The organism is Gemmatimonadota bacterium (genome assembly GCA_039715185.1).
Lineage (GTDB): Bacteria > Gemmatimonadota > Gemmatimonadetes > Longimicrobiales > RSA9 > DATHRK01.
The window spans coordinates 1-43,515 of sequence record JBDLIA010000022.1 but is presented as its reverse complement, the minus strand read 5'-3'; the positions used below and the strand labels follow the sequence as shown (position 1 = coordinate 43,515).

Annotated in this window: 38 protein-coding genes; 30 read left to right on the top strand and 8 right to left on the bottom strand. The window is 68.0% G+C overall.

All coding sequences use genetic code 11. From position 1 onward, the window contains the following. From ABFS34_06175 to ABFS34_06145, 7 genes are all read left to right on the top strand, one after another. Positions 1 to 783, top strand: a 783-nt coding sequence (locus ABFS34_06175; GenBank protein MEN8375021.1) for a PKD domain-containing protein, incomplete at its 5' end; no start/stop codon positions are given. Positions 784 to 941: 158 nt separating this feature from the next. Next, complete coding sequence (locus tag ABFS34_06170) at positions 942 to 1,769, top strand: glycosyltransferase family 2 protein (protein MEN8375020.1); 828 nt, start codon at positions 942 to 944, stop codon at positions 1,767 to 1,769. Beyond that, a complete protein-coding gene (locus ABFS34_06165; GenBank protein ID MEN8375019.1) occupies positions 1,766 to 2,125 on the top strand; it encodes a DUF2304 domain-containing protein in 360 nt (119 codons plus the stop codon). Before ABFS34_06170 ends, ABFS34_06165 begins: the two co-directional genes overlap by 4 nt. Continuing rightward, positions 2,115 to 3,116, top strand: coding sequence for a glycosyltransferase (locus tag ABFS34_06160; protein MEN8375018.1), 1,002 nt, complete (start codon positions 2,115 to 2,117; stop codon positions 3,114 to 3,116). The genes ABFS34_06165 and ABFS34_06160 overlap by 11 nt, the downstream gene beginning before the upstream one ends. Further along, positions 3,116 to 4,378 (top strand): hypothetical protein, encoded by a 1,263-nt coding sequence (locus tag ABFS34_06155; protein ID MEN8375017.1) that lies wholly within the window; start codon positions 3,116 to 3,118, stop codon positions 4,376 to 4,378. The genes ABFS34_06160 and ABFS34_06155 overlap by 1 nt, the downstream gene beginning before the upstream one ends. Continuing rightward, positions 4,375 to 5,802, top strand: a complete 1,428-nt coding sequence (locus tag ABFS34_06150; GenBank protein MEN8375016.1) for a hypothetical protein — start codon at positions 4,375 to 4,377, stop codon at positions 5,800 to 5,802. The genes ABFS34_06155 and ABFS34_06150 overlap by 4 nt, the downstream gene beginning before the upstream one ends. Continuing rightward, the gene (locus tag ABFS34_06145) at positions 5,799 to 7,499 is read left to right on the top strand and encodes a hypothetical protein (GenBank protein MEN8375015.1); all 1,701 of its coding nucleotides are present in this window, start codon (positions 5,799 to 5,801) and stop codon (positions 7,497 to 7,499) included. Before ABFS34_06150 ends, ABFS34_06145 begins: the two co-directional genes overlap by 4 nt. 13 nt (positions 7,500 to 7,512) lie before the next feature. Here ABFS34_06145 and ABFS34_06140 read toward each other — a convergent pair whose 3' ends face one another. From ABFS34_06140 to ABFS34_06125, 4 genes are read right to left on the bottom strand one after another with little or no spacing between them, the layout of a single operon-like run. Then, positions 7,513 to 8,973, bottom strand: coding sequence for a hypothetical protein (locus tag ABFS34_06140; GenBank protein MEN8375014.1), 1,461 nt, complete (start codon positions 8,971 to 8,973; stop codon positions 7,513 to 7,515). Next, the gene (locus ABFS34_06135; GenBank protein MEN8375013.1) at positions 8,970 to 10,466 is read right to left on the bottom strand and encodes a hypothetical protein; all 1,497 of its coding nucleotides are present in this window, start codon (positions 10,464 to 10,466) and stop codon (positions 8,970 to 8,972) included. The genes ABFS34_06140 and ABFS34_06135 overlap by 4 nt, the downstream gene beginning before the upstream one ends. A gap of 14 nt (positions 10,467 to 10,480) precedes the next feature. Beyond that, positions 10,481 to 11,503, bottom strand: a complete 1,023-nt coding sequence (locus ABFS34_06130; GenBank protein ID MEN8375012.1) for a DUF362 domain-containing protein — start codon at positions 11,501 to 11,503, stop codon at positions 10,481 to 10,483. Beyond that, positions 11,500 to 12,408, bottom strand: a complete 909-nt coding sequence (locus ABFS34_06125) for a prenyltransferase/squalene oxidase repeat-containing protein (GenBank protein MEN8375011.1) — start codon at positions 12,406 to 12,408, stop codon at positions 11,500 to 11,502. The genes ABFS34_06130 and ABFS34_06125 overlap by 4 nt, the downstream gene beginning before the upstream one ends. A 163-nt stretch (positions 12,409 to 12,571) precedes the next feature. Here ABFS34_06125 and ABFS34_06120 point away from each other — a divergent pair, with 163 nt between their 5' ends. The 22 genes from ABFS34_06120 (at position 12,572) to ABFS34_06015 (ending at position 35,576) form a co-directional block, all read left to right on the top strand. Then, positions 12,572 to 14,074: a hypothetical protein gene (locus ABFS34_06120; protein MEN8375010.1), complete on the top strand. Its 1,503-nt coding sequence runs from the start codon at positions 12,572 to 12,574 to the stop codon at positions 14,072 to 14,074. 244 nt (positions 14,075 to 14,318) lie between these two features. After that, positions 14,319 to 15,308 (top strand): phosphatase PAP2 family protein, encoded by a 990-nt coding sequence (locus ABFS34_06115; GenBank protein ID MEN8375009.1) that lies wholly within the window; start codon positions 14,319 to 14,321, stop codon positions 15,306 to 15,308. A gap of 296 nt (positions 15,309 to 15,604) precedes the next feature. After that, complete coding sequence (locus tag ABFS34_06110) at positions 15,605 to 15,784, top strand: Flp family type IVb pilin (protein ID MEN8375008.1); 180 nt, start codon at positions 15,605 to 15,607, stop codon at positions 15,782 to 15,784. Positions 15,785 to 15,943: 159 nt separating this feature from the next. Next, positions 15,944 to 16,096, top strand: coding sequence for a hypothetical protein (locus ABFS34_06105; GenBank protein ID MEN8375007.1), 153 nt, complete (start codon positions 15,944 to 15,946; stop codon positions 16,094 to 16,096). A 32-nt stretch (positions 16,097 to 16,128) separates the two neighbouring features. Then, entirely contained in the window at positions 16,129 to 16,638 is a 510-nt protein-coding gene (locus ABFS34_06100) for a prepilin peptidase (protein ID MEN8375006.1), read from the top strand. Next, positions 16,635 to 17,114, top strand: a complete 480-nt coding sequence (locus tag ABFS34_06095; protein ID MEN8375005.1) for a TadE/TadG family type IV pilus assembly protein — start codon at positions 16,635 to 16,637, stop codon at positions 17,112 to 17,114. Before ABFS34_06100 ends, ABFS34_06095 begins: the two co-directional genes overlap by 4 nt. An 18-nt stretch (positions 17,115 to 17,132) precedes the next feature. Further along, on the top strand, positions 17,133 to 17,954 hold the full coding sequence (gene cpaB, locus ABFS34_06090) for a Flp pilus assembly protein CpaB (GenBank protein ID MEN8375004.1): 822 nt from the start codon (positions 17,133 to 17,135) through the stop codon (positions 17,952 to 17,954). 41 nt (positions 17,955 to 17,995) lie between these two features. Continuing rightward, a complete protein-coding gene (locus tag ABFS34_06085) occupies positions 17,996 to 19,291 on the top strand; it encodes a pilus assembly protein N-terminal domain-containing protein (protein MEN8375003.1) in 1,296 nt (431 codons plus the stop codon). Continuing rightward, positions 19,240 to 20,595 (top strand): pilus assembly protein TadG-related protein, encoded by a 1,356-nt coding sequence (locus ABFS34_06080; GenBank protein MEN8375002.1) that lies wholly within the window; start codon positions 19,240 to 19,242, stop codon positions 20,593 to 20,595. The genes ABFS34_06085 and ABFS34_06080 overlap by 52 nt, the downstream gene beginning before the upstream one ends. 77 nt (positions 20,596 to 20,672) lie before the next feature. Then, positions 20,673 to 21,911 carry an AAA family ATPase gene (locus ABFS34_06075; GenBank protein ID MEN8375001.1) on the top strand — a complete coding sequence of 413 codons (1,239 nt, stop codon included), beginning with the start codon at positions 20,673 to 20,675 and terminating at the stop codon, positions 21,909 to 21,911. A gap of 24 nt (positions 21,912 to 21,935) precedes the next feature. Then, positions 21,936 to 23,420, top strand: coding sequence for a CpaF family protein (locus tag ABFS34_06070; protein MEN8375000.1), 1,485 nt, complete (start codon positions 21,936 to 21,938; stop codon positions 23,418 to 23,420). Positions 23,421 to 23,423: 3 nt separating this feature from the next. After that, positions 23,424 to 24,398 (top strand): type II secretion system F family protein, encoded by a 975-nt coding sequence (locus tag ABFS34_06065; protein ID MEN8374999.1) that lies wholly within the window; start codon positions 23,424 to 23,426, stop codon positions 24,396 to 24,398. Positions 24,399 to 24,407: 9 nt separating this feature from the next. After that, positions 24,408 to 25,346: a type II secretion system F family protein gene (locus ABFS34_06060; protein MEN8374998.1), complete on the top strand. Its 939-nt coding sequence runs from the start codon at positions 24,408 to 24,410 to the stop codon at positions 25,344 to 25,346. A 5-nt stretch (positions 25,347 to 25,351) separates the two neighbouring features. After that, positions 25,352 to 25,798: a DUF192 domain-containing protein gene (locus ABFS34_06055; protein MEN8374997.1), complete on the top strand. Its 447-nt coding sequence runs from the start codon at positions 25,352 to 25,354 to the stop codon at positions 25,796 to 25,798. Between the two features lie 33 nt (positions 25,799 to 25,831). After that, entirely contained in the window at positions 25,832 to 27,211 is a 1,380-nt protein-coding gene (locus tag ABFS34_06050; GenBank protein ID MEN8374996.1) for an ATP-binding protein, read from the top strand. A 139-nt stretch (positions 27,212 to 27,350) separates the two neighbouring features. Beyond that, the gene (locus ABFS34_06045) at positions 27,351 to 28,058 is read left to right on the top strand and encodes a hypothetical protein (protein ID MEN8374995.1); all 708 of its coding nucleotides are present in this window, start codon (positions 27,351 to 27,353) and stop codon (positions 28,056 to 28,058) included. Positions 28,059 to 28,276: 218 nt separating this feature from the next. Then, positions 28,277 to 29,818: an ATPase domain-containing protein gene (locus tag ABFS34_06040; protein MEN8374994.1), complete on the top strand. Its 1,542-nt coding sequence runs from the start codon at positions 28,277 to 28,279 to the stop codon at positions 29,816 to 29,818. Positions 29,819 to 29,821: 3 nt separating this feature from the next. Then, entirely contained in the window at positions 29,822 to 31,999 is a 2,178-nt protein-coding gene (locus ABFS34_06035) for a tetratricopeptide repeat protein (protein MEN8374993.1), read from the top strand. After that, positions 31,996 to 33,333, top strand: coding sequence for a glycosyltransferase (locus tag ABFS34_06030; GenBank protein MEN8374992.1), 1,338 nt, complete (start codon positions 31,996 to 31,998; stop codon positions 33,331 to 33,333). Before ABFS34_06035 ends, ABFS34_06030 begins: the two co-directional genes overlap by 4 nt. Continuing rightward, positions 33,330 to 33,602 (top strand): hypothetical protein, encoded by a 273-nt coding sequence (locus tag ABFS34_06025; GenBank protein ID MEN8374991.1) that lies wholly within the window; start codon positions 33,330 to 33,332, stop codon positions 33,600 to 33,602. The genes ABFS34_06030 and ABFS34_06025 overlap by 4 nt, the downstream gene beginning before the upstream one ends. A 6-nt stretch (positions 33,603 to 33,608) precedes the next feature. After that, complete coding sequence (locus ABFS34_06020) at positions 33,609 to 35,384, top strand: hypothetical protein (GenBank protein MEN8374990.1); 1,776 nt, start codon at positions 33,609 to 33,611, stop codon at positions 35,382 to 35,384. 3 nt (positions 35,385 to 35,387) lie between these two features. Beyond that, entirely contained in the window at positions 35,388 to 35,576 is a 189-nt protein-coding gene (locus ABFS34_06015) for a hypothetical protein (protein ID MEN8374989.1), read from the top strand. Positions 35,577 to 35,618: 42 nt separating this feature from the next. On the opposite strand, the gene ABFS34_06010 is transcribed toward ABFS34_06015, so the two are convergent. The 4 genes from ABFS34_06010 to ABFS34_05995 all read right to left on the bottom strand — a co-directional run bounded on the left by ABFS34_06010 (position 35,619) and on the right by ABFS34_05995 (position 41,525). Continuing rightward, positions 35,619 to 38,222 carry an ATP-binding protein gene (locus tag ABFS34_06010; GenBank protein ID MEN8374988.1) on the bottom strand — a complete coding sequence of 868 codons (2,604 nt, stop codon included), beginning with the start codon at positions 38,220 to 38,222 and terminating at the stop codon, positions 35,619 to 35,621. 125 nt (positions 38,223 to 38,347) lie between these two features. Then, a complete protein-coding gene (locus ABFS34_06005) occupies positions 38,348 to 39,460 on the bottom strand; it encodes an HD domain-containing phosphohydrolase (GenBank protein MEN8374987.1) in 1,113 nt (370 codons plus the stop codon). 223 nt (positions 39,461 to 39,683) lie between these two features. Further along, entirely contained in the window at positions 39,684 to 40,286 is a 603-nt protein-coding gene (locus ABFS34_06000; GenBank protein ID MEN8374986.1) for an LON peptidase substrate-binding domain-containing protein, read from the bottom strand. Positions 40,287 to 40,349: 63 nt separating this feature from the next. After that, positions 40,350 to 41,525 carry a DUF4105 domain-containing protein gene (locus tag ABFS34_05995; protein ID MEN8374985.1) on the bottom strand — a complete coding sequence of 392 codons (1,176 nt, stop codon included), beginning with the start codon at positions 41,523 to 41,525 and terminating at the stop codon, positions 40,350 to 40,352. Positions 41,526 to 42,070: 545 nt separating this feature from the next. On the opposite strand from ABFS34_05995, the gene ABFS34_05990 reads away from it, so the two are divergent. Then, positions 42,071 to 43,515 (top strand): tetratricopeptide repeat protein (locus tag ABFS34_05990; protein ID MEN8374984.1); only part of this gene is annotated, 1,445 nt, incomplete at its 3' end.

Genomic DNA, 43,515 nt, shown 5'->3' with positions numbered 1-43,515 from the left:
GCGCCGGAGACGGGCGAAGTGGTGAGCTTCGACGGGAGCGGCTCGAGCGACAGCGACGGCGCAGTGGTCGGCTGGAGCTGGGACTGGGGCGACGCGACGACGGCGGGCAGCGGCGCTACGCCGACGCACAGCTACGGCGCGGCGGGAAGCTATACGGTCACGCTGACGGTGACCGACGACGACGGCGGCACGGACCAGACATCGCAGCTGGTAACCGTGACCGACCCGCCGAACATCGACCCGACGGCGGCCTTCGGCTACCTGCCGGTTGCGCCGGAGACGGGCGAGCTAGTGAGCTTCGACGGGAGCGGCTCGAGCGACTCGGACGGCAGCGTGGTGGGCTGGAGCTGGGACTGGGGCGACGCGACGACGGCGGGCAGCGGCTCGACGCCTACGCACGCCTACGCGACGGCGGGAAGCTATACGGTCACGCTGACGGTGACCGACGACCAAGGCGGCACGGACCAGACGAGCCAGCTGGTGACCGTGACGGATCCGCCGAACGTGGCGCCTACCGCCGACTTCAGCGTCTCCTGCGTGGAGAACAACTGCTTGTTTATCGACCTGAGCACCGACTCTGACGGCACGGTCGTGGACTGGAGCTGGGACTTGGGTGTGCGGAAGGGTACGAGCACGGAGCAGTCGCCCAGCTTCACCTACAAGAACGCTGGCACTTACACGGTGCTGCTGGCCATTCTGGATAATGACGGTGCCGGCGCGTCGACGAGCCAGGAGTTGACGATAGTCTGCACGACCGGGCGCAGGGGGACGCGTTGTAGGTAGCCACCAATCTTGGCCTGGCTCCCGGGCACCTCGCGGCAAAAAGCCGTTGACGGTGCCCGCGAGCGAGGCTAACTAGGGTAGACTCCCCATCAACAGAACGTGGAGGCGCGTGTCAGCATGCGTGCGCCTCCACGATGTCCGGCGATCAAGTGGACTCAATGAACCCGCCAAGCAGACCGCTCGACGGCTGCCTCGTCGTCGTGCCAGCGTTCAACGAAGCCGAATCGCTGCCCGCGGTTCTGGAGGATCTTCTGCGCGAACTCCCCGGCGCCGAGATCCTGGTCGTTGACGACGGCTCGACGGACGGCACCGCGCGGGCAGTGCCGGACGCGGTGCGGGTGCTCCGCCTGCCCTTCAATCTAGGTATCGGCGGCGCGATGCAAGCGGGGTATCGCTACGCGCTCTGGACTGGTGCTCGAGTCGTTGTCCAGGTCGACGGCGACGGCCAGCACCGGGGCGACCAAGTTCGGAAGCTTCTCGGCCCCATTTCGTCTGGAGTGGCCGACCTGGTCGTCGGCTCCAGATTCCTCGAGGCTGGCGAGTACGAGCAGACCGCGACCCGCGGGATCGGTGCCGCGGCTCTCCACGGTCTCATTCGCATTCTCGCGGGCCAATGGGTGACCGACTGCACAAGCGGGTTCAGGGCCGCCAATCGATCCGTCGTCAAAACGTTTGCGGAATGGTATCCGGACGACTATCCGGAGCCCGAAGTGTTGGCGATGGCCCTTCGCAGCCGATTCCGCGTGCGCGAGGTACCGGTCCGAATGAACCCCAGATTGGCGGGTAAGAGCAGCATCTCTCCGCTGGATGCGATCGTATACATGGTCAAGGTCAGCACGGCGATGCTGCTGGACATGCTACGCGATCCTTGGGCGGGCGCCCAGGCCGGGGATTCGGCTCCAGGTCTCGGACGGCCGCCGCTCCCGCGTCAGCGGCGTGCCAGGGCGGGGCATGAGGTCGCCAGCCGTGCTGAGGTGGGGTCGTGATTCGGACGATATTCCTGCTCGTTTACGGCCTGCTGCTTGTCGGGCTCGCCCTGCGACGGCTCCGCCAGCGGCGCCTCAAGGAGCGCTACTTCCTGTTGTTCGTGGCCGTGGGCTTGCCCTTCCTCCTCCTCGCGATCTGGCCGGATCGAGTAGTCTACTTCTCCAACTTGCTGGAGATTGAGAAGCCGACCCTCCTCGTGCTTACGCTGGCGGCTTTCGTGATCCTCATGCTGTTCGAGTTGCTCACCATCGTGAGCGTTCAGGATCGAAAGCTCACCACGCTGGCGCAGGAGGTGGCCATGCTGTCCGAGCGACTCCGCCAGGCCGAGGACGAAGCGGGAGTCGATGACGAGTAGTAGCATCACACTGGTCATCCCGGGCCGGAACACCGCGCTCACGCTGCACGCGTGCCTGAAGGCCGTCGTTCCGTATCTGGGGTCGGGCCTCCTTCGCGAGATCATGTACGTGGACGACGGCTCCACCGACCAATCGTCTGCGATCGCCGCGGCATACCCCGCGCGAGTGCTGGACGCAGGTGGCTTGGGCCCCGGAGGTGCCAGAAACGTGGGCTGGAAAGCCGCGTCTACGGACCTGGTGTGGTTCATCGACGCCGACTGCGTCGCCCGGCCCGGCGCGCTCGAGGCCCTTCAGGCTCACCTGCGGGCTCCCGCCGTGGGTGGCGCCGGCGGCTCTTACGCGAACGAGGTCCCCGGGTCACTCCTAGGAACTCTCATCCACGCGGAGATCGTGGCGCGACATCGCCGGATGCCGACCCATGTCGGTTACCTCGCCACGTACAACGTGCTCTATCGGCGGTCAGTGCTCGAATCGCTCGGGGGCTTTGACGAGGTCAGCTTCAATGCGGCAGGCAAGCCGGGGGCAGAGGACATTGATCTTGCGTACCGGGCCTCCGCGGCCGGCTGGATCCTCCACTTCGAACCGCGCTCGCTCGTCGGCCATTACCACCCTACTAAGTTGTTGCCGTACCTCAAGACCCAACGGCGGCACGGTTTCTGGCGCGTGGCCCTACACCTGAAGCACCGTAAGCAAGGCGGAGGCGACGACTACAGCGGACCGGTGGATCACGCGCAGCCGTTCGTAGGCATAGCCGCGGTGCTGGCTACACCGTTGGCGATCGGGGAGCGTTTCCGGCCACTGATGATCGGCCTCTGGGCCGTATTGCTAGCGCTGCAACTGCCGATGATGCTGCGCCTGCTCTCGATCGAGCGCGGGCCCCGCGCCTTGGTGTACGCTCCGCTCGGAGCCATACGCGCTGTTTGGCGCGGGTTCGGGATGTGCGCGGGCGTAGTCGCAAGGATGCTGCGCCTCGCCGGCTCAGTTCGCTGATGAAGCGAGTCCAGACGTTGTCGGATCGGAAGCTGGTGCTTTCGGCGGGCGCCAACACGGCTTTGCACGGGCTTACGGTGCTGAGCAAGGCGGCGCTGATCGTCTTCCTTGCCGCGACGCTCGTTCCCGAAGATGTCGGGAGGTTCGGGCTACTGACGGCCTCCCTCAGCCTCGGGATGTTTTTGTTGGGGTTCGACTTCTACGCCTACGCGACGCGAGAGCTGGTCGGGGCGCAGGAGTCCGCCATTCCGGGTATGCTACGCGATCAGGTGATCTTCCACGCGCTCGCTTATCTGCTGATCCTTCCGGTTGGGCTCTTGCTGTTCATCGGCGACGTGATTCCGTGGCGCCTCGCCGGCTTCTTCTATCTGCTCCTTTTGGCCGAGCACGCGGCTCAAGAACTTCAACGAGTGCTGATCGCGCTTGGTCGGTCCACCGCGGCCGCCGTCGTGCTTCTGCTCAGGGGTGGGGTGTGGGTCTGGGTGCTCGTGGCGGTCGCTATCGGTCGAGTGGGGGCACGAACGCTGCCAACGGTGTTGACTCTGTGGATCCTTGGGTCATTGGCCGCAGTTGTTTACGGCGCAGCCAAACTCAGGCACTTGCAGTGGAGGGCCGCGACGCGACGGCCAGTTGACTGGTCTTGGATCCGGGCCGGGGTCAAAACTGCTGCGCCTTTCCTGCTGAGCACTCTCGCGATACGTGGGATCCTGGCCGCAGACAGGTACGCGCTGGCCGTCGTTGCGGGTCCGGCCCTTGTAGGCGTGTATAGCCTATACTTCGGGGCTTACTCAGCGATCCACGGCTTGGTGGAGGCTGCCGTACACCATGTCCTTCGTCCCAGGATTGTCGGAGCATATCAGAGATCAGCGCGAAGGGAGTATCGATTCCTACTGCGACGTTATGCGGTGTGGTCCATGGTCGGAGCGATCGCGCTAGGGGGGGCCGCGGTCTTGCTGGCTCCGATCATCTTTGGACTGTTGCCCGAGAGTATCTATCAGCAGCACCTACCGGCGTTTCAGATACTCGTGGTCGCGTCTTGGATCCATGTAGCTGGAGCGATTCCGGATGTCGTGCTCTACTGCCGACGTGCCGACCGTGCCATAGCGGGCTCCGCCGTTCTTGGCCTTGTCACTGCGATCGGCCTCAACATCGCGCTCGTCCCGACACTCGGTATACGCGGAGCCGCGTTGGCCACGGCGGGCGGCTTCAGCGTCCTGGCGGCTAGCAAGACCGTACTTGCGGCAAGAGCTGTATATCAATGAACGTGGCGTTCCTACCCTCGGCTTACCGGACGATCTTCTTTGGAGGCGTGGCAGAGCGTCTCGAGGTGAGCGGCCACAAGGTCTTCTGGATTAGCCCCAACCTTCGCTGGGCGCGCTGGTTGCGCCAATCAGGCGTCCAGCCCGACCGGATCCTGGATCTGGCGCACTATGGCCCCGAGTGGAGCCGGCAATCGGACTCGGTAGATGCAGAAGTTATTCTGGCCGGCCTTGAACGGGATGGTCGCCTGACGGCGAACGACATCCTGCTCATGGACAAGTTTCTCCACGGGCGAAGAGATCGTTCCTATGCGCTTCGGTATCTCGCCGTCTGCGCTGAGCGGATAAGGCACTTCGTGACCGCGCACGGTGTGGGGGCTGTCTTCGGGGAACAGACGTGGGCGTTCGAGTTGGTTTCCGGACAGGTTTGCCGAGGTCTCGGCATCCCGGTTCTGAACCCGATGACGGTTCGGATTCCGTTCGACCGGTTTGCCTTCTTTCGCGGACACCAGGTCGACCAGATGCTGCGGTTGGGCACGTCGACCGCTGCGGACGAGCACGCTGCTGCTGAGTTGGTCAGTCAATACAGAGAGCGGCGGCCGCAGCCTTCCGGGCTCTTCGGAAACCGAGAGGTCTTGGAGTTCAACGCAGGACGGCTTTCGCTACTTGCGCGCCACGTGTGGAGTCTCCGAGGAGATCGGCACGATGAAACCAGCAGGCGCCCCATGGGACTCATCTCGGACCACGCAGGTCGATGGTGGCGACGCCGCAGGAACCGCCTTATGCGCACGGCCATATTTGAATTTCCCGACCCCAACGGAGTGCGGCCGTTCGTCCTCTTTCTCTTGCACGTGCAGCCGGAGGCGACCATCGACGTCATGGCAGCGCGCACCGCAAATCAGGTGGAGATCATCAGGGGCCTCTCGCGGACGCTGCCGGTGGGATACGACCTCTACGTAAAAGAACACGAGCCGGCCCTGATTTGGCGTACCATGCGATTCTACCGCGAGATCAAGTCGATACCAGCGGTGCGCCTGATCGACTACCGTGTCAGCTCACTCGACCTCATCGACCGAGCGGAACTAACTATCACGATTACCGGCACCGGGGCGTATGAAGCCGCTGTTCTGGGAAAGAGAGCTGCTACTATCGGCCCGGTCTTCTTCGAGCGCATAGCGGCCTTGAAGCGCTTCGACGAGAGGCGGATGTCGGTGGGAGAGGCGCTCAATCAGTCCGCGCCTCAATCGGACTCGGTCGTTACCGACTTCTTGGCGGGCGTCCTTGCCAATAGCTGGAGCGGGATCGTGGGTGATGCCCTCTGGTCGCCAGCGAGCATGGATGCAGGCAACCTCGATTCTGTGGCGGAGGGCTTCGGTGCCGCAATTGGGGCGCTGGCGGCTCCTGCGGGCGAGGGCATTTGGGTGTGACGACGACGGCGGGCCGGGTGGAGTCCAACATATCCGCCTGGGGCTTCACCGCGGGCCTGGCGGTCATTCTTGCGGTTTACCTCGGCGTTCAGCTCGCTTACGCGAAGTGGATCCCCCTCAATGTCGATGAGTTCCACGGTACGAAGGAAGTCCTCCGGCTCCTGGATGAGGTACCGTATCGTGACTACCGCCCCTACAAGACTGTGCTGGGCTACTACCTGCAGCTACCTCCGTTGCTGCTCGGATTCACGGGCTGGCAAGGCCTGGTGGCCGTCAAGTTATATCTGGCCCTGATGAACGTCGGTTTGCTCGGTGTCCTTGCTTGGCGTCTGGCAAGGCTGTTTCGGCGTGAGGCTGTCCTGCTTTCCGTGGGGCTCATGACCGTGACGACGACTTTCCTCGAGCGGTCAGCAGAGATACGCGTGGACATGATGACATCATGGATTGGGCTCGGCGTTCTCCTGGCGCTGATGGGTGGCAGTGTAGGCGTGGCGGGATTCTTGGCCGGGGTGGGGTTCCTGGTGTCGCAAAAAGCTGCCTTCTTCCTGTCATCCGGGGGCTTGGCCTTGGTGGTCGTCGGGTGGAGAAACGGGGGGATGGGGCACGCCGGTCGGAGCTTGATGCGTTTCGTAGCGTGGGCCGCCCTGCCCATAGCAGCGTACCTGGCCATGTGGGGCGCCATCGGAGGAGTAGAGGCCGTCCTCGAGCCCACCTTCGGCGGCGCGGCAGGAGTCGCGTTGAGGGACGTATACGATGGCCTTAGGATCAGCTGGGTAATCAGCGGACTTCGCAACCCTCTGTTTTGGGGACTTGCGATTGCGGGGCTCTACACGGCTGGACGGTCGGCGTTGATCACGAGGCAGACGGCGAGTCGGCGGAAAGCAGCCGCCGATCCGCGAGCCTCGCTGGCAGTATTCGCGCTTGCACTTGGACTACAGGCCGGCCTATATAGCGAGCCGTGGCCGTATTTCATCCTGATCGTGGTTCCCACGGCCGGTGTCCTGGTAGCGTCACTGTTGGACGACATTCTGCTGTCGGGGACACACCGGCTCGGCCTTTCTCGCGGTTGGGGTGTGACGTTCGCGTTGCTCGGTGTGCTCTATCCAGGCCTCGCGTTCACGGAGCACAGCGTGCGGAGCAATGACTATCAGCGGGAAAACTTCGTGATGGCGCGAGCGCTGCTCGGCCCTGGCGATAGCTATTGGGCAGGGGCCAACGCGCTGTACGACCGAGACCAGATCGGCGAACTCGGCTGGCTCGACCAATACAACAGGGTGGCACTGCGCCAGCGAAGCGTTGCGGAGCACCGGCGAATCGTTCAGCGCATGGCCGCGGCCCCGCCCCGCGTTCTGCTTCACAATTATCGGTTGAGTGACCTACCCGAAGCCTTTGGTGAATTCATCAGCCGGAACTACGAGCCGCTCTGGGGATCGGTGTGGATATACTCCCCGAGCCGAGATGCTGAGTCGGACTCAGTGTCTGTGGGGCTTGACGGCACTTACGAGCTGGTGGGGCCGGATAGCCAACTGGAAGTCGGGGGAGAGAGATACGGGGAGGGCGCCGCAATCCAGTTGTCTGCGGGCAAGTACGGACTGGACGGACCCGCCTTCGCTCGTTTGCGGTGGCGCGCCGCAGAGGATGCCCGCGTGGTCCTTCGCACTCCAGTTGAGGCCCGGGAATTCTTCCAAGTACGGTGACGTAGGTATTCGCTTATGGCGCTGCCTGTAGCAGGACAGTTACCGAGTTCTGGGCCAAGGGCTGCCAGGTGCCGTCTGAGAGGGCCGCAGTGGCGAGCGGAGCCTTCGGTGACAGGATCAGGACGGTGATCCCGCGGTTGGCCAAGGTCTCCTCCCACCCTTCCTCCGCACCCACGATCGCCGCATACTCCTCCATCAGTTCGCTCCCGAACAGATTGGCCATCCCGTCGATGTAGATCTGCTGTCCGGGCCACTGGTGCAGGATGTAACCGCCCCAGGTGTAGTCGTGGAACACGCGGCTGCCCGTAAGGCCGGCTTCCCTGGCGTATTCCACGGCCTCAACCGGGAAGACATCGGCGGAGAATTCGTTGGGCAGAAGGCGAGCCGGCCCGCCCGGGCGTGACACCGCGGCGGCGATGGCCAGGAGCACGGTGGCGGCCCCCACCCACACCGTCGTGACGGCCGTGGCGTCGTCCGCCCGCAGCCGCTCGCGCAGCCCGGAGATGAGTCGCAGCCGCGCCGAGGCGTGAGGAAGCAGGTCTGCCAGCGCCAGCGGCAGGGCATAGAGGGCGAACAGCGCGATGTTTCGCTGAGCGGCCAGGGAAACGGCCACGGCGAGCAGCAGGGGAAGCAGCACGCGCAGGTCCGGTCGGCGGCGCGTCGTAATGACGAGCGCCACCAGCAGCGCGATGGCTGTGAAGAACGAGAGCCCGTAGACGCTGTCCAGCCCGGGCGCCGCGAATTCGTCCACCAGGTCGAACGCGGCCCGATCGGACAGGTGGTGGAGCACGTTGGCGTGCAGGCCCCAGCCGAGCGGGTTGAGCAGGGTCGCCGCGCCGGCCGCCATGGCCGAGAGCGCGTTCGTGCGTACCGCCTCGGCGCTCCTCCGGTCGAGCGCGTGTCCGGCCAGGTAGGCCACGTACATCGCCAGGCCGTACAGGAAACCCGGGTGCAGGTTGGCCCAGAACGCGAACAAGAGCCCCAGCCACAAGAGACGGAGGCGGCCGCGCGAGGCGCCCACGTGCAGCAGGATGGCGAGCCCGGCGAACGTGAAGAGGTGCGGACGCGCGCTCCAGTGGGCCGACGTCAGGACCGCCACGCCGAACATCGCCGGCAGCGCGAAGAACGGCTCCACTCGAGGACGCAGATAAGCCCCGGCTAGGGCCACGCTCCCTACGATGAGCAGCGTGGCCAGGGCCACGACGCCGGCGAGTCCGGCCGCCCATTCGACCCCGACGAGCGCCACCTCGCTCAGCCACTCGTAGGCGACGAACGTCGCGTCCGGCGTGGTGAACGCCCAGTCGACCGGAATCCTGATCCCGTGTTCGAGCACCCTGCGGCCGATGAAGAGATGGCTGGCCAGGTCGCCGTCGGTGTTGAGCAGGCGATCGGCGAAGAACACCGGGATCGCCACGATCCACGCGAGGAAAACCAGCGCGACGCTGTTGGGAGGGCCAAAGGCGCGGGGTCTCATTGGGGATCGGCCGAGCGGGTAGCGCCCGCGGCGCGCTCCAGAACCAGGAACTCGCCCACCCTCGTCAGCTCGCGGTAGCCTTCCAGGCTCGCGGCGACCTCAGGGTCGGAGCGCATGAACGCCAGGAAGTCGAAGTCGGTGAGGTTGTTGTAGCGCGGCTCGATGTCCACCAGGAGGAGGCCCGGGGCCCGTTCGCGCAGATCCTTCGCGATCACATCCAGGACCAGGCTCCTGACCTCGGCCATATCCTCGCCCCGCTTCTCTCGCTGGTGCATCGACGGAAGCAGCCAGTGCGAGCTGAAGCTCGACCCCCAGGAGGCGTCCGTGTAGGTGACCAGCGGGAACCCGGGGGCGACCCAGAAGCTGAACACGGATTCGCCCGCGGGCCGGGACTGGACGAGGCGCGAGAAGTCCGTGAGGTAGTAGGGGTAGCGATCCAGACGGTCCCACGCGCGCTCCGCGCCCGCGAAGCCGCTCCAGCCCACGGCGATCAGGAGAGCGGTCAGCACCGCCGCCGGCACGGCGCGCGGCAGCGACGGCGCCTCGGCGAGGACCGATGCGGCGGCCAGAGCGAGCAGCACCACGGCCGCCAAGTACGTGGGCACCCAGTGATAGGGGAAGCCCTTTCCCTGCAGGATGACGGCCATCACCAGGCCGAGCGATGCTGCCAGCAGCACGCCCGCCAGCGGCCGCGCGGGCCGCGCCGACCAGGCGAGGACGAACGCCCACGCGGAAACAAGGACGATGACGACGCCCAGCGCCGCCAGGTCCACGCGGGCTATGGGGGCGAAGAATCCGTAGTGCTCGGACGCCAGGCGCGCGACGCGCAGGTAGTCGCGCGCGAAGGCCGCGATCCACGTCGCGTACGCCAGGAGAAAGCAGGCCGCGGCCAGCGTCTCGGGTCGGCGCCACGGCGCTCGGCCTCGCCCCAGGACCACGGCCACCTCGACCAGCACCAGCAGAGGCACGAAGAACGGCTTGAGCGCCACCCCCACGCCGGCCGCGATACCCACGGCTATGGCCCACGACCGCGACACCGGGACCGCGGCGATGCGCGCGCCCGCGGTCACCAGGTAGGGGAACAGCAGAGCGAACATGACCCCGTCGCGCTGACCGAATTCGCCCGGCTCGACCACCAGCGCGGAGGCCGCGAAAGCGACGCACAGGAACGCGGCGACCGCCGGCGCGAGGTACCGGCGCCCGCTCCGCCAGCCGCCTACCGCTGAGACGGCGACGAGCGCCACTAGCATGAGCCGCAGGAGCACCACGGGACTCGCTCCGGTCAGCCTGGCCAGGCCGACGGGAACCGCCATCAGGTAGACGACGAGCGGAGGGTTCGGCTCGAGCGCTTCCCGGTACAGGGTTTCGCCGTCCATCACCCGCTCGGAGAGGTCCAGCAGAAAGCCGATGTCCACGTGCAGCGGATAGCGAAACACGTGGACGACGCCGGCGAGCGCCGCGGCCACCAGTCCCAGCGTCAGGGTTCGGAGCACCCCGTCAGGCCTAGTCAGCCGGCACCCGCGAGGCCTGCCTTGAGGGATTCGAACGCCTCCACCACGTCGTAGCTCTGACGAAGCGCCCCCGGCGATTCCCCGCGCTGCTCGATCCGCTCCAGCGCCGCGTTGCCGAAGAACTCACCCGCCTCCGCCAGGTAGTTCACGCGCGTCGGCTCGAGCCCCATGACGCTCGCCGCGGTCGTGTCCACGGCGACCGGGTCCGCGCCAAACACGAGCACCCCCGTGGGCTTGGCGGTGCCCTGGATCGGACCGTTGCCCTCCATGCCCACGATTCCATCGACGATGTTGAAACGCGGCACCGTCAGCGCCGCGTTGATGTCGAGGATGCTGTTGTCGATGCCCTGCCAGTGGAGGACGTTCTTGGGCCACCCGTAGACCGCGCTGGGCACGATCCCGAACAGGTTCTTCATCGACAAGGTGACCCCCGCCCAGTGGTGGGTCTTCATCTTGGGCATCGAGATGAAGAGCTCGGCGTCCAGGACCGTCGCGGGCAGGTAGAGTCGGTCCAGGGCGGTGTAGTGACTGCGCAGCCTTACCGGCCGCACCGCGTCCACGTTCAGGTCCACGTAACGCGCGCCCGTGTCCCGGAGGACATCCGCCAGCCCCGACGCCGACAGGAGGTATTCGTTGTCGCGCCGGTGGCCGGGCCCCTCGGCCACGATGACTTCCTTCGCCTCCAGCTCCCGGAGCGCCTCGATGGTCGCCGCGATCAGCACGGGGTGCGTGTTGATGACGCCGCCGGGGTCGAACTCGACCAGGTTGGGCTTGAGCACCACGCGGCGGCCACGCACGGGGACCGAGAACAGCTCGAGGCCGCGCCGCACGACGTCCGTCAGCCGGCCGTCGTAGGCGTCGGCGGCCAGCACCGCCACGCTCGAGCGGTCCGGGCGGACCTCAGCCTCCGGGAGCCAACGCGGGCCCTGGGGCTCTTCCGGGGGTTCGGCGCAGCGGACGAGCGCAGGGGCCGCGGCGGCGGCGCCGATCGACTTCACGAACGCGCGCCGGCCGATCATCGGACGTTCACCAGCAGGAAGGGGTTTGCGGCGTCCGCGAGGGCCAGAACGGCCAGCGCGATGCCGCGGGTCCCGCCGAAGCCGTCCGGGGCCGTAGACCACGCGTCGAGGCGTTCGCGAACCCCGGCGTCCGCGACCGACCACGCCCGCTGCGCCAGGCGCGCCAGGGCTAGCGTCCCGCCCGACGCGTGCGCGTCCAGAAGGCGGGGGAGCACCGTGAGACCCTCCTCCACCTCGGGCATCCGTCCCGCTCCCTGCAGCGCGAGAAGGGCTATCGCCGTGGTGTCCGGATAGGCGTGGATATCCTCGCCCAGGACCCTGTAGTTCCCGTGGTTCCAGCCGCCGCCCGCACAGGTACGGTCCAGGATCATGCGCTCGCCCTCGTCCAGCCGTCCCCTCGCTCGCCGACCCGCGAGGCCGCCGTGCCGCTTGAGCGCGATCACGGCGTACGCCGTCGGCTCCACCCAACTGAAGGCGCCTTCCGCCCACGGCCACCCGTTGAGGGAAGGGTTCAATTCCACGGACATCCTCTCGCGAGCGAACCAGTACAACAGGTTCGTGAGCCAGGGGAGCTTGCGCGCTTCCTGGTCGACGATGTGTCGCACGGCCGCCCGCACCGCGTCGCGGTGCTCCGCGTGCGAACCGAGCGCCAGCGCGGCGAGGCTCGTGGGCCACTTGCCGAGCGGAACGTCCGGCTGGAAGGACCAACTGCCGTCGCTCGCCTGGTGGCGCAACAGCCAGGCGGTCGCCGCGGCCACTTCGGCCTCACCCTCTGGCCCCACCGCGGCGAACGCCATGCGCGCCAGCGCGGTGCTCTCCGCGTTGCTGGGCAGGCCCGCTCGGGCGGGCCACCCGCCGTCGGCGTTTCGGCGATCGCGCAATTCCGCGAGCAGCGCTTCGGTCATGCGGGCATCTTACGGCGCGCGCCGCGTGAACAACACCGCCGTCTCGGCCGCGTGCGCCGCGCGGGATGACTTGACCGCGCCTCGGCCAGGTACGTTGTTGAGGCCCGGCGGAGCGTAGGCAAACGGATGGGGGAAGGGGCCCGTGGAGGAGTCGGAGTCGCACGTGCGAACGGGGCTTCCCGGGGCTCCGCTGATCGCTCCTCGCGAGTGGCGCTGGATCCTCGCCGCCGCGGGCGCGGTAACGGCCTTCTCGGCGATCCCGTATCTCGTCGCGTGGACCCTCACGCCGCCCGGTCACGTGTGGATGGGCACCACCCACAACGGGGTGGACACCGCGGTCCACTGGTCCTGGATCGTACAGGCTCGGGACGGGTCCTTCTTCCTGTCCAACCTGTTCGCCGCGGAGCCGGATTCGGGACGCTTCGTCCATCTGTGGGCGTGGGGGATCGGTACGGTGGCAGCCGCCGCGCGGACGCCCTACGCGGTGGTCTACCACCTTGCCCGCCTCCTCTTCACCTTCACCAGCGTTGTCCTCGTGTACCGCCTGGCGGCCTACGTCGTCCCGCAAACGGAGCCCCGCCGGTGGGCCACGGCGGTCGTCGCCGCCGGGGCAGGGTTGGGGTGGCTGGTGGGTCTGTCCGGGGCCCCCTTCGGATCGGCGGACCTCGTCCAGCCTGAGGTGGTCACGTTCCTGGCGCTCTATTCCAGCGGCCTGTTCGCGTTCTCCATCACCCTGTTCCTGCTGGCGCTCACCTCTCTGCTCGAGGCCGAAAGAACGGGGCGCACGCGAGACGCGATCGTGGCTGGTCTCGCCTTGCTGCTCCTGATCAACGTGCACACCTACGACGCGGTACCCTTGGTGGTGATCGTCGGCGCCCACCTCGTCATCGGGCGGCTGCGCCACGGCCGATTCTCCACCCGCCTGCTGCGAGCCGCCGGGATCGCCGCCGCGGTCGCCGCGCCCGCCGCGGCCTGGATGCTGTGGTATCTGTCCACGGATGCGGTATTCCAGCTTCGCGCCGCGGTTCCTACCCCGAGCCTGCCCCTGGGCCACTACCTGCTCGGTTTCGGCCTGCTGATCCCCCTCGCGGTGATCGGCGCGCGGACGGAGGGCGCGGAGCGGGACATGGTCGTCCTCCTGGTCGCCTGGGCTTTCCTCCAACTCGGCCTGGGCTATCTGCCTGTTGGCTTGCAGCGCAAGCTGCTCATGGGGGTTCACATCCCGGTGGCTCTGCTCGCCGGCCTGGGGATGGTGCGTGTGCGGTTGCGACGGGGCGGGCTGTGGGCCGCGGCCGTCGTGTTCGTTCTGTTGAGCCTGAGCAACGTCTTCTTCACGGCGCGCGATCTCCACGCTCTGATTTCGCGCGGAGGGGATCTTTCCAATTTCAGGGCGTACGTGCCGCGGGTGACCTACGACGGATTCACGCGCGCGGGGGAGACTCCAGCCACGGCGGTCATCGCCACCAGCCCCGAGTACTCGCCGCACGTCGCGATGGTCGCCGGACGGACCACTCTGCCGGGTCACTGGGGGGAAACCCCCCACTATCGGGAAAAGCAGGCGCTCGTGCGCGCGGTCCTGGAGGAGCGGCTGAGCCTGGCCGCGTTCGCCGGCGCGACCGGAGCGACGCACCTGCTCATCGACGATCGGCTCATCCTTCTGCCGTAGGTTCGGTGCGCGGAGAGCCGCCTACGGCCGATCTGGCCCTTGGCAGCAACCCTCACGCGGCACTCCAAGCAATCTTGCGCATGCCATGCAGCGGTGAAACCTTTGGAAGCGGCTCGGGAGGCGGCTGGACGTGGGGTGAGGTGAGGGGAATGCCGTGGTGGAGGCTAGGGGGACGACCATTCCGGTAGTTGAAGCGTCCCGGTGGGTGCCGGGGCGCGGATCCGGCCACGCCGGTCAGTCGGATGTGTCCCAGCTCCCCAGCGCAGACTCGCCCGACCTGGGCGGAACGCAATGGGCACCGCTGCACTACGCCCTGCTCTTCGTCATCACCATCAGCTTCTACCTCACGATCCTCCTGGACCTCGCGGGGACCTGGAGTTGGATCGCCGTCACGCTGGCGCTCGGCGCCGTCGCCCTCGCCGCCACCGAACGCACCACGCGGATCCTGGCGGTCTACCCCCTGGTCTTCCTGTTCTACGTGGCCGGAAGGCGACTCGCCGACGACGGCTTCGCGCCGGTTCGAGTGGAGTACGTCATCAGCGCCGACCGCGTGCTGGGTCTGGGCGAGGTGCCGACGGTCTGGCTTCAGCACGCCATGGCCGGGGTTCTGGCCGGCTGGGCTCCGGTTCTCGTCGCGATTTACGTGAGCTTTTTTTTCGTGTTCGTGGCGTCGGCTCCTTTCCTGTACTGGCGCGATAGGAGCGGAGCGGAGCGGATGCTCGCGGCGGGCGTTCTGGTGTTCGTGATCGGGCTGCCCATCCACTGGGCGTTGCCGACGGCTCCACCATGGATGGCGTCTCTAGAAGGCTACATCGAGCCCGTGGGTCGGCTATTGCATGATGGCTGGCTCGGCGAACAAACCACGGTCTACGAGCTCGGCAACAGCGCGAGCGGCAATGACGTGTCGGCGATGCCGTCCTACCACATGGCCTTGACGGTACTCGTGGCGCTCGCCTGGGGGCGTTCGGGATCGGTGCGTGCCGCGATCGGCTGGGCGTACGTCGCCCTGATGGGGTTCGCCCTGGTCTACGGGGCCGAGCACTACGTAGTCGATCTGCTGGTGGGCGGCGCGGTGGCCGCGGTTGCCTGGCGCTATGCGCCGGGACTGCTCGCTAGGCTGGGATCGACGCAGGCGCCAGTCGGAGGCGTTCTCGAGACGGACCGCGGACGTAATAAAACAGTACCCGAAGCGGGTAACGATCTATTACTCGCTGAAACGTCTCCTGGCCGATAACAGTGGGGGAATGCGCCGCAACGGAGGCGTTCCTGGATCTGGCGAGGTTTGGCACGCGACTTGTTGTAGGTACGGTCGGCTCGCACGGCTTGTCCGTGGAGGCACCGACGAACCCCGCACAGGCGGGTTCATTCGTCGGACGGCCGACTGGCCGGTTTGACATGCAGTAAGCAGGGCCCTCCGAAGACGGGAGGGACCGGGGCGGGGTGAGGCCGGAATCGGCAACCCGACCCAGAACCGCAGCTGAGCGCCACCGGACGGTGGCAAGGTCACACTCAGGAAGGGGTAGTCGATCCATGGACGCCGTGATTCGTAACTTCTGGAACGATGAGTCGGGACAGGACCTGGCCGAGTACGCGCTGCTTCTGGCGCTTCTGGCCGTGGTGCTCGTGACGGCCATCACCGGTCTGCGGAACGCCATCGTGACGGCCTTCGGCCGCGCGACGAACGTTCTCAACAACGCCGGCGTAAGCTGAACCCAGCCGGATGACGCTCGGTTCGGGGGTCGCGGTACGCGGCCTCCGAGCCGAGTGCTCGGCGGGTTGCCCGCCCGGTCACGAAGGCCGCGGTGGGCTTTGCACAAGGAACAGAAAACGGCCCGGGACCACATGTTTGGGATTCTCAGGACATACTGGTTGGACGAGGCCGGACAGGACCTGGCAGAGTACTCGGTTCTGATGGCGCTGATCGCGCTCGCCATGATCGTGATGCTGATCGATTTTCGGACCGCCATAGCGCGGCCGATGGAGGGCGTGCGGGACGCGATCAACGAGGCGACACGTAGCTAAACGGCAACGGCGCGGCTAGGAGTGCACCGGGGATGATGGCTTGGGCGGATTTCTGGCTGATCACCCTCGTGGTGGCGGCCGCGTTGTCGGACTTGAAAGACCGCACGATACCGAATTATCTGACCGTTACGGGGTTCGTGATCGGTGTCGTGCTATCGTTGAGCCCCGGGGGCCTTTCGCCCTGGGGAGCGCTGCTGGGCGCGGCGATCGGCTTCGGCCTTTCGCTCCCGCTGTTCGCGCTCGGTGCTTTTGGCGGGGGGGATGCGAAGCTCATCACCGCCGTCGGCGCATTCATGGGGCCGCTGGGGATGGTGCAAGCCCTCTTCGGCACAGCCTTGATAGGCGGAGCGATGGCGGTGTATACTACATGGCGACTTGGTCTGCTTGGGAGGACCATTTCCAACACTGGCGCCCTCGTGCTGAACCTCGTCACCGTCGGACGGTTCGGTCACAGACAGACCCTCCGATCGGAGGGCGCCGTCACTATACCCTACGGTGTCGCCATCGCCGCCGGCTCCCTAATCGCAAGGTTCGCGCTATGAGGTTTCTGCAACGCGCGCCGAGGGAAGCCTCTGGTTCGGGCTCGATTCGCCGCTCTGCCGCTGGGCAGTCGATCGCGGAGTTCGCGCTGGTCGTGCCCATGCTTCTGCTTCTCGTTTTCGGGGTCGTCGAGTTCGGCCTCATCGTCAAGTCCTGGCAGGTGGTCACGGACGCCGCGCGCGAGGGCGCGCGCGTAGCCGTTATCGGCAACGGGACCGCCGCCGACTCGACCGACGCCACGAACGTGGTGCGCGGTGCGCTGGGCCGGGGCGGCCTGGACGGCGCTGGGGCGACGGTGGAGCTCGTGGCCAGCGGAGTCAGCCTGCCGACCGGGTGGAGCGATGTCGAGCGCGGCGACACCGCGCGCATGAACATCACCTATCAGCACGACATGATCATGTTCGGGCCGCTCATCTCTTCGATGACCGGTTACAGCACGATCCCGATCAGGACTTCGGTCGCGATGCGCAAGGAGTAGGGGAGGGGACGGGGGATCATGGGAAATCGCAGACGTGCGTTGCTGATCTTGGGGCTCGCGATGGTGCTCGGTTTGGCCGCCGCCTGGGCCTCTTTGAACTACCTTCAGAACCAGGGCGGCCCGGTGCTGCCCACCGTGAACCGGACCACCACGCCGGTGGCGGTGGCCGTCACCGACCTGCCGCTCGGCAGCATGGTTCGCCCAGAGGATGTCCAATTGATAGATTGGCCGTCCGAGCAGGTGCCGGTCGGTTACGTGACCGCCGTGGAGGACGTGGTCGGGCGCGGCCTGGTCCGCGCGGTTTCGGTCAATGAGCCTTTCCTCGAGGCCAAGCTCGCCGACACCGAGAACGGCGGCCTGCCTATCACCATCCCCGAGGGCATGCGCGCGATCAGCATCCGCGTGGACGAGGTGGTGAGCGTGGCGGGCTTCGTGGTGCCGGGCACGCGCGTCGACGTGATCCTCACGGTCGACCCGCCGAGAGGCGGCGACAAGCTGTCGCAGGTCGTGCTTCAGGACATCCTGGCCCTGACTTCGGGCCAACTCATCGAGGCTGACGACAACGGATCGCCCGTGGTGGCGTCCGTCATCACGGTGCTGGTCACGCCCGAGCAGGCGGAACAGCTCGTGATCGCGGGCGACCAGGGGCGCATCCAGCTCGCGCTGCGCAACACGTTGGACGGAGACTCCATCCGGACCGACGGCGCGCGCGTGGAGGACCTGCTCACCGGCCGCCGGCGCAGGGCGAGCGGCAGGGCGACCACACGGGTCGCTCCCGTGGAGCAGGCGCCGACAATCGAGATTCTCAAGGGAGGACAGAGGACCATCCAGCGGTTCTGATCGACGTTTCAGGTGTGGGGGGGCTCACTGTGATGCGGAGGATGATGATGCGGAGATCGGCCATTCCCGTCTGGGGTCTGGTACTGGCCTTCGGGATGATGCGGGCGGACGCGGCGGTGGCGCAGCAGCAGCAGGTGCTGCAGACGGCCGAGGACGTCATCCGCGTAGCGAAGGGCAAGTCCGCGCTGGTGCTGCAGCCGGCGCAGGTGGAGAGGATCCAGTTGGCGGACCCCGCCGTGGCGGATGCGACGCCCATTTCGGTGCGCGAGCTGGTGGTCACGGGTATTGAGATCGGGACCACCAGCCTGTTCGTCTGGCGCACCAACAACACGGTGTCGCTGTACACCGTGGAGGTGACGGCGGACGCGGATCTGATCCAGCGTCAGATCGAAATGATGCTGCCGGGCGAGACCATCACGGTCATCCCCAGCGGCATCAACATCGTGCTGAACGGAAACGTGACGCGCCCCGGTATGGCGCGCCGCGCAGTGGAGATCGCGTCGCAGAGCGGCGCCACGGTCGTGAACAACATTCAGTCGCCTTCGGCCGAGCAGATCCTGCTGAAGGTGCGGTTCGCCGAGGTGGCGAATACCGCGGGGCGGAACATGGCGTCGGTGTTTCGGACGCTGAACCCGCACCAGTTGGAGTTCGACGGCGACGACGAGGATTGGTTCGGCGAGACCATCTCGGATGGGCTGCTCAGCTTCATGCTGTCTGGAGACAACCGGTCGCTCGAGGGGATCATTCAAGCCCTCAAGGAGTCCGGTGACTTCAAGAGCCTGGCCGAGCCGAACCTGCTGACGATAGAGGGGAACGAGGCCACCTTCTTGGCGGGCGGTGAGTTTCCGTTCCCGATCTTGCAGGGGAACACGAGTGGCGGCGTCACGATCATGTTCAAGGAGTTCGGGATCCGGCTGAAGTTCACGCCGTTCATCACGAACAGCGGCTCCATCAGGCTCCAGGTGGAGCCCGAAGTGTCGTCGCTCGACTTCGCCAACGGTCTGATTCTGAACGGCTTCAGGATCCCGACGATCCTGTCGCGCAAGACCAGCACCGAGGTGGAGCTGGGAGAGGGCCAGACGCTGGCCATCTCCGGGCTCATCAACAGCGAGATGGCTCGCAGCGTGACGAAGATTCCGATCCTCGGGGATATCCCGATTCTCGGCGCCTTCTTCCGCTCGACGGACGCGCAGCAGACCCGTTCGGAACTGCTGGTGACGGTGACGCCGTACATCGTGCAGCCCAGCGACGTGCCGCCGGAGATGCCCACGGGCGAGCCGGAGACATGGGACTGGATGCGCGGCGTGCGGGACCAGGACCTCGAGAGGCGACGCTAGGAATGGCCTGGCCGGTGTCGCGATACTGTAAGGGGATGCCAATGCAAGAGAACAATCTCTTGAAACGGTACGCGCGAAACCGACGTGGGGCCTCGCTGGCCCTGGTAGCACTGGGTATGCCAGTGCTACTGGGGCTCATCGCCCTGGGCGTGGACATGGGCATGATGTTCTCGGCCAGGGCGGAAGCGCAGCGCGCGGCGGATTCGGGGGCGCTCGCCGCCGCGGGGGAGTTCCTGCGCCGCGATCCTTCCGACGCCACGGTGGTTGCAGACGCAGTGGGACTCGCACACTCGTTCGCCGAGAGCAACACGATCCGCGGCCAGTTGATCGACTCCACCGAGGTGCAGGTCGACGTCAAGCCGGCCGACAGGCGCATCAGGGTCATCGTGCGCCGGACCATACCCACGTGGTTCGCCAAGATCCTCGGCGTGGGCGTGGTCGATGTGGCGGGGGTAGCGGTGGCGGAAGCGACGCAATCGGGCGGCACGGACTGCATCATCCCGTTCGCCATTCCGGATCTGTGGGACGACTCGATCGACGACATCGGCGACGACAACATTCCGTACACGACGGTTGACGAAGACTGGATCTGGAACGCGAGCGAGGGCGACCGCTACGCCGAGCATGGATCGGCCACGGGCGGCGTTCCCGACATGGGATCGTGTCCCGACGGGCACGGCGAAACGGGCTACGGGAGTTGCGCCCGAACCACAGGCGCCGCGGGCGTTCCGTTCCGGGACTGGGGGTACCAGATCAAGACCAAGGTTAGCGACCCCAACGATCTGGATGTGGTCTCGACTGGCTCCTTCTTCCCGATTCGCTTGTACAACGACGAGGGGAAGAATCAGGGCGGGAAGGTCTACGAGGGCAACATCGCCAACTGCAGCCCCGAGTCCATCGGTCCGGGAGACACGGTCCGCGTCGAGAACGGCAACATGATCGGCCCCACGGAGAAGGGTGTCGATGTGCTCGAGGCCAAGGATCCGAACACGACCTGGGACGAGGCCCAAAACGGCATTGTGGACGCCAACGGGAACCTGGTCGGCGATAGCGAGCGCGTCGTCAAGGTGCTCATGTTCGGGCCCGACGGCCTGCTGCGGGCGGCCGACGGCTTTGACGGGAGCCAAAACTGGATGATCGTCGTCAGCAACGTGGCGCTGATGTACATCGAGGAGCAGCCGACGAGGAGCGATCCGGTCAAGGCGCGCTTCATGTACTACGGCGAAGGGACCGAAGGGCCGGACTCAATGTCGACGAATTCGTTGATAATGATACTGCGATTGATCGATCCTTCGGAGTTCTAGGCTCGGTCGTATCGAGCAGGTGAGGTAGGCCGGATCTCCCCGGGTCGTGGATTGGGATAGGGAAAGGGAACAGGAACATGGCGCAAAAGAGCCTGCGCATTGCGCTCGTCGGCGTCGATCCGGCGGTGCGAAAAGCGCTTGACGAGGTCGAGCTGCCGGGGAAGCGGCGCCTGGAGATCGCGCACGAGCTGGACGCCCCGCTCGCCGAGTTGGGCCGCGAAGACGCGGCCCAGCTCACCCAGAGCGACCTGCACGTCGTCTTCGTGGGCATGGGGGACGACCCGGCCACCGGCATCAAGATCGCCGCGTACCTGGCGGACGCCGCACCCACCCTGCACGTGGTCGGCTCCGGCCCGGGGCTCGCGCCGGACGTCCTCATGCAGGCCATGCGCGCGGGGGTGAACGAGTACCTGCTCGCTCCGGTCAGCACGAGCGACCTGGGGGAGGCTCTGGGCCGGGCGTGGAAGCGCCACTCCTTCGTCGAGCAGGAGCTGCACGGCCACGAGGTGGAGCAGCGCGGCAAGGTGTTCGCCTTCCTTCCGGTCAAGGGCGGCACGGGCACCACCACTGCGGCGGTCAACCTCGCGGTGGCGCTGCAACGCGCGACCAACGAGAAGACGCTGTTGGTGGACCTGGACATGGAGCTCGGCGGTGTCGCGCTCCTGCTGGGCCTGCGCCCGCGCTTCAGCTTCCTGGACCTGGCGCGCAACTTCCATCGCCTGGACCCGAACCTGGTGAGCTCCTACGTGGAGTCTCACCCGTCGGGACTGGACGTGCTCGCGGCGCCGCTCCGGCCGGAGCGCTCGGACGTGATCGCCGCGGAGGAAGCCAGCAAGATCATCGACTTCCTGCGGCAGACCTACCGCTTCATCATCCTGGACATGTCCAAGTCGCTGTCGCCCATGATGCTCAGCGTCATGGAATCGGCCGACAAGATCATAGCCGTCACGACGGCGGATCTGCCCACGCTGGGCAGCCTGAAGCGGCTGCTGCCCGTGCTACAGCGCATCGATGACAGCTCGACGGACCGCATCCGCGTGGTGGTGAACCGCTACCACCCGGACGGACAGGTCACCATCGACGACATCCGTACGCTCCTGGACATGGACGTGCACTGGACGCTTTCGAACGATTACAGGTCCGCGATAAAGGCGGCCAACGAGGGCCGCCCCATCACGTTGAACGGCCGCTCCCCGTATTCGCGCGACATCGAGTCCATCATCGGAGGCCTGGTAGATCTGCCGGGCGCGCCGGACACCAACGGCGACGGCGGGCTGGCGGCGCCGCTGAAGCGTCTGTTCGGGTTGAAGAAGTAACGGCGATCCGGGGGAGCCTGAGTTATGAGCGAAGAAACAACGACACCCACCGAGGAGGGCGCCGCGCCGGAACAGGGCGGAGGCCTCTGGACCGGCGACCTGGCCAAGCGAGCCAAGGCGAAGGGCGGGCGGGCGGCTGAGGTCACGCCGACCGCGCAGGGTACGCTCAGCAAGGTGCAGGAACGGCTGCACCGGAACCTGCTTGAGCGGCTCAACCTGGCCAGCCTGTCCGAGCTGGACCGGGAGGAGGCCGCCCGCACCATCCAGCGCGTCGCGCACGAGCTGCTGAACGAGGAGGAGACCCCCCTCGCCAGCGTCGAGCGCGAGCAGGTGGTGGAGAAGGTCCTGGACGAGATCTTCGGCCTCGGACCCCTCGAGCCGCTCATGAAGGACCCGGAGATCTCCGACATCCTGGTCAACACGGGCCGCCAGGTGTTCGTGGAGCGGCGCGGCAAGCTGTTCGCGACCGGGACGCACTTCCGCGACGACCGCCACCTGATGCAGGTGATCGACCGGATCGTGAGCGCGGTGGGGCGGCGCATCGACGACAGCTCACCCATGGTGGACGCCCGTCTGGCGGACGGATCGCGCGTCAACGCGATCATCCCGCCGCTGGCGATCGACGGTCCGCACGTGTCCATCCGGAAGTTCAAGCGGGACACGCTGTCGGGCGAGGACCTGCTGCGCTACGAGTCGCTCAGCGAGCCCATGCTCGAGCTGCTCGAGGCGATCGTGAAGTCGCGCCTCAACGTCCTCATCTCGGGCGGCACGGGCGCCGGCAAGACCACGCTCCTGAACATCCTGAGCGGGTACATCCCCAAGGATGAGCGCATCGTCACGATCGAGGACTCCGCCGAGCTTCAGCTCCGGCAGCCGCACGTCGTCCGGCTGGAGACGCGGCCGCCCAACGTCGAGGGGTCGGGCGCGGTGAATCAGCGCATGCTGGTGATCAACGCGCTGCGCATGCGGCCCGACCGGATCGTCCTCGGCGAGGTCCGTGGCGGCGAGGCGATCGACATGCTGCAGGCCATGAACACGGGCCACGACGGCTCGCTGACGACGCTGCACGCCAACGCCCCGCGCGACGCGCTGTCCCGGCTGGAAACCATGATCTCCATGGCCAGCCTGAACATCCCCGAGCGGGCCATGCGCGAGCAGGTTTCTTCGGCGATAGACGTCGTCATCCAGGCCAGCCGCATGAGCGACGGGTCCAGGAAGGTCGTCGCCGTGTCGGAGATAGTGGGCATGGAGGGCAACGTCATCACCATGCAGGACATCTTCATCTTCGACCGTCAGGGCATCGACGAGGACGGCAAGGTGCTGGGCGGCTTCCGCTCGACCGGCATCCGCCCGCGCTTCGCGGATCAACTGCGCATGCACGGCATCAAGCTCTCGTCGTTCCTGTTCGGCGACGAGGTGGGCACGGACATGGCCGAGGAGGAGGCTCCCGCCAAGGCGGAGAAGGAGAAGAAGACGCTGTGGGGCGACCGCCTGGAGTCGGTGAGCTAGGCCATGGGATCGCTCCTGCTGCCCATTCTGGTTTTCGTCGCGGTCGCGGCGCTGGTGGTGATCATGTCACTGTCGTGGGAGGGGCTACGCGACGTACGTGACAAGAAGACGCTCGCCAGCCGCCTCGAGAGCATGGACTTCGAGACGCTCGCCTCGCGCTCCAACGCGCCCTCCGACCTGCTTCGGCCGCTGCACCAGCAGACCGCGCTAGAGGCGTTCGCCGATCGGTTCACGCGCATGCGCGGGATCCAGACCGCCATGGAGCAGGCGGACCTGAGTTGGTCCATCGGCACGTTCCTCATGGCCACCGTCGGCTTCACCATCGGCGGTGGGTTGTCCGGCTTCGTGTTCTCGAACAGCTTCGGCGTGGCGCTCGTCACCGCGGCGATCGGCGGAGGCCTGCCGTACATGTACGTGACGCGCAAGCGGGCGCGCCGCATGCGCAAGCTTGAGGAGCAACTGCCGGAGGCGATCGACCTGATGGGTCGCGCGCTGCGCGCCGGCCACCCGTTCTCTGCGGGGATCAAGATGGTCGCGGAGGAGCTGCCGGCCCCGCTGGGTGAGGAGTACAGGCGCGCCTTCGAGGAGCAGCGTTTCGGCTTGCCGGTTCAGGACGCGCTGCTGTCGCTAGCCGATCGCAACCCGCTCCTGGACATCCGTATCTTCGTGACCGCGGTGCTCATCCAACGCGAGGTCGGGGGCAACCTGGCCGAGATCCTGGACAGCATCTCTCACACCATTCGCGAGCGTTTCCGGATCCAGCGCGAGATTCGGACGCGGACCGCGCAGGGTCGCATGACAGGCTACCTGCTGGCCGGCTTGCCGATCATCATGGGGATCCTGTTCTACTTCCTGAATCGGGAATACATCCTCACGCTGTTCACCGACCCGCTCGGGCATTTCTTCCTGGGCGCCGCGCTGATTCTACAGGTGATCGGCTTCCTGTGGATCCGCCAGGTCGTGGACATCGACATCTGAGGAGAATCCATGGTAATCCCAGCTCTTCTCATCGGCCTGACGGTCATCCTCTTGATCATAGGGGCGGCCGACGCTGCTCCCAGCCGGCCTCGGTCCGTCACGCAGCGCCTTTCGGAGCTGCGCCGCCTGGGGTACGCGGGGGTCAGCGCCGAGCATTCGGGTCGGCAGGATCGGCGCGCGCAGTTCGAGCTGTTCCTGCGCCGGCTGGGGTCCAAGGTGGACCAGGGGCGCAAGGACGCCGCGGAGATCCGCCAGCGCCTGATCCAGGCGGGGTACCGGAGCCCCACGGCCCCGGCGGTGTTCTGGGGCGTGAGGTTGTTCCTGACCGCGGGGCTCGGGCTTTCGCTGCTCGCCATCGGGGCAGCGTCGGGGGCCGCGCCCAACATGCTGCTCGTGCGCGGGTTGTCCGCGGCGGCGCTCGGCTGGGTGGGGCCCAGCTTCTACGTCGGGCGCAAGCAGAAGAAGCGCAAGCTCAAGATCCAGAAGGCGCTGCCCGACGCGCTGGACCTGATGGTCGTGTGCGTGGAGGCGGGACTCGGCTTGAACCAGGCGCTCGTGCGCGTGTCCGAGGAGATCCGCCACGTGAGCCTGGAGATGAGCGAAGAGATGGCGCTCGTGAACCTGGAGATCAGGGCGGGAGCCGAGCGCCAGCAGGCGCTGCGGAACCTGGCGGAGAGGACCGGCGTGGACGACGTGCGCGCGCTCACCGCAATCCTGATCCAGACCGACCGCTTCGGTACGTCCGTGTCCACCGCGCTGCGCACGCAGGCCGACACCATGCGCACCAAGCGCCGGCAGCGCGCGGAAGAGGCAGCGGCCAAGACCACCATCAAGCTGATTCCGCCGCTCGTGTTCTGCGTATTCCCGGCGATCTTCACCGTAATCCTCGGGCCCGCCGCAATCCAGATCTACCGCGTCCTGGTGACCGGCGGCGGCTTCGGCGGATGAAGCGCATGCGGCGTATCGACGTGCGCAACGCCACGCGCCAGAGCGTACTGGGCGGACGCGTGGCGGTGGCGGGCACGCACTGGACGCGGTTGCGGGGGATGCTCGGGAGGCCCGAGCCGGCACCCGGCGAGGGCTTGCTGATCGTGCCGTGCAAGGGCATCCACATGTACGGAATGAAATACGCCCTGGATGTGGTGTTCCTCGACCAGGAGGGCACCGTCGTGGACCTGAGACCGGAGTTGGCGCCGGGCACGCGTACCGGCTTCATCAAGGGCTCGCACTACGCCCTGGAGATTCCCACAGGGACCATAGAGGCCAGCGGCACGCGCGTCGGCGACAAGCTCGTCTGGCAACCGGTCGCAGCGGAGCGGGTGTTGGCCGAGGTCGCGCCCGAGCCGTCCGACGCCTCGCGCGCGCAAGCATCGTCACAAGAGCACGTCCTCTCCCCGTGATGAACGTGCACCAGACTCAAAAGGGGGGAGCCCGTGGCAACGGCTGAAATGAACGCGGGGGCGCCGCCCATCGCGAGGGACTCGAGCGAGGGCTGGATACCGCCGGTCCCAGAGAGCGTGGAGGAGACGGGCCTCTCGGAGGAGGCGGTGGCCGACCTGCTCTTGAAGGTGCTCTACGTGCAGGGCGCGCGCAGCGGGGACAGCCTCACGAAAACCGTGGCGCTGCCCTTCGACATAGTGGACAACGTGCTGCTGGACCTGCAGCAGCGCCGCTTCATCGAGGTCCGCAACACGCAGGGCCACGGACGCGGCGGCTACACCTTCGACATATCGGGCGAAGGTCGAGAGCGGGCCCGCGAGGCGCTGGAGGGGAATCAGTACGTCGGCCCCGCTCCGGTACCGCTGGAGCACTATCGTGCCGCCACCCTCAAACAGTCGGTGGGCGAGGTCCACATCACGCGCAGCCGGATCCGCGAGGGGTTCGACGACCTCGTGCTGGACGAAGCTCTATTCGAGGCACTCGGGCCCGCGGTGAACTCCGCCAAGTCGCTGTTCCTCTACGGGGCGCCGGGGAACGGCAAGACCCACATGGCCGAGATCATCGCCCGCCTGATGGGCAGCGCCAGCGTCTGGGTGCCGTTCGCGATCGACGTGGACGGTCAGGTCGTCGTGCTGTTCGATCCGGTCCACCACCAGCGGGTCGAGAAGCAGGTCGAAGAGGGCGACGGCAGCGTGGACGACCTGCTGGTCCGCAAGGAAAGGCCCTACGACCGCCGCTTCGTGCACATTCGGCGGCCCATCGTGATGACCGGCGGTGAGCTGACCATGACCCAGCTCGACCTCGAGTACGACCGGCACACGAAGATGTATCAGGCGCCCTTCCAGGTGAAGGCGAACGGAGGCGTGCTCATCATCGACGACTTCGGGCGCCAGCGGGTGCCGCCGCACGAGTTGCTCAATCGTTGGATCGTGCCGCTCGAGAAGCGGCGGGATTACCTGACGCTGCACACCGGCGTGAAATTCCCGGTGCCGTTCGACGCGCTGATCATATTCGCCACGAACCTCGATCCCAGCGACCTTGTGGACGAGGCGTTCATGCGGCGAATTCACTACAAGATCGAAGTGCCTAGCCCGAACAGGGACCAGTACGAGATCATCTTCGAGCGAGCCTGCGAGGGTCGCAGCATCCCTTATGATCCGCGCGCGGTGGAGTACATCTACCGCAAGTACTACGGGTCGATCGGGATCGAGCCGCGCGGGTGTCATCCGCGCGACATCACCGACCACGTGCTCGATTACGCCCGGTATGTCGAGGCGGAGCCGAAGCTGACGCCCGAGCTCATAGACTCGGCGTGCGACTCGTACTTCCGGGTCATGGCGGCCGATGACATGCGAGAGGCCGGCGTAGGCTGATCACAAGCCGTCCGCCGAGCCGAATGGGCGGACGTGGGGCGTGTGGCCCGACCGGGGGTAGGGCTGGGTAGGGGTTCGGGTGCGATCTGCCGACGGCAGCGCGCATCCGCAGGGAACACCGACGGGAACGGAGCGGGTCATGCCGGTGAACGAGGGGCTTTCGGGCTCTCTGTCGGGCGGAAAGACTGTCGAGGAGCTCGCGCGCGAGTTCGAGGACATCGTCGTCGATCGTCTCAAGCGCGTAGAGCGGTCCAACCGCCGCCTGCACGCCTTGGGTGGCGTCATCCTGGTCCTCCTGGTGTTGGCTCTCGGGATGGGCTTTTTCTACTTCACGCAACTCCGGTCCGGAGGCATGCCCGCCTGGGCGGCCAACACGGTGACCGCCCGCGAGTACCAGTTGGCGGACGCCGAAGGGACCGTGCGCGGCACGTGGCGCGCCGGAGATGACGGCGGGGCCAGGCTGACCCTGCTGGACACCGAGGGCCGCGTGCGCATGCGTCTCTCGGTTCTGGACCAGGGCGGCGCGCCCGGCGTGGCCTTTCTGGACGAGGAGGGCAATCAGCGGGTGGTGCTGGCGCACCTGCCCGATGTGAGCAACCTCGTTTTCGCGGACGAGGACGGAAGCGCGCGCGCCGTGCTCGGCGTGTCCGGCGATCGGTCCTCGTCGCTCGTCTTCGCGGATCGTCGTGGGCTGACCCGCGCCGGCATCGGTGTGGACCGCTTCGGTGAGCCGGAGCTCGCCATCATGGAGGGGGGCGCGGGCGCGGGAGCCGTGGCCGCGCCACCGCCCGACGACGGGTCCCAGTCCGAGGACGAGGACGCCGCGGACGAAGACGGCGACTCCTAGCGGACTCTGAGCCCTCCCGCGCGGAGGCCCCGCGTGAAACATCGCGTTACGGCCGGAGCGTAACGCGGCGTTCCCGGGCATGGCGCCCGCGCTGGGCGTGAGGGCGGGTTTGCCCCGTATGGCGGTGCATCGTGGCGCCGACGAAGGCGGTACGAAAGTTGTCATGGGTGGGGGTGGATAGGGAAACCATGCGGATGCCAGTCTCGGAGCGCTTCCCCGTGGCGCAACCAACGATAGAACCCAAGACCGTCTCGATAGGGGTACGCCCCTTCGATGAACGCGTCGGCGGGCTGATCTCGGGCCGTTACTACGTCCTGAGCGGCGCGCCGGGCTCGGGCAAGACCTCCACGGCCCTCCACTTCATGGGGACGGGCCTGGAGGCGCACGAGACGTGCGCCATTCTCACGCAGGACGACCCCGCGGATCTGTTCGCGCAGGCGGAGTATCTGGGCTACGACTTCCAGGAGGCCGCCGGCGCCGAGCGCCTCGCCTTCTATCGCTACCGGCTCGATTTCCAGCGCCACTACAGCCGGGTGGCTGATCCCGCGATGGTGTACGAGGAGCTCAAGTCGCTGCTCTGGGATCAGATTCCGCACCGCTTCGTGATCGACTCGGTCCTGCCGCTGTTGGAGGGCGGCATGGCGGCCGAGGAGGCCGTGGACGCCTTCGCCCAGTTCCTGGACGAGATCCCGTGCACGACGTTCATCACCGTGCCGGGCGACCTGAGCGAGACCTACTACCGGCGCATCTACAATCGCATCAGCGCCGGCGCGGCGGGGATTTTCCATTTCGAGAACCTGGCCGGCTCCGCGCGTCAGATGACCGTGCGCAAGTTGCGTCAGCGGTTGGGTTCGACGGAGTCCGTGCGGTTCAGCATCCGGCCTGGCGCGGGCATAGTGGAGGAGCTGTCGCTGCGCTCGCACGACGAGTTGCCCGAGGAATCGCGGCGCCGGGTGGTGCTCCTGAGCCACGGCGCGGAGTTCCCGTCGGAATGGCTGCCGCCGCTGCGCGACGCCTACCAACTGGACGCGTTCGATTCGGTCGCGCGCGCCTTCGGTGACCTGGCTTCGGCCAACTACGGAGCCCTCCTGGTGGCGCTCGATCCCATGCGGCCGGAGCCGGCGCTCAGCCTGACGCAGGAGCTTCGGCGCGCGGGCAACGGCGCGCCCATCCTGTTCGTGTCTTCGACCCGGGGGCTGCGCGGGCAGACGCGCGCCGAGGGTCTGCGCGCGGGCGGGGACGACTTCCTGGAGGACACGCTGAGCCCGTCCGAGCTGCTCGCGCGCATCGACAACGCGCGCGCGCGTGGCCACCGGCGCATCGCCGAAGGCGCGGTGGCATCCGCGCCGCCGGGATCGCAGCCGACGGACGGCAACGGCGAGGCAGTTCCGCTCGCCGCGGGCGACTTCCGAGGCCTCCTGCGCGAGCACGTGGAGCGTGCGCGCCACGCCTACTTCGCGCTGGTCGAGCTGGGCCCGGCCGATCTTTCGACGGCGGAGGCCGGCCGGCTTCTGCTGGAGCGGCTGCGCGTGCGCGACGGCGATCTGGTGGCGGTGATGGAGGACGGCAGGGTGGCGCTCTACCTGCACGACATCCATCGCAAGCACGTGCGCTCGCTCCTTACGCGCCTGGTTTCGGCCGAGCCCGGGCTGGCCGATCTGGACCACACCTCCATGTTTTCCTATCCGGCCGACCGCGAGGGCGTTCTGGCGTGGTTGGAGAACGGCGCTACCGGGCGCCCCGCGATCGCGGGGGCCTGAGGCGTGGCGACTGGCGGGGGCGGCTACCTCCCGCGGTTCCTGCTGATCGCGGCGGCCCTCACCGTGGTGAGCATGGGGGCGCTGTACGTCCTGTACGACCCGCCGCCAGGACTGTCGCAGTCGGACGTCTTCGGCAGCCCCGTGGCGCGCAACGCTCCGCGGCGGGATCCCGTTCGACCGACCGGCGGCGTTACGCCGCGCCGAACGAACGAGCTGCCCGCGCTGGCGCGTGAGACCCCGCCCGAACGTCCCGCGCCGCCTCTGAGGGTGCAGGGCGCCCCCGGCACGACGCTGGACCGGGCGCGCGCCGCCGTGGGGGCTGGTGACTACGCCGCGGCCCGCCGACTTTTCGAGACCCTGTCCGAGCGCGACCGTCCGTTCGGCGTCCGCCGGGAATACGCACGCGCGCTGGCGTGGGGCGGCCAGCCGCAGGCCGCCGCGCGCGAGCTGGAGGCGCTGACGTCCGCGCGCCCCGACGACGCCGGGCTCTGGCTCGAGCTGGCGCGCTACCGCTGGTGGGCGGCGCAGCCGGTGCCGGCGCGCTCGGCCGTCCTCCGGGTACTGGACGTCCGGCCGGGAGACGTGGAGGCGACCGCTCTGCTGCGCGAGATCCGCGGCGGGCTGCGGCCGAGCGCCGCGGAGGCGGCGGCGTGGCTGGCCGAGAACGACGCGCCCCTGGAACGGCTGTGGCTCGGGCGCGCGCTGGCGCGCGAGGACCGCCACGGCGAAGCGCTGGTGCACCTGCGCTACGCGGCGTGGAGCGGTGAGTTCGCGGATTCGCTGTGGCTGGAGTACGCCGCGGCGGCGGCGCAGGCGGACTCCGCCGCCGCGACCGCGGACGCGCTCGACAGGTATGCGCAGAGGGCCGATCCGAGCCGCGACGTGCGCGTCCGGCTGGCGCGCGCGCTGGCCTGGGCCGGCCGTACGGACGAGGCCTTGGCGACCTACTCCGCCCTGCTCGCGTCGGCCGACGACCCGACGCTCCGCATCGAACGCGCCCGCCTGCTCGCGCGGCAGGAGCGTTGGGAGGAAGCGCGCCGGGATCTGAGGACCGCGCTTGCGGAGCGTCCCCAAGACCCCGACGGCCTGCTGCTGCTGGCCGACATCGAGTGGTGGGCGGGGTCTTCCCCCGACGCCGCCCGGCTCTACGAGTCCGCGCTGGAGGCCCGCCCGGACGACCAACGCGCCGCGCGCGGCCTGGAGCTGGCGAGCGCGGCGTTGGAGGCCCGCCCGCCCGCCCCCGATAGCACGCAGCGCCCGCCGCCCGCGGGCCGGTGGTCGGCAATCAACGAGACCTTCGGCGACAATCAGGCGTTCCGCTGGTTCTCCAACGCGGTCACGCGGACGTGGTTCGGCGAACGCGCGGTCTGGTCTGTTAGTGGCCGCTCGGACGTGCTACAGGGCTTCCCGGTCGACGATCTGGACCTGACCGCGGTCGGGTTCGCGCTGAGCGGCCAGGCGCGCTTCACGACCTCCGATCGCACCTGGCTGACGCTGGGCCTCGGCGCGCACGGGTTCGAGCGGGCAGGGACCCACCCCACCGCGACGGTGGGCATTACCTGGGATCCGCGCCCCGGCACCCGCCTGGAGGCGGCCTACGACCTGGGCCCCGCGGTCCGCCGGTCTGCCACCTCCGCGGCGGTCGGGGCCGACGTTATGTCCCACCTGGTGCGAGGCGGCGTCGCCACGCGAGCGGGGTCGTGGAGCCTGTCGGTGGCCTCCGAGAACGAGTTCCTGGCCTCCGATCTCGGCGAAACGTGGCGCATCGGTGCCTCTCTCGACGCGCGCAGGCCGTTGGGCGCCGGCTTCTCGGCGCTGGCCGGGGTCGCGTTCGTGGGTACGACGGGGGACTCACCGGCGCTCGACGGCGACCCCTTGTACTGGACGCCGGACTACTACGTGGCGCCGAGCGTGGGCCTGGCCTACGAGCGCAAGATCGGCGTCGACCGATTCGCCGGCCTGCGGGTGCGCCCGTCCTACGTGTTCGTGCGCGAACGCGGCCCGGAGCGACGCTTCTTCGACGAGGAGGTGTTCTTCTTGGGCGCGGGGCTGGACATGAACCTCGCGGGCGACGGGTGGGACGTGCTGGCGTCGATGGACTGGACCGGCGCCGCCTTCGAGGACGGCTACCGGGGCGCTCTGCTCAGCGTCCAGTGGGTGACGAGGCCCACCTGGCCATGAGGCGCCCCCGTTACACGCTGCTGTTCGTGTCAGGCATCCTGCTCGTCGTCGGGCTGGCGGGCGTATTGTCGGTGCTCATCTGGTCATTCTTCGCCCCGCCCGATATCCAGAACGTGCTGGTCCGCGCCACCGTGGTGACGCTGATCCTCTTCCTGGGCATCCTGGTGCTGCGCTACATCGTGCTCCTCTGGCTGGGCTACCTGCAGCACGTCGAGCAGGCGATCGGCCCGGAGGAAGAGCGCAAGGCGACACCGGCGATGCTGCCGCCGGTATCGGTGCTGATCCCGGCGTTCAACGAGGGCCGCGTGATCCAGGACGCCATCCGCTCCGTGCTGCGGCTGGACTACCCGCGGCTGGAGGTGCTGGTCATCGACGACGGCAGCACAGACGACACGGCGGCCCGGGCGTCAGCACTGGAGGGCCGGCACGGCAAGGCGACAGTGCGGGTCGTGAGCAAGGCCAACGCGGGCAAGGCTGCGGCGCTGAACACGGGCATCGCGCTGGCGCGGTTCCCGTTCGTCTGCTGCATAGACGGCGACTCGACTCTGGCCCCGGGTTCTCTGCGCGCGGCCATGCGGCACTTTCGAGACCCACGCGTGGCGGCGGTGGCGGGCAACGTAAAGGTGGAGAATCGGCGCAACCTGTGGAGCCGGCTGCAGGCGCTCGAGTACATCGAGGGGCTGAACATGCCGCGCCGCGCCCAGGGGTTCCTGCGCGCGGTCAACATCATTCCGGGCCCCATAGGCGTGTTCCGCCGCGACGTCCTGCGGCAGGTCGGCGGCTACGACAGCGACACCTTCGCCGAGGACGCGGATCTCACGCTGAAGATCCTCACGAACGGCTACCGCATCGAATACGCGCCCGACGCCATCGCCTACACCGAGGCGCCGGAGAACCTCATGGGCCTGCTTCGCCAGCGCTATCGCTGGACGCGTGGAATTCTGCAGGCGATGGGCAAGCGCCGCTCAGCTCTGCTCAACCCGAGGACCGACCCGGCGGTGTGGCTGTCGGTGGCCATGATGCTGTTCGAGGCGGTCATCTGGCCGTTCATGAACGTGGTCGGCAATCTGTTCTTCGTCGGCATCTTCCTGGCGTTCGACGCCGGCGCATACGTGGTGAGCTGGTGGTTGCTGCTGACGCTGTTGGACGTCGCCGCGGCGCTTCACACAGTGGCGATCGAGGGCGAGGACCTGTCCCTCGTGCCGCTCGCGGTCATCTACCGCTTCTTCTTCATCCTGTTCATCGACGTCGCCAAGCTGCTCGCCTCCGTAGAGGAGGCGCTGAAGCTCGAGATGACGTGGGGCAAGCTCGAACGAGTGGGAAGGCCCGTATGAACGTCCTGGAGGTCATCGTGCTGGTCATGGTCGTGACCATCGTCGTTACGATTACGCTCGCGGCGACCAGCTACGCCGCGTTCCGCGTGCGCGAGCGACGGCGACCGGCGCCGGAGGAACTAGAGCGCGAAGGGCCGATGTTCTTCGAGCGCGTGCGGCTTCCGGCGCTGAGCGATGCTCGGGGTGAGCGTCCGCAGGCTGCGCCCGACCCGCTCGGGCTCGGGCTGGGGCGCCCGGCTTCCGAGCCGGAACCGGAGGAGGGGGGCTAGCCCGCCGTGGCAGGCACGCGCTCGAGGCTCGCGGCCATGCTCGGCTCGCTGGCGCTGCTGGCGGGACTCGCGTTCGGCGGCCTCTGGCTGTGGCGGACGCTGCCGCCCACCTCGGGCCTGGTGGGTACGCCGGAGCCCGGCCCGGAGGTGGCGCCGACAGCTCTTCCCGCCGCGGTCCCGCTGGGCTCACTGGCCGGCGCGGTGGTCGCCATCCTGGAGGAGCCGGAGAACGTCCGCGTGACCCCGCCGGGATTCTACGCCGCCGAGGTCTCCGCCTGGCGGGAGCTTCTGGTCGAGGGCGGCGCGCGCATCGTGGGACCGGGCGATGCGGCCGCGCTGATCGTGCCGTGGGGCGCCTGCCTGGGCGCGGCGCAGCGCAACCTGATCGTACGCCATCTCTCGGCCGGCGGCGGGCTCGTCGCCGTGGGGCCAGTGGGCTACGGCGGCCGGACCTGCGCCCCCACGGCGGATACGCTGCTGCACTCGCTGCTGGGGGGCGCGAGTCAGGTGGCGCGACTCGACGAACGGGGTGGCTCGCGCTTCGCGGTGGCCCTGGGAGAGACCACGCTGGCGGCGGGGGTGCCGCCCGGCGCGCGGCTCGAGGTTCGCCCCGCGGCGAACCAGTTCGTGTTCCGCGGAGGCGATCGCGACGTCTACTACGGCGACTTCGTGCGCGTGCCCATGGCCGCGAACGATGAGCGGTTCTTCGATGGGGCGATCGCGCGTTCGCTGGTGGGGGTCGGGCGCTCCGTGGTGTTCGGGTTCGCGCTCACCCACGCCGAACCGGGCTGGAGCAGGGACGTGGCTCGGCGGCTAGCCGCGAACGCGGCGCTTTGGGCGGCGGGCAGGCCGGTGGTGCAGTTGGCGTCGTGGCCGGGCGCCGCCAGGGCCGGGGTCGTCGTCGCGCAGGACGTTCAAACGCGGCCGGAGAACGTGCGCAACGTGGCGGCGGCATCGGCGGACCGTATCCCCGTGAGTTTCTTCATCGCCGGGCCAGCCGCGCGAGAGCACGAGGAGGCGGTTCGGATCGCGGCGCGGGTGGGTGAGGTGGGGCTCCGTCCCGCCGCGGGAGATCGCGCGGAGGCCGGGCCCGAGGATCGGCGCGCGCGCCTGTTGAACGAGGGTCGCGAGGCCGTGGGCAGAGCGGCGGGCGCACCGGCCCTCGGGTTTCACTCCGGCGGCGGGGTCCCCGACGCACGCACCCTGGCCGCCTGGCGGGCCGCGGGAGGCGAGTACGTCTACGGAACGAGCGACGTGCGCACGGCAGGCCCCGAGATCGTCCCGCTCGGACGGGACTCCGTGGTGTTGATCGTCCGCGCCACGCCGGACGATTTCCACTACCTGACGGTCGACGGGGTGCGTGATCGTGGTGAGTTGGTGGGGCGATTCCTGGCGGACCTGGACCTCGTCGCCGAGTTCAGGGGGCTCTACGTCCTGGGCACGCACGCGCATACCTTGGGGCGCCGGGATTTGCTGCCGACGCTCGTGGCGCTGCTGGACGAGGTCGCCGGGGACTCGACCCTGTGGGCCGGCACGGCCACCGACGTGGCACGATGGTGGCGAGCACGCGCGAGCGTGGAGCTCACCTTGAGCGCGGACGGCAGGGAGGTAGTGGTTCGTAACGGGGGGGCGCGTCCGCTGGAGGGCGCGGTGCTGATCGCCGATCGTGCGGGGGCCGACAGGGCGGTCGTGCGGTTGCCCTCGCTCGGGCCCGCCGAGCAGCTCACGGTACGACTCGAACCGGCGGGGCCGGCGCAGACCGCCCCGGTGGAGGAGGATTAGACCATGCAGCAGGCGTTGATTCGTTTCGGGCAGTTTCTGCTGAGGGTGCTGGGAGACTTGTGGGGGTTCGTGAAGGGGGTGGCGTCCGCCATCGTCAACAACTTCAACACCTCGTGGATCTTCATCCTGTCGGCCATCGCCGTGGTCGCGGCCCTGTACGCGCTGCGGCCGCGAGGAGGGGGTAGCGCGTAGGGTGGGGCATTCGGGGTCTCAGGACGCCGCTTTGCCCGCCCCCTAGGCCGCGCCCGATTCGGGTCGGGACAGGCCGGTCCGGACGGCGTCGAGCAGGGCGTCCGACCCAAAGGGTTTCTCCAGCAGTTCCGTCCCCGGCGCCAGCGCCCCCTGATGGGCCACTTCCGATTCAGCGTACCCCGACATGAACAGCACCCGCAGGCTGGGCCTTTCCGCGACCAGGTGCTCGGCGAGCTCGCGGCCGCCCAATTCGGGCATCACCACGTCGGTCAGCACCAGGTCGGGGTTCACGCCGCTGGCCAGCGCGTCCAACGCCAGCCTGCCGTTTTCGGCCGACACCACTTCGTAGCCATTGAGTCGCAGGACGTCGCTCACGAAGCGGCGCACGGCGTCTTCGTCCTCCACGACGAGGATGACGATGCCGTTGGAGGTGAGGGGGGTACCGGCGCGCGCTGGGCCGGGCGAGCGGCTCGGACGCCTGCTCTCGACGTCCCCGGCGACCGTGGCGGAGGACGTCTCGTCGCCGGGATCCGGCTCGTCTGCGGGCATTGATGCAGCGTACCCGTCGAGGGGCACCGGCGGCGCGGCATCCCGCGGGAGCAGAATGTCGAACCGCGTACCCCTGCCCGGTACGCTCCGCACCGCGATGTCGCCGCCGATCTGCGTGACGACACCGTACACCGTCGCCAGCCCCAGGCCGGTGCCTTTGCCTCGCGGCTTGGTGGTGAAGAAGGGCTCGAAGATGTTGGGGAGCACGTCCTCGGGGATGCCCTCGCCGGTGTCGGTCACCGAGATGCGCACGCACGGCCCGGTGAGCACCTCGGAGCCGAAGTCGCGCGCGGGATCGGGCGCCTCGTTGGCCGTTTCGATTGTCAGGATTCCGCCGAGCGGCATCGCGTCGCGCGCGTTCACCGCCAGGTTCAGCAGGACCTGCTCGATCTGGCTCGGGTCGCCGTGCACGGTGCCCACCGCCGGATCGAGGTGAGTGACCAGGGCGACGTCTTCGCCAATGAGCCGCCTCAGCATACGCTGGACCTGCTCGATCACCTCGTTGGGGTCCAGCGGCCGCGGCTCGTGGACCTGCTTGCGGCTGAACGCCAGGAGTTGGCGTGTGAGCGCCTGGGCCCGGCCCGCCGCACGGCTGATTTCGGCCATGTCGGAGCGCAGCGCCTCGTCGTCGGGCAGCCTGCTGTTGACCAACTCCGCGTACCCCATGATCGACATGAGGATGTTGTTGAAGTCGTGCGCGACTCCACCCGCGAGGCGGCCCACCGCCTCCATCTTCTGCGACTGGCGGAGCTGCGCTTCGCTATGAGAGAGGGCGTCCTCCACCTCCCGGCGGGAGGAGATGTCCCTGCAGAACATCGACACGCCGTTCACCGATGGGAAGATGTTCACCTCGAGCCAGGGCGCGTCGGCGAACGAGTGGAGCTGTAGCTCCATCCGGCGCGCGCGCCGTCCCTCGGCCGCCTCCAGGCAGATCCGGTGGAAGCGCGTGCCGAGAAGCTCGGGGAACGCCTCCCAGAAGTCGCGCCCGAGGAGCTCCCGTCGTGGGCGTCCGCACAGACGCTCCCCGGTGCCGTTGACGTAGCTGAAGCGCCACTCCTCATCGAAGGCCAGGAAGCCATCGGTCAGACTCTCCAGGATGCCGCTGACCCGGACCGTGGCCGCCTCCGCCTCCGCCCGCGCCGACACCGCCGCGTCGTACAGCCGGGCACTATCCGCCGCGAGCGAGGCGCGCATGCAGAACTCGCTCGCGAGCTCCGCGTCATGGCGCGAGAAGCCCGCGCCCTCACCGGTCCGCGCGAATACCATCGCCCCCAGCGGGCGTCCCCGCGCCTGCATGGGGACCATCAGGATCTCTCGGGGCTGTAGCGCCTCCAGCTCGAGGCGCTCCTGGTTGGTGCGCGCGTACAGCGCCAGGTGGGCGCGATTGTCGGGCTCCTTGCGCAACACCTCGCCCGACCCGGCGACCGCCAGGACACCGTCGAGGGGGTGCGGGTGGTTGGGGGAAAGTGGCGCGCGCCTGAAGGCGGTTTCCAGCGTGCTGGTCAGTTCCTGTGCGTCCGCGTGCACCGCGACCCGCTGAAGCCTGCCGCCTTCGTCGTACACGTAGGCGGCCGTCCACGTGGCCATCCGCGGGACAGGCAGGCAGGCCAGCCGCTCGATCGTCGTATCGAAGCCCAGCGAGGTGTCGAGGAGCGCGTTGGCTTCCGCCAGGAAGCGCGCGCGCTCCAGCGCCCGCGCCTTCTCGGTGTCGTTCTGCAGGAAGAGCTCGCCGAACCAGTCCCGCACCACCCTCGGGGCGAGAGCCGCCGCCGGGGCCGCCGTGGCGAGGATGTAGAACGGTCTGAGGTCGATGGCCCCCAGGCTGCGGTCCGGCATCGCGACGAAGTAGGCGTGGTATCCGGTCACGAACGCCGCGGCCGTGACCCCCGGTAGAAGTCCGCCTACCACCGCCGAGTACAGGACCAACAACAGGGCGACGACCGGTACCGGAACGATGTCCACGCCAAAGGAAGCCATCAGCTCCATGGACACGAGCGCGGTGGCGGTGGCGATCGGGCCACTCATGACCTTCCAGCGCGACGCCCCCACCAGCCGGTCCCGGATCAGGTCCCAGGAGGAGAGGAACCCTACGTCCACGGTCCGCGGACCCTCGTGAGCGTCCCTCGGAGCGGTCACCGAAGCGACATTGCCGACGGCTTCCGCGTCCGGAGTGCGTGCGTCGGCGGGTTCTGACATCGGTGGGCCGCGGCGTGGCAGGGCCGTCAGGCGGCCCGACCTCCATCCGTCGGTCGCCCGTGCGCCGCAGCGAGTTCCCCTGCGGCTTCAACGCCGAGCGCGGGCTCACCGGTCAGGCTCTCGCGGATCATGTCCAGGAACGCGTCCAGTACCACGGGATCGAAATGCGTGCCTCGGCCGTCCTCCAGCGCCTGCACCGTTTCGGGAAGCTCCATCGCGGCCTTGTAGGGACGCTCGTGGAGCAGCGCGTCGAATACGTCGACGACCGCTACCACTCGGCCCGCGAGCGGGATGCTCTCCCCCTTCAGGCCCTCGGGATAGCCGGTGCCGTCCCAGCGCTCGTGGTGCGTGAGCGCGATGGTGGCGGCGACGTCCAGCAGGGGCACGCCGCTGCCGGAGAGCAGGTTCGCCCCGATTGCGCAGTGCTGCCGCATCAGGTCCAGCTCCTTGGGGGAAAGCCGGCCCGGCTTGAGCAGGACGCCGTCCGGAATCCCGATCTTGCCGACGTCGTGCAGAGGCGCGGCGCGCCGGATCAGTTCGACGTGCTCTTCGGGCGCGCCGATGCGCGACGCCAGCCGGCCCGCCAGCTCGCCCACTCGCCTGGTGTGTTCGCCGGTCTGGTCATCGCGGTACTCCGCGGCCCGGGCCAGGCGCTGTAGAATCTCCAGGCGCGCCTGGTGCAGGTCGCGCGTGCGCTCGCGAACCATCTCCTCCAGGAGGTGGTTGTGCACCTCCGCACGGAGGTGGAGCATGCGCGTCTCCAGCAGGTTCTTGATGCGCAGCAGCACTTCGCCCGGGCTGAACGGCTTGGTGAGGAAGTCCTTGGCTCCGCTGGCGAGAGCGCGCGCCTTGATGTCCGCGCTCGTGTCTCCCGTCAGCACGAGAACGGGCAGGTAGGTGTCCTGGGGGATCCACGGCACCAGGTCCTCGAGAACCTGGAAGCCGTCCTTCTCGGGCATCCACAGGTCCAGCAGGATCAGGTCCGGCTTTTCCTTGGCGAAAAGTGTGAGGACTTCCGTGGGATCGGTCGTGCTCACGAGGTGGTGAAACCCCTCCCCGCGCAGCACTCTCTCGATGAGCCGGACGTTGGCCGGCTCGTCGTCGACGATCAGAATCCTAGCTGACTCGAGATCTTGCATGACACCCTTGTACGAGCTGGCAGGACCAGGGAGCGCGTAAGAACTTGAGCAGCCGCCATGCCAGATATCCCTACATCGCCACAATGACCATAAAAGGGAGATAGTTGAAGGCTACAACATGAAGTATTACTTGAAGTGGCGTGGCACGAAGCGTCCGCTCGGAGCGGTGCAATCCGTTACGGGGCTTGCAAAACGCCAGAGCCGAGTGACCCCCTGGAGACCCCTATTCGTATCGGGAGAGGACTGCCCTGAGCACGGCGTCTATGCGATCCAGCCGGTCGAACTCGTTGCGCGATTCCAGCAGCGCCTGGCGCCACCCCATCTCGAGGTGGATTCGCTCCCCCAGCAGGAACGACGTCTCGCGGTCCTCGTCCACGCAGGGCAGCGTGGCCCCGGCGTCCATGGCCCTGGCCGCGACTTCGCGGAACAAGCCGATGGAGTCGGCTCTGCGCGCCCGGAGACCGGCTCCGACAGCCGCGTAGTCCACGTACGACTCGACGAGCGCCTCGTAGAATGGCTCCTCGGACTCGATGCCGTCCCGGATGGCGAACCGCTCCACGCCCTGCACGAGGATCAGAGAGCGGCCGTCGGGGATGGGCTTGAACTCCAGAATGCGTGCGGCGCAGCCCACTCTGCCCTCGTCGATCAGGAAGGGGCCGGATGCGTCCGGGTCGTGGTAGACGAGCCCGAACTCGCCGCTCGTCTCCACGCAGCGCGCCACCATCCGTCGGTATCGGGGCTCGAAGATGTGCAGCGGCATCTGCATGCCTGGATACAGCACGCTCGGCAGGACGAACAAGGGAAGGCGGCGATTGGGGCTACTCATGTATTCAAACTAGCCGCTGGACCGCCGGCTCGTCCAGGCGGCGGCCACGCCCGAAGGTGTGCCTCAGCCGCCTTCCAGCGCGCCGCCCGCGGCGTCCCTTGGAGCCGCGCGAGGGCGTCCGTACGCGGCTCCTCCCCTGAGCGCCCACGCGGTCGCGAGATGGACGGGCAGGGCCAGCGCCACGATGGCCCCGTTCACCTGGTCCAGCCCCGGCAGGACCTGCGCGAAGAAGCCGATTGCCGAAAGGGCCGCCACCGCCGCGGAAAGGCCCGCTACCAGCCGGGTGGCGCGGCCGCGCAGGATGGCGATGGGTCCCAAGATCGCCAGCCCGAGCGACAGCGGGGTCATCTGGACGACGTTTTCGTTGCCGTAGGTGAACACGTGCTCGGTGCCCAGCCAGAGGCCCAGGATGATGGTCCCCAACAAGCCGGCGAGCAGTCCCCAGCCGCCCACGACCAGGGCCAGGCCTCGCCGGCTCCACCCAGCGCGCGCGGCGCCGGCGCGAGACCCGAGCAGGGCGATCAGCGCCGCGAGGCCCAACCCCAACGCGAGCAGCTTGGGGATGAGGGAGGGCGGCGCCTCGGGGGGCGCGACCGCGGTGGACTGGTGGATGGTCCACTCGCGCCGCACGAGCGGTTCGATCGAGCCGTCGGGCCGGGCGACTTCGGCCGCGCGAACGTGCGCGCGCAGAGCCATGGGGATGAAGGACTCCTGCCACGCGGTGGCGGGCGCGTCGACGCGCGGTCCGATCGCCAGCAGGAGGCCGGCGTTCAGGGCCACATCGACGGCGGTCAGCCGCTGCGTGTGCGAGCGGTAGTTGCCGGTCGCGGGCGTTGCCTGGAGGAGCCGGGCAAGCGCGCCACCGGCGGCCTCGTCGAGGGCGTCCCTCACGCGCGTGGAGCAATTATCCGTGTAGTAGTTGTAGTCGTAGAAACGCCGCGCATCGGTGTCCAGCTCCTGGAGAGAGGCCAGCAGTCGGCGCCGGGCCCGCGCGTCCAGCGCGAGCTCCTGAACCCAGATGGATCGATCGACCTCGCGGTACGTCTGGAAGTAGGCCCAGGACGGGGCCGATCCCATCCAGTAGCGGAGGTAGCCCTTCAGGAAGCGGCTCACGAAACCGTCGCCGAAGGAGAACCTGCCCCAGTCGTAGATCCGGTCCACGCCGAGCTCATTGTCGACGATCCAGATGCCGTTGTGCCCGAAGCGCTCCCATACCGCCGCGCCGGGTCCGAAGGTCACGAGATAGACGCCCGGCCCCGGGGATTCGAGCGGGGCCTCCTGAGCCGCGGCCGACCACGGTCCGACCGCCGCGCTCGCCGTGGCGAGAAGGACGGCGGCGGCCAGGGAGGCCGCGAGGCGACCCCGGCGACGCTCGCTGTGCGCGCCTCGCGTCGGCGTGTCACTCGGATGGGACAGGTACGTTCTCCATGGTAGACGACCAGACGCCGACGGGTTTCGGGGCCCGCCCGGCCGCGGCGGGCATGCCAATATCGCCGAACCCCGGAATCGGCGCCAACCGCGGTCCACGACCGCCATTGCCTGCGCCGGTGATGTGACGCGTGGCCCCTGGTTTGCTTCTAAGTAATGGGCGCGTCCCGATTTCGCTTGCGGTGGAAACCCTTAGCGGGTATCGTGCGCGCCTGCGAAACCGAAACGAACAAACCAAGCCGGACCGGGTTATCTACAGCCGGCAAAGTCGCGGTTGGATTCGCGGCCGTACCAACGACCGACCAGGCGATCGGAGAGAGCACCCCATGATCCCGCACTCCTTAAAGCGAGCCGCGATGCTCGGCCCGTTCCTAGCACTCGCGGCAGCCATTGCGTTGGCGCCGCCCCTGCAGGGACAGGGCCGCTTCAAGGTTCTGGTTCCGAATCTGGAGCCGCTCGAGGGCGCGAAGGACAACTTCGGCAAGGACGTGTCGGAGAAGCTGCGCGACCTGATCGACGACATGGACACGCACGTGTCCGTGGAGCGGGACGAGATCCGCAAGAAGCTGCGCGAGTTCGATCTGAAGGAGAAGGACCTGGGGTGCATCCAGTGGCGCCAGCTCGCCGTGCAGATGAGCGTGGAGCTCATCTTCTGCGGGGAGTACACCGAGACCAACAGCACGCGCATCGTGAACTCCAACTTCCAGGGCGCGCGCAACGGCGAGCCGTTCACGGTGCCGGAGTTCTCGAGCACCGACGACGACCACGCCGCCCAGGAGATCCACGGCGCCTTCCAGGACTACGTGCAGCAGCTTCGCTCCGCGGCTATCTGCGTGGACTACGTGGGTAGCCAGCAGTGGGACAACGCGTTGCGCACCTGCGAGGAGGCGCTGGCGATCAACCCCACCATGCAGACCGCGCTGTACTCGCGCGGCCGCGCCAAGCTCGGCAAGGCCGAGGGCATGGAGGGCACCAACGGTAGCCCAGGGGAGCGCGACCAGCTCGTCCACGGGTCGCTGTCCGATTTCGATGCAGTGTTGGAGCAGAACCCGGTGCACGAGGGCGCGATGCAGAGCGCCGGGTACGCGGCGACGCTGTTGGGCGACGGCGAGCGCGCGCTGGGCTACTTCCGGCAGATGCTCGAGCTCGACCCGGGCAACGTGGACGTGCGGCTGCGCGTGGCGCTGGACCTGATGGAAGCCGGCGACCCGGCGGGCGCGCTGACGCTCGCCGAAGAGGGCGTCGAGTACGCGCCCGAGGACATGACGCTCAAGCTCTACATCGGGCATTTCGCGCTGCCCGCCGCGCAGCGCTACGAGGAGTCCGAGGACGAGGCCGATTGGGCCCTGGCCAACCCCACGTACGAGAAGGCGCTGGCGAACTACGACGCGGTCTTCACCGCGCAGCCCGACTCGGCGGACGCGGTCATGCTGCGCAACATGCTCAACGCCATGCGCAAGCTGGAGCAGACCGACCGCGCCGTCGCCTTCGGCGATCGCGCGGAGGCGGCCCTGCCCGACGACGCCGGACTGCTGGTGCAGGTCGCCACGGTGCGCAAGGACGCGGGCCAGCTCGATCGCGCCATCGAGACGCTGGAGAGCGCGCGCGCCATCGACGAGAGCGTCGCCAACTTCGACGGCATGATGGCCTCCTGGCTGATCGAGGCGGGCCGGCTGGCGGACGCGCGCGCGGCGCTGTCGCGGGCGCGTGACGCCGGGTCCATCTCGGGGGACGACGCGGCCAACCTGCTCTTCGCCTTCGCCATCAACGGGCCGTACAAGGAAAAGAAGTGGAGCGAGGC

Bases quoted from the DNA above. Each gene is read 5' to 3' on its own strand.
- ABFS34_06170 (MEN8375020.1), top strand. From the start codon at position 942: ATGAACCCGCCAAGCAGACCGCTCGACGGCTGCCTCGTCGTCGTGCCA.
- ABFS34_06160 (MEN8375018.1), top strand. From the start codon at position 2,115: ATGACGAGTAGTAGCATCACACTGGTCATCCCGGGCCGGAACACCGCG.
- ABFS34_06155 (MEN8375017.1), top strand. From the start codon at position 3,116: ATGAAGCGAGTCCAGACGTTGTCGGATCGGAAGCTGGTGCTTTCGGCG.
- ABFS34_06150 (MEN8375016.1), top strand. From the start codon at position 4,375: ATGAACGTGGCGTTCCTACCCTCGGCTTACCGGACGATCTTCTTTGGA.
- ABFS34_06140 (MEN8375014.1), bottom strand. From the start codon at position 8,973: ATGAGACCCCGCGCCTTTGGCCCTCCCAACAGCGTCGCGCTGGTTTTC.
- ABFS34_06130 (MEN8375012.1), bottom strand. From the start codon at position 11,503: ATGATCGGCCGGCGCGCGTTCGTGAAGTCGATCGGCGCCGCCGCCGCG.
- ABFS34_06125 (MEN8375011.1), bottom strand. From the start codon at position 12,408: ATGACCGAAGCGCTGCTCGCGGAATTGCGCGATCGCCGAAACGCCGAC.
- ABFS34_06110 (MEN8375008.1), top strand. From the start codon at position 15,605: ATGGACGCCGTGATTCGTAACTTCTGGAACGATGAGTCGGGACAGGAC.
- ABFS34_06100 (MEN8375006.1), top strand. From the start codon at position 16,129: ATGATGGCTTGGGCGGATTTCTGGCTGATCACCCTCGTGGTGGCGGCC.
- ABFS34_06095 (MEN8375005.1), top strand. From the start codon at position 16,635: ATGAGGTTTCTGCAACGCGCGCCGAGGGAAGCCTCTGGTTCGGGCTCG.
- cpaB (MEN8375004.1), top strand. From the start codon at position 17,133: ATGGGAAATCGCAGACGTGCGTTGCTGATCTTGGGGCTCGCGATGGTG.
- ABFS34_06085 (MEN8375003.1), top strand. From the start codon at position 17,996: ATGATGATGCGGAGATCGGCCATTCCCGTCTGGGGTCTGGTACTGGCC.
- ABFS34_06080 (MEN8375002.1), top strand. From the start codon at position 19,240: ATGGGACTGGATGCGCGGCGTGCGGGACCAGGACCTCGAGAGGCGACG.
- ABFS34_06075 (MEN8375001.1), top strand. From the start codon at position 20,673: ATGGCGCAAAAGAGCCTGCGCATTGCGCTCGTCGGCGTCGATCCGGCG.
- ABFS34_06070 (MEN8375000.1), top strand. From the start codon at position 21,936: ATGAGCGAAGAAACAACGACACCCACCGAGGAGGGCGCCGCGCCGGAA.
- ABFS34_06065 (MEN8374999.1), top strand. From the start codon at position 23,424: ATGGGATCGCTCCTGCTGCCCATTCTGGTTTTCGTCGCGGTCGCGGCG.
- ABFS34_06060 (MEN8374998.1), top strand. From the start codon at position 24,408: ATGGTAATCCCAGCTCTTCTCATCGGCCTGACGGTCATCCTCTTGATC.
- ABFS34_06055 (MEN8374997.1), top strand. From the start codon at position 25,352: ATGCGGCGTATCGACGTGCGCAACGCCACGCGCCAGAGCGTACTGGGC.
- ABFS34_06045 (MEN8374995.1), top strand. From the start codon at position 27,351: ATGCCGGTGAACGAGGGGCTTTCGGGCTCTCTGTCGGGCGGAAAGACT.
- ABFS34_06030 (MEN8374992.1), top strand. From the start codon at position 31,996: ATGAGGCGCCCCCGTTACACGCTGCTGTTCGTGTCAGGCATCCTGCTC.
- ABFS34_06025 (MEN8374991.1), top strand. From the start codon at position 33,330: ATGAACGTCCTGGAGGTCATCGTGCTGGTCATGGTCGTGACCATCGTC.
- ABFS34_06015 (MEN8374989.1), top strand. From the start codon at position 35,388: ATGCAGCAGGCGTTGATTCGTTTCGGGCAGTTTCTGCTGAGGGTGCTG.
- ABFS34_06005 (MEN8374987.1), bottom strand. From the start codon at position 39,460: ATGCAAGATCTCGAGTCAGCTAGGATTCTGATCGTCGACGACGAGCCG.
- ABFS34_06000 (MEN8374986.1), bottom strand. From the start codon at position 40,286: ATGAGTAGCCCCAATCGCCGCCTTCCCTTGTTCGTCCTGCCGAGCGTG.